A 55,550-nucleotide genomic window follows, 5' to 3' on the forward strand; every position below is an offset into this window, starting at 1 on the left:
CGGGCTGGTCGGCGCCGACGGGGCGACCCATGCCGGAGCCTTCGACCTGGCGTATCTGTGCTGCCTGCCGAACATGACCGTGATGGCGGCTTCCGACGAGGCCGAGCTGGTGCACATGGTGGCGACGGCGCACGCGCATGACACGGGCCCGATCGCGCTGCGCTATCCGCGCGGCGAGGGCGTCGGCGTCGAGCTTCCGGAGCGGGGCGCGGTTCTGGCGATCGGCAAGGGCCGGATGGTGCGCCAGGACGCGGAGGCGCGGGTGGCGATCCTGTCGCTGGGCACGCGGCTGTCGGAAGCCTTGAAGGCGGCGGATGCGCTGTCGGAGCAGGGCGTTGCGGTGACGGTGGCGGATGCGCGCTTTGCCAAGCCGCTGGACGAGGCGCTGATCCTGGAGCTGGCGCAGAGCCACGAGGTGCTGATCACGATCGAGGAGGGCTCGCGCGGCGGGTTCGGGGCGATGGTGCTGCATCTGCTGGCCGAGCGCGGCGCGCTGGATGCGGGCCGGGTCCGGGTGCGGACGCTGACGCTGCCGGACCTGTACCAGGACCACGACAGCCCGGAGAAGATGTACGCCGAGGCCGGTCTCGACGCCGCCACCATCGTCAAGACCGCCCTCGACACCCTGCCGGCCGCCTCCGGCCAGGTCGAACAGGCGAGCAACGTCGTGAGCGTCCGCCGCCGCCCGCGCTAGGTCGATCGGCCGAAACGGATACCGGCCGGCGACGCCGGTTCAGGCCCCTGCGCGGGTCCCCTCTCCCGGGCGGGAGAGGGACAGGGTGAGGGGCGAGAACCTTCCGGAAAAAGCTCGACTTGGGCTTGCGTCACGGCTGTGCTCAGTCCTGAACCTCCTCATCCCTCACCCCAGCCCTCTCCCGCTCGGGAGAGGGGGCGCGTCGCGCCCGCGACACGCCGATAGAGGCCATTGCAGTCCGGTGAGGGGGATGCGATCGCGCGCCCCTACCCCAACGCCTCCGCCACGGCTTTCCCGCAGGCCTGCGTGTCGGCATTGCCGCCGAGGTCGCGCGTGCGCAGCGTCCGCTCGGACAGCACCCGCTCGATCCCGCTGACGATCTCGGCCGCCGCCGCGTGCTCGCCGAGATGCTCCAGCATCATCGCCCCCGACCAGATCTGGCCGATCGGGTTGGCGATGCCCTGGCCGGCGATGTCGGGGGCCGAGCCGTGGACCGGCTCGAACACGGACGGGTGCAGCCGCTCCGGGTTGATGTTGCCCGACGGCGCGATGCCGATCGTGCCCGTGCAGGCGGGGCCCAGATCCGACAGGATGTCGCCGAACAGGTTCGAGGCGACGACCACGTCGAACCGGTCCGGGTTCAGGACGAAATGCGCGGTCAGGATGTCGATGTGGTACTGGTCCCACCGCACATCCGGATAGCCCTCGGCCACGGCCTTCACGCGCTCGTCCCAGTACGGCATGGTGATCGAGATGCCGTTCGATTTCGTGGCCGAGGTCAGGTGCTTCTTCGGCCGGGTCTGGGCGAGGTCGAAGGCGAATTTCAGGATCCGGTCGACCCCGTGGCGGGTCATGATCGTCTCCTGCAGGGCGAATTCCCGGTCGGTGCCGGCGAACATGCGGCCGCCGGCATTCGAGTACTCGCCCTCGGTGTTCTCCCGGACCACCCAGAAGTCGATATCGCCGGGCTTGCGGTCGGCGAGCGGGCACTTCACCCCGGGCATCAGCCGCACCGGGCGCAGGTTGGCGTATTGGTCGAATTCCCGCCGGAACAGGATCAGCGAGCCCCACAGGGAAATGTGGTCGGGCACGCGCTCCGGCATGCCGACGGCGCCGAAATAGATCGCGTCGTGCGTTTCGATCTGCGGCTTCCAGTCCTCCGGCATCATCCGGCCGTGCTGCTCGTAATAGTCGCAGCTCGCGAAATCGAACCAGTCGAGCTGGAGGCTGAAGCCGTGACGCTTGGCCGCCTGCTCCAGTACGCGCACGCCCTCGGGCACCACCTCCTTGCCGATGCCGTCGCCCGGGATCACCGCGATGCGGTAGCGGCGCTGGGGGCTGCTGTCTTGACCGGCCATGGATCCTCACGGGTGTCGCGTCGGGGGTCGCGTACCGGCCCCGGGTTGCACGGTGCCAGGGTGTTGCACGCGCTTCTGCGGTCAACACCCCAGCCTGACAATCACGCAGATTCCCCCGCCATGGCCCGGCGCTGCCGGTCCAGCTCCTCGCTGTAGCGCTTGAGTGTGTGGCTCTCGGTGAGCAAGCCCAGGACCTGGCGGCTGTCGGCGCTCTGGACCACCGCGAGCGCCTCGCTCTCGCTGCGGTCGAAGGTTGCGGCCGCGTCCTTGGCGTTCATCTCCGGCGTCAGGAACAGGTCGGTGTGGTGCAGGAGGTCGGCCAGCACCGGCGCCGCGCCGGCCTCGGCGTCCTGGGCGGCGGCATGCACCTCGGGGACGTTCACGAGCCCGGCATAGCGGCCCTGTCCATCCACGGCGATCACCCGGGAGGGCGAACCGAGCGGATGGGCGCGCAGGAAGGTCGGCAGCGGCGTGTCCAAAGCCACGGTGGAGACGTCCCGGCGCATCAGCCGGCCCACGGTCAGCGAGCGGATCCAGCCGACATCGTGGGGGCTGCGGATGCTCTCGCCCCGCAGGTGGAAGCGCCAGGTGGCGAAGGAATAGCCGAAGATCTTGCGCACGGTCAGCGAGGAGGCGATCACCGCCGCCAGCACGAGCCCGGTGATCGGCAGGCTGCCGGTGATCTCCAGCGCCAGGAACGTCATGGTCAGCGGGCCGCCGATGATCGCCACGGCGAGCGCGCTCATGCCGATCACCGCATAGGCCAGCGGGGTGAGGCCGAAGCCGGCCATCGCGGGCAGGAGATCCGGCGCCAGAGCGGCGAACAGCTTGCCGGCGATCGCCCCGAGGAACAGCGAGGCGAAGAACAGGCCGCCGCGAAACCCGGAGCCGATCGAGATCGCGGTGGCCGTCGCCTTGGCGGCGAACAACCCGGCGAGCGCCGCCACCCCGTGGCCCTGGCCCTCGGCGGAGAAGTGCATGTGCAGGGCGCCGTGCCCACCCGAGAGCACCTGGGGCGTCGCCAGCAGCGCCAGCGCGCCAACGCACAGGCCCCCGAAGGCGGGCCCCGCCGCCCGCGGCAGGCCGGACGCCTGGACCAGCTGCTCGACCAGCGTCACGCCGCGCATGATCAGGATGCCGAGCAGCGCGCAGACCAGCCCGAGGGCGAGGCTCGGCAGGATCTCCAAGCTGGTGATGTGCGAGGTCGTGACCGCCTGCATGTCGCCGAGCTCGACCAGCGGCTGGGTCGCGATCAGGGACCGGGAGATGAGATTGCCGCAGAGCGCCGCGACGACCACGGGCGCCAGGGTGGCGATCGAGTAGGTGCCGATGATCAGCTCGAAGGCGTAGAACGCCCCGGCGAGCGGCGCCCCGAACCCAGCCGCGATGGCGCCGGCCGCCCCGCACCCGACCAGGGTCCGCAGGTCGCCCCGACGCACCTCGAAGGCGATCCCGAGCCGGGAGGCGAGACCGGAGGCGAGCTGCGTGTAGCCGGCTTCCAACCCTACGGAGGCGCCCGATCCGTTCGAGATCACGTTCTGCAGGGCGAGGTACAGGCTGTCCCGCAGGGACATCCGGCCGCCATGGAGCGCGTTGGCCTCGATCGGATCGATGGCGGGGCGCCTGCGCGGGCCGCGAAGGTAATTCGCTACGACGATCAGCAGGCCGAGCAGCACGCCGCCGAGACACGGACCGATCAGCAGAAGGGGCGGCGCGACCGCATCGGCGGCGCTGAGCCGCGTCCCCGCCGGCAGGCGGTAAAGCGTCTCGCGCAGGGCCTGCGTCATCCAGGTCATGGCCGAGACCGCCAGCCCGCTGACGCAGCCCACCAGGGTCGCCAGCAGGACCAGCCCGCCCTCGCTGCGCCGGACGAGGCTGCGCAGTCGCCCGGGCGCCAGGACAATCCGGGATCGGGCCCAGCGCCCGCGGGGGCGATGGCCCGGCCGAGCCGGCCCATCCGCTGCACCCGTCCCGGAGACCTGGCCGAGATCCCGGCTCCCGGTCGTGACTGGCGCTGGCTCTCGCGCGCTCACGCTCGCCCCTACCCCCCGATCCGCCCTGGCCGACGCGCGGTTCCGTCGGTGCACTTAGGGGGCGAATCCGCCCTGCGTCCACCGGCACCGCATCAGCCTGCACAGATCGTCTTGAAAACTGCCGCGGCCCGCGATACACCGCCCGCCAGTGCCGCCGTAGCTCAGTTGGTTAGAGCACCAGATTGTGGATCTGGGGGTCCCCCGTTCGAGCCGGGGCGGTGGTACCATCCATTCAGAACGACTGCGCAAGGGGTTGGCGGATCGCCGACCCCTTTTGCATTTCCGGATCTCGCGCGCGCGCGGCGCGAGCGGTCTCCGCCCGCGGAACCGCGGGCCGAGGAGCGGCACCACTGTGCCGGGGTCGGCATGGCACCGGCCCTATGCCATCCTGCCGCGAGGCCGGCGCTCCTCGATGGGCGGCGGATGAACAAAAACGTGGAGGACGCGCCATGAAGCAATACCGCATCGCCGCCATCCCGGGAGACGGGATCGGCCAGGAGGTCATCGCCGCCGGCATCGCGGTGCTCGACGCCCTCGCCGAGCGCGCGGGCGGCTTCCGCTTCGCCTTCGACCGGTTCGACTGGGGCTCGGATTACTACAAGGCCCACGGCGTCATGATGCCCGCCGACGGGCTGGCGCAGATCAAGGACCACGACGCGATCTTCTTCGGCGCGGTCGGCGCCCCGGACGTGCCCGACCACATCACCCTGTGGGGCCTGCGGCTCGCGATCTGCCAGCCCTTCGACCAATACGCCAATGTCCGGCCGACTCGGATCCTGCCCGGCATCACCAGCCCCCTGCGCCACGTCACCGGGCCGGAGCTCGACTGGGTGATCGTGCGTGAGAATTCCGAGGGCGAATATGCCGGCGTCGGCGGCCGGGTCCATCAGGGCCACGACAACGAGGTCGCCACCGACGTGTCGATGATGACCCGCTCGGGCGTCACGCGCATCATCCGCTACGCGTTCGAGCTGGCGCGCTCGCGCCCGCGCAAGCGGCTCACCGTGGTGACCAAGTCGAACGCCCAGCGCCACGCCATGGTGATGTGGGACGAGATCGCCGCCGAGGTGGCGCGGGATTTCCCGGACGTGACCTGGGACAAGATGCTGGTCGACGCCATGACCATGCGCATGACCATGAAGCCCCAGAGCCTCGACACGATCGTGGCGACCAACCTGCACGCCGACATCCTGTCGGACCTCGCGGCGGCCCTGGCCGGGTCGCTCGGCATCGCGCCCACCGCCAACATCAACCCGGAGCGCCGGTTTCCCTCGATGTTCGAGCCGATCCACGGTTCGGCCTTCGACATCGCCGGCAAGGGCATCGCCAATCCGGTGGGCACCTTCTGGACCGCCTGCCAGATGCTGGAGCATCTGGGCGAGAAGCCCGCCGCCGACCGGCTGATGCGCGCGGTCGAGCGGGTCACCGCCGACCCCGGCCTCCACACCCCTGATCTCGGCGGCACGGCCACGACCCAAGCGGTCACGGATGCGGTGATCGCGGCGATCCGGGGCGACAACGGCTGACGGGCCGGCGACGCGCCGCCCGCGATCCGGAGTTTCCCCGGCGGCCTTCGGGCGCTAAGACCGACCTTCGATCGCGGCGGCGAGCCCGTCCCGCAAGAAGAACAAGCTCCCGGGACACGTCAGATGAGCATCCCCGAGCGGCGCGTCCGCACTCTCTTCGACGAGGCGGCGATCGCCAAGCGCAACACCGAGCTGGCCCAGGAGATCCTGTCGGCGAACCCGGAGAACCTCCTGGTCGTCGCCGTGCTCAAGGGCAGCTTCATGTTCGCGGCCGACCTGCTCCGGGCGCTGCACCGGGTCGGGCTGTCACCGCAGGTCGAGTTCGTGCACCTGTCGAGCTACCGCACCGGCACGGTCTCCACCGGCCAAGTCGAGATCCTGCGCGACGTGCAGAGCGAGGTCCGCGGGCGGGACGTGCTGCTGGTGGACGACATCCTGGAATCCGGCCGGACCGTGGTGTTCGCCAAGGACCTGCTCATGGCCCGGGGCGCCAAGCGGGTGCTCACCGCAGTGCTGCTGGAGAAGCCGGGCAAGCGCGCCGTGACGATCGACGCCGATTTCGTCGGCTTCACCTGCCCGGACGTGTTCGTGGTCGGCTACGGAATGGATGCGGCGCACGCCTTCCGCCAGCTGCCCTTCGTGGGCGTGGTCGATTTCGGCAACGGCGACCCGGACCTGTTCGACGAGCCGTGACGCGCCTGCGGGCAGCGCGGCATTTTCGCCGCGGCGCCCGGGGATGCGATTGTTTTCCCGTGCGATGCCTTGACAGCGCAACGGTTCCGTTCGTGATCTGTTATCCATAAGCAGGCCTGAAGTCTCATCGTGGCGGGACATCCTCGGAATCAGGCCCGGGATCAGGAACGTTTACGGGACCCCATGGCGCGCATCCTCCTCGTGGATGACGAAGAGACCGTCCGCGGCTTCCTCAAGCGGGGGCTGGAGATCGACGGCCACGCCGTCGTGACCGCCAACGACGGCAGCGACGGGCTCGACCGGCTCAACGAGGCCGATGGCGGGTTCGACCTGATGCTGACCGATATCCGCATGCCGCTCATGGACGGCATCGCGCTGGCGCTGGCCGCCAAGCGCGACTTCCCGGACCTGACCATCCTGCTGATGACCGGCTTCGCCGACCAGCGGGAGCGCGCCCGCGGGCTCGACGCGATCGTCACCGACGTGCTGACGAAGCCGTTCTCGCTCGCGGACTTGCGCGCCACCGTGCGGCGGGCGCTCGCCGCCTGACGCGGCCCCGAGAGTTGGGCGGGCCGATTACAGCTTCAGAGGCCTTTAAACATCCGCTTTAGGCGGCGCTTCACAAAAGCGTGGCAGTTTCGTCCGGCGAATTCCGATCAGCCGGGTACGACAACGCGATGGACCGTCGAGACAGGGACACCGCCGACGCGGATTGGGACGACGATTGGGACGCGCCGCGGCGGCCCCGCAGGAGCCTGTTCGGACGCGGAATCGGGCTCGTAAAGCTCGCGGTCTTCGCGCTGCCCGTGGCGATGCTCCTCTACGGCAGCTTCGCCGATTGCAGCGCGCGCCCCGCCGCCGCGAGTTGGCTCGGCCTTGCCGGCGCAGGCGCCTGCGCGCGCAGCGAGATGATCGGCAGCGTCCTCTCGATGCAGGACAACTTCGCCTTCCTGAAGCGGCTGATCGATTGAGGGCACCGGGCGCGTCGCCCGTCGCCTGCCGCTCCGCACCGACCCTTGCGAGCCGACCATGTCCACCCGCCCCCTCTCCTCATCCTCCCCCGGCAGCCTGCCGGACGCGCTTGAGGAGGCCCAGTTCCGCGCCCGCATGGCACGGCTCGGCACCGAGCCGCAGAGCCGGCGCCGCCGTCCCCGCGACCTCGGCCGGCGCGGCTTCCGCCTGGGCTGGAAGGGCTGGCTCGTCGTCGACAGCCTGATCGTGCTTCTGGTCGTGGCGGCGGTGGTCGCCTGGCCGCCGATCCAGGCCTGCCGGCACCAGGACAAGACGACCGGCTTCTACGCCGGCGACTCAGTGGACAAATGCATCCGCCGCGGCATCGCCGAGCGCATCAACCGGGCCGACCAGCGCCTCAAAGCCCTGGTCCGCAACGCGGGGCGCTAGCGTATTTCGCGCGACGGATCCCGGATCCTGGCCCGGCTCGGCTTGAGCGGCGGCACCGCGACTGGTAGCAAGCGTGTCGCGGGCCGGTGTAGCACAGCGGTAGTGCAGCGGTTTTGTAAACCGAAGGTCGGGAGTTCGATCCTCTCCACCGGCACCACCAAGCTTGCGCAGGCCTTTAGTTTTTCCCGTCCTTCGCCGACCAGGATCGGTCGCGCAGCCCCAGCTTCGGCAATCCGACGGGCTCCCCCTACACCCAGCGCGTGGACCGATCCGCGGCCTGCGCGGACCGGTCCACGCGCTCACCCGTCGTTCAGCCCCACGCGCGCTTCTGGCCTACGGCCAAGCTCAGATAAGTATTTCTGATTTGTATCTGAAATAACTGCCGAAAAATTACGGTCTAGCTGACGAATACCGACATTAAGATTTGATGAATGTGAAATTCAGAACCGATTAAATCCGTCGCGCCTACCAGCGCCGCCGGAAGGCGATGAATCGCGTCTCCGTCGGGCGGGTCGCGAGACCGGGCGGCGGGGCGCCGGCCCCTCGGGCCGCGTCGCCGATGGTCGGGGCGCAATCATGAGCCAGGGCAAGGACGGGCGGACGGTGACGCGCGCCGCCGGAGACGCAGCCGGGGACGGGCAGGCGCTGGCGGGCGGCGATGCGCCCGTGCCCGATGGCGCGGCCGCAGGGCCGGCGCACGGACGCCGGCCGATCAACGACGCGGCCCGGGCCCGGATCGGGCGCGGCCTGCGCCTGCACTACGCCGATGTTCTGGCCCTGCCGATCCCGGAGCGGCTCCGGACGCTGATCGACGACCTCGCCGCATGCTCCGACACGGAGGCTCCGCGATGATGATGATGACCCAAGCCGCTCCCGCCGGCAGCAATTCCGGGCCGCCACCGCCCCAGGGCGTCGATGCCGAGATGCGCGATCTCCTGCTCGGGGCGATCCCGGCGCTGCGCGCCTTCGCGTTCTCGCTGACCTACGACCTCGACCGCTCGGACGACCTCGTGCAGGACACGCTGGTGCGCGCCTGGGTCAATGCCGGCAGCTTCCGACGGGGGACCAACCTCACGGCCTGGCTGTTCACGATCCTGCGCAACCTGTTCTACTCGGAGCAGCGCAAGCGCAAGCGCGAGGTGGAGGATGCCGACGGCGTGCTCGCCGGCAAGCTGACCTCCCTGCCGGAGCAGGAAGTCCGGATGGAGATGGCGCAGTTCCAGTCCGCCCTGAACCGCCTGCCCCATGCGCAGCGGGAGGCTCTGGTTCTGGTGGGGGCCCAGAGCTTCACCTACGAGGAGGCGGCCGCGATCTGCGGCGTCGCGGTCGGCACGATCAAGAGCCGGGTCAGCCGCGCCCGCCTGCGGCTGATCGAGGTCCTGGGTCTCGAGGGGCCGGACGATATCGGCACCGATGCTTGCACCCGGGCGGCCCTCGACGGCGGCTGAGCAAGGTCACTTGATCAGCTTGACCGCCTCGCGGAAGCGCGGGTGCCGGGCGGTGCCGAGCCACTCGAACACCACCATCTCGGTGGTGACGATCTCGGCCCCGTGGGCCGCCATCCGGGCCAGGCCGGCGGCGCGGCTCTCGGGCCGGCGCGAGCCGACTGCATCCGCCACCACGGTGGCGCGCCGCCCGGCCTCCCGGAGCCCGAGCACCGTCTGCAGCACGCAGATATGCGCCTCGCAACCTGTCACCACGAGGTCCCGGTCCCCGACCCGGTCGAGGAAGCCTGGCGCCTGGACGGCGCCGAAGCTCATCTTCGCGAAGGCCGCCCCGGGTTCCGGGGCGAGCTCCGGCACGGTCGGCCCGAGCCCGCCGGCATTCTGCTCGGTGAACAGGACAGGCACGTCCAGCAGCTTCGCCGCCGCGATCAGCCGGTCCGTGTTGGCGATCACCCCGGCGCCATCCGCGATGGCCGGCATCAGCCGGACCTGAATGTCGATGACGAGGAGGAGGGACCGGGCGGGATCGATCAGGGGCATCGGGGTCAGTAGGTCGCGAAGAGGCGCGCGACCGCCTCGGGCTCCGCCGTGACGGTCAGGGCCAGGGCGAGCAGGATCCGGGCCTTCTGCGGGGTCAGGTTGTCGGCACTGAGGATGCCGCGGGTGCGCAGGCGCGTGGTCAGCGGCACGACCCCGCTGCCGGCCCGCGTCGACATCACCACCGGGATGCCCGCCGCCGCGGCCTCCTCCAAGGCGTCGGCCTCGGCCGGCGGCATCATGCCCGGGGCGAGCCCGGCCGCGACCAGGCCGCGCGCCCCCGCCTGCCGGAACGCCCGCACCGCGGTGCCGTCGGCGTCCGCGTAGCCGTAGCACACGTCGACCCGCGGCAGGGCGGACAGCGTCCGGATGTCGAACGGGGTGCCGGGCGCGTGGGCCCGCTCGGAGCGGCGGTAGTACCGGACGCTGTCGCCGTCGACTTGGCCGAGCACGCCGAAATCCGGGGTGCGGAAGGTCTGCAGCCGGGCCACCGAGGTCTTGGTGACCTCGCGGGCGGCCTGGATCTCGTCATTGAGTACCACCAGTACGCCCCGGCCGCGGGAGGCCGGCGCGGCGGCGGTGCGGATCGCCGCCACGAGATTGAGCTTCGCGTCGGTGGACAGGGCGCTCATCGGCCGCTGCGAGCCGACGAGAACCACCGGCAGATCCACCGTCAGCGTGAGGCTGAGCGCGTAGGCGGTCTCCTCCAGCGTGGCGGTGCCGTGCCCGATGACGATGCCGGCGAGGTCCGGATGCGCGGCGGCGGTCCGCTCGCACAGCAGGACGAGGTCGCGCCATTCGGCGAACCCGATCGCCGGGCTCGGGACCGCCCGGAACGGCACCGGGACCACGGTGGCGACCGCGGACAGTTCCGGGACCGCGTCCAGGATCGCGCTCGCTTCCAGGCGACGGTCGGTGGCGGTGTAGTCGAGGATGTCGAGCGCATCGCGCCCGAGGGACGAGATCGTCCCGCCGGTGCCGATGAACGCGACCTTGGGCAATCCCGCCCCGTGTCCTGCCGCCATGCCGTGTCTCCTGGCCGTCCGGCCATCCGCCGGTCCCGTCAGGCCCGTGATGCCGTCTCACTCGGCCATGGTCGACCCCGTGCGCGCGCAGGCGGGCGATGCGCCCGACGATGGGGCGTCGATCGGGATGTGGAACGGCTGCCGGTCCGAACGAGCCTCGGACCGGCAGTGGGCCGGGTGCTCAGACGCCGGCGGCGACACGCATGGGTGCGGCCATCTCGGGGGTGCGACCCACCGGGTCGGCATGGCCGTAGAGGCCGCGCTGCTTCGGGTTCGGGCTGAGCCGGTCGGTCAGGCCGATCACCGTCTCGGCCGCCCCGAGCAGGAGGGCGCCCCCCGGCGCGAGCTGGGCGGCGAGCCGGGCCAGCACGTCCGACTTGGTCGGCGCGTCGAAGTAGATCAGCACATTGCGGCAGTAGATCACGTCGAACTGGCCGAGGGACGTGAAGCTGTGCAGCAGGTTGAGTTGGCGGTAATCCACCATGGAGCGCAGGCTCTGGGCGATCTGCCACTGCTCGCCGATCTGGGTGAAGTACTTGATCAGCCACTGCACCGGCAGGCCGCGCTGGACCTCGAAGTGGCTGTAGAGGCCGAGCTTGGCCTTCTCGATCACCTCGGTGGACAGGTCGGTGGCCACGATCTCGACCTGCCACCCGGCGAGCTTGGACCCGGCCTCCTGCAGCAGCATGGCCAGAGAATAGGGCTCCTGGCCGGTGGACGCCGCCGCGCACCAGATCCGCAGCCGGCGCTTGCTGGCGTTGCGCGCCAGGGCCTCCGGCAGGATCGTGTCGCGGAACAGGTCGAACGGGATGCGGTCGCGGAAGAAGAAGGTCTCGTTCGTGGTCATCGCCTCGACCACGGCGCGCTCGATCGCCCCGTCCTGGCCGAGCTTGAGCGCGCCGATCAGGTCGCCCAGGGCGGCGAGATTGAAGCGGCGGCAGACCGGGGTCAGGCGGCTCTCGACGAGGTAGCGCTTCTCCGCGGTCAGCGCGAGGCCGGAGCGCTGCTTGAGGAAGGTGCGCAGGTATTCGAACTCGAGTTCGGTCATGACGGCTGCCCCGTGATCAGGGCGCGCAGCGCCGTCGCGAGTTCGGGAAGCGGCAGCACGGCCTCGGCGAGGCCGGCCCGGGCAACGCTGCCGGGCATGCCCCAGACGGTGCTGGTCGCCTCGTCCTGCGCGAGGACCGGGCCGCCCGCATCGGTGAGCGCGCGGGCGCCGTTGGTACCGTCCGAGCCCATGCCGGTGAGGATCACCGTCGCGGTGGCGGCGCCGAACACCACGGCCGCGTCCTTGAACAGCACGTCCACGGCGGGGCGGCAGAAATTCACCGGCGGCCCGTCGGTGAGGCGGATCGTGGGCCCGTTGGGCCCGGCCACCAGCCCCATATGGCGCCCGCCCGGCGCCACGTAGATCCGGCCCGCCTCCAGGCGCTCGTCGGCCTTGCCCTCGGCGGCGCGCAGCCCGGTGCGGGTGGAGAGGTGCTCCGCGAACACAGCGGTGAAGATCGGCGGCATGTGCTGCACGATCAGCACCGGCACGCGGCGCAGGGCGGCGGCGCCGATCCCCTCCAGCATCTCGCCCACCGCGCGGGGCCCGCCGGTCGAGGAACCGATCAGCAGGGCACGGGGCTGGGTCCGGTTGCGAACCTTCGGCCGGAGGGTGAACGGGGTGGGCGGCCGCGGTGCCGGCGCGGCGGGCGCCAGCGCGGGGGCCGCGTGGGCGGGGGCCGGTGCGGTCCCCGGGGCGCCGACCGGACGCCGGGCGCGAGCCCGGGCGGCGCCGAACACCCGCACCCGCTCGATCAGTTCGACCCGGAAGGTCTCCGAGGTGGTGACGCCGCGGTTGCTCTCGGGCTTGGCGAGGTAATCGACGGCCCCGAGCGCGAGGCATTTGAGGGAGATGTCGGCGTTCCGCGTGGTCAGCGTCGACATCATCACGACTTGGAGATTCGGGCTCATCGCGAGCATGCGCGGCAGCGCCGTCGTGCCGTCGAGCTCCGGCATCTCGATATCGAGCAGCACGACGTCCGGATCGTGCTTGGCCATCATCTCCAGGGCGATGCGGCCGTTGGAGGCGGTGCCGGCGACCTCGAACCCGGCCTCGGTGATCCAGCGGGCGACGAGGCCGCGCACGACGGCGGAATCATCGGCGATCAGCACCCGGATGGGAGCCGCGGCGGAGGTCGTGGATTGCGCAGGCGGACTGCGGAGTGGGACGACCGCGGGGCTCAGGGCCATGATGATTGCCTTGGGTACTGGGTCTTAGATGATGTCGGTGTCGAAGTCAGGCTGCGTCGGCGACGAGGCCGACCTGTTCGAGCTTGGCCGCGAGGATATCGCGGTCGAAGGGCTTCATGATGTATTCGTCGGCCCCGGCCCGGAGGGCCCGGGCGATCGCCCCGACATCATTCTCGGTGGTGCAGAACAGGACCTTCGGCGTCGTTCCCCCCTCGCTCCGCCTGAGGGTCTGGAGGAAGGTGTAGCCGTCCATGTTCGGCATGTTCCAATCGAGCAGGATCGCGTCCGGCATGTTGGCGGCGCAGACTTCGAGGGCGGCGCTGCCGTCCTCCGCCTCGCTCACATTCATGCCCAGGGCCTCGATGATCCGCCGCGCGACCTTCCGGATCACCGCGGAATCATCGACCACCAGGCAGGTCGTCTCGTGTGGCGCTTTCATCCCTCCTCTCCTCACGCCGCCTTCGCGCCGGCAGCGCTGAAGCCGAGCAGCGCGTCCACGTCGAGGATCACCAGGAGGCGACCGTCGAGGCGGTGGACGCAGGTGGCGAGGTTGCGCCAGCGCGGATCCAGGTTGATCGGAACCGCCTCGCGGCTGTCGGTGCCGAGCTTCAGCACCTCGCCGACGCCGTCGACCACGAGCGCGAAGGTCTCGCCGCCCTGCTCGAGGCCGATCGCCATCTTGGGATTGGCCTTGTCGTCCTGGGTCTCGGCGTCGGGCATGCCCAGGCGCCGGCGCAGGCACACGGCGGTGACCACGCGTCCGCGCAGGTTGAGCAGACCGACGATCTCGGACGGCGCCAGGGGCACCGGCGTCACGCCCGAGGGGACGAACACGTCATGGACCCGCTCGATCGCCAGGCCGAACAGGGTGTCGCCCACGAAGACGGTGACGTAGTCGTCGGTTGGGCCGGTCTCGGCGCCGTTGGCATTGGCAGCCTGCATCAGAACTCTCCGGATTCGATCGTCGTATGGCGGGCTGAGCCGGGATCAGGCGGCTTGGGAGACGGCGGTGGGGTTGATCTCGGCCAGGGCCGCGATCAGACCGCTGCGGTCGAACTTGGCCACGAGGTCGGTGATCGCCAGGGACCGGGCCCGCTCCACCGCGTCGGCGCCCACCGTCCCGGTGAGGCCGATCACCGGCAGGCCGGCGACCCGCGGCTCGCCGCTGCGCATGGCGGCGGCGAGATCGAAGCCGCTGCGGCCGGGCATTTCCAGGTCGGTGACCACAACCTCGATCCGCGGATCCGACTGGAGGATCGACAGGGCGGCATCGGTGCTCGAAGCCGTGACGACCTGGTAGCCCGCGGCCTTCAGCACCGGGCTCAGCATGTCGCGGAAGAAGGCCGAGTCGTCGACCAGCAGCAGGGTCGAGACCTGCTCCGCCCGCTTCGGGCCGCGGGCCCAGTCGTCGTAGGCGAGCGGCAGGAAGTGGGCGATGTTGATGATGTCGGTGGCGCGGCCGCGCAGCACTGCCGAGCCGATCAGGTCCGAACGGTCGGCCGCGATCTCGATGTCCAGGCGCTCCTCGACGATGTCGACGATCTCGTCGACCACAAGGCCCATCGCCCGCTCGCCGTCGGAGAACACCACCAGGGCCTGCGTGCCCTCCGAGCGGATCGTGATCGCCGGATCGGCCGGGACCAGCGGCATCAGCCGGCCGCGGTACTGGATCAGCGGGCGGCCGCCGAGCCACTCGACCTTGTCGCACTCGATCTCTTCGAGGCGCGTGACCAGGGAGAGCGGCACCGCTTTGAAGCTGCCCTGGCCGCCCTTGAACACCAGCAGGGTGGTCTTGGTATCGCCCATCTCGGATGCCTCCGCCTCGGCGTCGGAATCCGCGTGGCCGTTGCTGCCCTGGACCCCCTGGGCGACCTGCCGGGCCACGCCGTTGGGATCGATGATCAGCACCACGGCGCCGTCGCCGAGGATCGTGTTGCCGGCAAACATCGGGATGTGCCGGAGCTTCGCCGACATCGGCTTCACGACGATTTCCTCCGTGTGGAAGACCTCGTCGACCAGGATGCCGAAGCGCTCGCGCCCGACCTGGGCCACGACCACGAAGCCCGCCTGGGCCGTCTCGTCGCCCTGGCCGCCCGACTGCCCGAGCAGGCCGGTGAGCGAGACGATCGGCAGCAGCCGCTCGCGCAGGCGCAGCACCGGCGAGCCGTTGATGCGCTCGACCCGCTGGGCCCCGGCATCGACCCGAACCAGCTCGAGCACGGCCACCTGCGGCAGGGCGAAGCGATGCTCGCCGGCGCGCACGATCAGCGCGGCCACGATCGCCAGCGTCAGCGGGATCTTGATGGTGAAGGTGGTGCCGCGGCCCGCCGTGGTGGCGATGTCGATGATGCCGCCGATGGTCTCGATGTTGGTCTTGACCACGTCCATGCCGACGCCGCGGCCCGACACCGACGTGACCGCCGCCGCGGTCGAGAACCCGGCGTCGAAGATGAACTTGGCGACCTGCGCGTCGGTCATCCGCTCGACATCGGCCTGGGCCGCCAGCCCGCGCTCCACCGCCTTCTTGCGGATCGCCGCAAGGTCGAGACCCTTGCCGTCGTCGGCGATCTCGATCGTGATCGTGCCGCCCTCATGATAGGCGGCGAGACGGATCGTGCCGCGGGCCGGCTTGCCCGCGGCGATGCGCCCGGCGGTCGATTCGAGACCGTGATCGGCCGAGTTGCGGACCATGTGGGTCAGCGGGTCCTTGATGACCTCAAGGACCTGCCGGTCGAGCTCGGTCTCGGCGCCGACCATCACGAGGTCGATCTGCTTGCCGAGTTCGGCCGAGAGGTCGCGCACGACGCGCGGCAACTTCTGCCAGGCGCTGCCGATCGGCTGCATGCGCGTCTTCATGACGCCTTCCTGCAGCTCGGCCGTGACGTGGGACAGGCGTTGGAGCGGGACCTTGTAGCTCGAATCCTCGTGCCGACGGGCGATCTCGAGGAGCTGGTTGCGGGTCAGCACCAGCTCCGAGACCATGGTCATCAGGTGCTCGAGCGTATCCACGTTCACGCGGATCGTCTGGATCTTGCTCCCGGCCGCCGTGGTCTCCGTGGCCACCACGGCCTCGGTGTCGCCCGCGGGCTCGGCCCTGGCGGACTCGGCCTCGGCCGGCTCGGCCTTCGGGGCCGCTGGCTTGGGCTCCACGGCCTTGGGCGCCGCCGGCTTGGGGGCTTCGACCTTGGGGGCCTCGGCCTTCGGCGCCTCGCCGGGGGCCGAAACCGGCGCCGCGAAGTCTGCCTCGCCCGGGCCCGGAGCCGCCAGGAAGGCCGCCTCCAGCTCGTCCAGGGTCACCTCGCCGGGCTTCAATTCGCGCGAGACCGGGTCCGGCAGCACCGGCTCGGGCGCCGGGGCGGGCGCGGCCTGGGGCTCAGACTCGGCCGACGCCAAGCGATCCAGCTCGGAGATGAGATCGTCGTCGGAGCCCGCCGGCTCGGTGCCAGTGGCCTCGAGATCGGCCAGAATCGCCTTGAGCCGGTCCAGGGTCGAGAGAATCACCGTGACCGATTCGGAGGTGGCGGGCAGGCCGTCCCGGAAGCGGCCCATCAAGGTCTCGGCGGCATGCGCCAAGGCTTCGAGGCGCGGCAGGCCGAGAAACCCGCAGGTTCCTTTGATCGTATGGACGAGGCGAAAGATATTCCGAAGAATCGTCTGGTTATTCGGATCCTGTTCGAACCGAACCAGTTCAGCATCGACCGTGTCGAGGTGCTCCCCGCTCTCGGTCAGGAACTCACGAAGCAGGTCGTCCATAGGCGATACTCGTTACACGGAGAGGCTCTCGCGCAACGTACTTACTCAAGCCGGGTTAGGGAAGCGTTTCGATCCCCTCCCCACCCCATGCTTTTCCAGTTTTTTACGCCAGCGCGGTATCGGAAGCTTCGTCACCAGCCTCCGAGGGCGCCGCGATCACTGTCGGCGAGGCCGTGATCGTCACTTCATCACCTTCGATAGCGAATCGCACATCCATGGCGGCGGCCTGCGCCACGAGGCCGGCATAGAACGGCAGGATACCGTGGGCGTCGACGGTGCCGCTCTCCGGGCTGCCGGCCATCAGCTCCTCGACATGGGGCGGGATGCGGGCATGCGAGCCCTTGGCGGTGAGCACGAGGGTCGGCGCCTCGCCGTCGCCCGAGACGGTGACGTCGATCAGACCGCCCCGCGGGATCGCCGAGGTGGCGATCATCACGAGGTTCAGGAGCAGCTTCACCTTGTTCTTGGGGAACAGGGCCTGCGGCGCGCTCCAGGCGAGCTTGGTCTTCTCGTCGCTGAACATGCCCTTGGCCACGCTCTCGGCGTCGGCGAGGTCGATCGAGGCGCCGGCCGATCCGGCCGCACCGAAGGCGATCCGGGCGAATTTCAGCCGGGCCGAGGCCTGGCGGGCGCTCTTGCCGATCAGTTCGAGGGCGAAGGTGCGCATCGATTCGTCATCGTCGTCCTCCAGCACCTCCAGCCCGTTCACGATCGCGCCGACGGGGCTGATCACGTCGTGGCAGACGCGGGAGCAGAGCAGGGCGGCGAGGTCGAGGCCGTCGAGATTCAGGCGGGGTGCGTTCGGGGAGGACATGGTGCGCTCCGGGCGGGCGGATCTGGAGGTCGAACAATCTGCGGGCCGGCCCGTCGCTTCGGAGCCGCCGATCCTTGGCCGCCCGACATGGCGGTCGAGTCCCCGCGAAACATCCCGCGCGGCCCGCCGGTCGGGCCGGGGGCAATGGACCGGTCCGCACGGATAGACGCCACGTTCGGCTTTGAAAAGCGTTACCGGCCGGCACCGGTGCCGGCCGCGCCGGGATCGGGTACGGTGCCGGCCAACGCGGATCGGCCACGATGCGGACCGCGAGCGGTCCCGGGGTCGCGCCCGTTCGGGCCCAGCTCGAGCCAGGGAGGAATCGGCGTGACACGCGAGACCGCCGGCCGAACCACGGCCCATCCCGGCGCGGCCGCCGGCGGCCCCCCGGCATCCCCACGCAGCCAACCACGCTGAGGCGGCACCCCATGCAGCCCGAACCCACATTGTCCGAGAGCCTGCGGCCCAGTCTGCAACCCGCCGACCCCGATGCGGCCGGCGCGCGCCTCGCCGAGATCGAGCCGGCCTTCCCGGCCGGTTTCCTCACCCCGGCCTGCCGCACCCTGCTGCTCGGGCTGGCCGACCATTCGCCGTTCCTCTGGCAGGCCGTCACCCGCGCGCCGGAGCGCCTCGTCGCGCTAATGGGGCAGCCGCCGGAGGCCGCCAGCCAGGCGATCATCGCGCGGCAGCGCGCCATCGGGAGCGCCTGCGTTGAGAATCCCGACCTCGCGGAGGTCGCCCGCCGGCTCCGCCGCAACCGCGAGGAGCATGCCCTCCTGGTGGCGCTGGCCGATCTCGGCGGCTGCTGGGATCTCGACGCGGTCGTCCGGGCCCTGTCCGCCTTCGCCGACGCGTCGGTGAGCGCGGCCACCGACGCGCTGCTCCGGCAGGGGATGGCGGCCGGACGGTTCCGACCGCAGAACCCGGAGGCGCCGCAGGTCGGGTCCGGGCTGGTCATCCTGGCGCTCGGCAAGCATGGCGGGGCCGAGCTGAACTATTCCAGCGACATCGACCTCATCGTCTTCTACGAGGCCGAGCGCGCCGCGGCCGCCACCGGCGGGGATCCCAAGGCGTTCTTCGTCAAGCTGGCGCAGGGCCTCGTGAAGCTCCTGTCCGAGCGCACCGCCGACGGCTACGTCCACCGCATCGACTACCGGCTGCGCCCGGATCCGGGCTCCACCGCGGTGGCGCTCTCCACCGGCTTCGCCTTCGACTACTACCAGACGCTGGGCCAGAACTGGGAGCGCGCCGCCTTCATCAAGGCCCGGCCGATCGCCGGCGACATCCCGGCCGGCGCCGCGTTCCTGGCCGATCTCGCGCCGTTCATCTGGCGCCGGCACTTCGACTTCGCCGCCATCGCCGAGATCCACGCGATGAAGCGGCAGATCCACATGGTCCGCGGCCACGACACGATCACGGTGGCCGGCCACGACATCAAGATCGGCCGCGGCGGCATCCGGGAGATCGAATTCTTCGTCCAGACCCAGCAGCTCGTGTTCGGCGGCCGCAAGCCCGCCTTGCGGGGGCGCCGGACCGTGGAGATGCTCGGGCGTCTCGTCGAGGAGGGCTGGATCGATGCCCAGGCGCGCGACGAGCTCACCGAGGCCTACGGGTTCCTGCGCACCCTCGAGCACCGGATCCAGATGATCCGCGACGAGCAGACCCAGCGGCTGCCGACTGGGGGTGCGGCGCTCGACGCGCTGGCGCGGTTCGCGGGATTCGACACGCGGGGGGATTTCGAGACGGCGCTGCTGCACCATGCCGGCCGCGTCCAGGCGCACTACGCCCTGCTGTTCGAGACTGCGCCAGGGGACGGCGCCCCGGAGGACAGCCTCGTCTTCGGCGAGAGCGAGCCCGACCCCGCCACCCTGGAGGCCCTGGCGGCGTTCGGGTTCCGCGATCCCCGGCTCGCCTGGGAGACCGTGCAGGGCTGGCATGTCGGCCGCCGTCCGGCGCTCCAGACCGGCCGGGCGCGGGAGATCCTGACCGAGCTGCTGCCGAGCCTCCTGCGGGCGCTCGGCGGGACCGCCGATCCGGACGCCGCCTTGCTCACCCTCGACCGGGCCTTCGCCCGGATGCCCGCGGTGGCGGAGCTCCTGGCCATCCTGCGCTCGCACGAGCGCCTGCGCCTCCTGTTCGCGGACATCCTGGGGACCTCGCCCCACCTCGCCGACACGGTCAGCCTCAGCCCCCACGTCCTCGACACGTTGCTCGACTCCGATTTCGTGGCGCCGGCGCCTTGCCCCGATCAGGTGCGCGACCAGTACCGGGCGCTGGTCGGGCAGCCGGCGAGCCACGAGGAGTTTCTGGACCGTTGCCGGGACGCCACCCGGCAGATGGGCTTCGTCACCGGCGCGCGGCTCCTGTCCGGCCTGATCACGCCGCGTCAGGCCGGGGAAGCCTATTCGGCCCTCGCGGCGGCCACGGTCGCGTTGAACCTCGAAGCGGAGGAGCGCCGGTTCGCCCAGGACCACGGCGCCGTGCCCAAGGGCCGGTGCTGCGTCCTGGCGCTCGGGCGGCTCGGATCCCGGCAGCTCAGCGCGGTCTCCGACCTCGATCTGGTCTTCCTGTACGATTTCGATCCGGACGACCGGATGACCGACGGCCCGCGCCCGCTCGACGCGGTCGTGGCCTATAACCGCCTGGCGCAGCGCCTCTACGCGGCGCTCACCACGGCGACGCGCCGCGGACGGCTCTACGCGGTCGACCTGCGCCTGCGGCCCTACGGCAGCCACAGCCCGCCCGCCGTGCAGCTCAACGGCTTCGTCACGTATCAGCGCGAGGCGGCCGAGCCCTGGGAGCACATGGCCCTCACCCGGGCCCGTGTGGTGGCGGGCGATCCCACGCTCGGGGCGGCCGTGATGGCGGCGATCGCCGAGACCGTGGGTCAGCCGCGCGATCCCGCGCAGGTCTGCGCCTCGGCCGGGGAGATGCGCAGGCTCGTCGCCGAAGAGCGCGGCCATGCCGGTCCCTACGACCTCAAGCTCGCCCCGGGCGGGCTGTTCGACCTCGACTTCCTGGCCCAGTCCATCGTGCTGAGCGCCCCGCAGATCCAGACCGACGGCATCGGCCTCTCCGGCGAGGCGGTGCTCCGGCGGGCCGGAGAGCGTGGTATCCTGGCCGCCGCCATCGCCGAGCCCCTGGCCGAGACCTACGCGTTCCTCGACGCGGTCTACCAGTGGCAACGGCTGGTGATGGCCGATCCCGGCTCCACCCCCTCGGACAGTGCGGCTCGGCAGATCGCCAAGGCGGTGGGCCTGCCGGATGCCCGCAGCCTCGCGGCCGAACTGCATCGCCACCGCCGCCGGACCTGCGCGCTGCTCGCCCGGATCAAGCGGACGGTGATCGCGGCATCGACGCGGTAGCGGGTGTCGGACCCGGATCCATATCGGTAGACCGTCCGCGATCGAGACCCCGCAACGGAACCAGTCCCCGGCCCGACATGTCGACAAGCTCGACCCGCTCGGGCATGCAGGCGGCTATGGGAGGCGACATGATAAGCGCGGCGATGTTTTCGGGGCCTGAGCGCGAGCGGATCGCCGCGGCGCTCGCCGAGATCGCCTGCGCCGCCGGAGAGGTGCTGCGCCGCTATCATCGTGGTCCCTGCCCTCACGCTCTCAAGGCGGACGGCTCGCCGTCGAGCGCCGCCGATGTCGAGGCCGAGGCGCTGATCGTCGCCGCGCTCGCCGCGCGCTTTCCCGGCATTGCCGTCATCGCCGAGGAGAGCGCCGCAGCCGACGAACTGGCGGCACGGCCGTCGCAGCACTTCTTCCTGGTCGATCCCCTGGACGGCACCCGCGACTTCCTGGCCGGGACGCCGGATTACTCGGTCAACATCGCCCTGGTGGCGGGCGACCGGCCGGTGGCGGCCGCGCTCGTGGCCCCGGGCCTCGGCCGGGCCTGGTGGGCGGGCGATGCCACCGTCGAGGCTTCCGTGATCGAGGGGCACCCGGGCGCGGGCCGGCCGGTGCGGGCCCGCCCGGCGCCGTCCGGCGGCCTCGTGGCCCTGGGGAGCCGGCGGCATGGCGACCCCGAAACCGCCCTCTGCCTTGCCGCCCTGCCCGTGTCGGAAACCCGCCGATCCGGCTCCGCGCTCAAGTTCGGGTTGATCGCCGCCGGCGAGGCGGATGTCTACATCCGCTGCGGACCGACCATGGAATGGGACACGGCGGCCGGCGACCATATCCTGGCGGCGGCCGGGGGCTGCGTCGTGATCCCGGGCGGCGGCCCGATCCTGTATGGGCGCTACCGCGCCGGCTACCGCAACGGGCCGTTCGCGGCCCTGGGCGATCCGGAGCTGGCCGCTGGCCTTGCCCTGCCCGCCCCCGGCGGAACCGGCGGCGCGCCGGAGCAGCCTCTCACCGCGGCGCATCGCTGAACGGCACATCCAGCTGGTCCTGCAAGCCGGGCCAGGCCGCCTCCGCCTGCCGGACCAGCTCGGGGTCCGCCAGGAACCGGGCGCGCCGCCCGGCATCCCGGAACAGGTAGAGGCGCTCGTCGATCACTGCGAAGACCAGGGGGTCGGCATCGACCAGGCGGCCGTCCAGGATCCCGGCGGCGTCGAAGCCGCCGAGCCGCGGGGCATAGACCTCCGGGCTGCCCTGAAAGGCGGCGCGGTCGGCACCGCTGGCGAAGCGCCAGACCCGGCCGCCCCAGGACAGCTCGAACCGCGCGGCGCCGGCCCGCGGACCCTCTTTCAGGAAGTAGCTGACCGGGTCGAAGCCCTTCAGCGCCAGCAGCTCGATCGTGGTCACGCCCGGCTCGGCCGCCGGTACGCCGGCCGCCATCAAGATGGCGGCGAGCGCCAAGGCGGGGGTGATGACAGCGCGCAGGCGCGATCGCGGCGCGAGATGGCGCCGGGTCCTGTCACGCCGCGCCTGCGTCGAGGCTGGGGCGGCGTCAGGGCGCGTTAACCACATCTTGCGGTTTCCCTCAGAAGCTGGTCCGACATAGCGGTCCGCACCGTCCCGGATGGCGGGTCCGTCCTCAGGCCGATCCCGGTCGCAGGCGCGGCCGAGGCCGGCCCTTTGGTGCGGCGGCAGGGATCCACCGCGGAACCGTTAGAGCATCGTCCCGAAAGCAGGACATTGGCTTTCGGAAAAAGACGATGCGGAGTCAAAGACCGACGGTATCGGCCCGGATCCGATGCCGTCGAACCGGGTGAGGAGGCAACGATGACGGCACGAGACGAGCGCGGCACCCACCGCCGCCACCTGCTCCGCGCGGGCCTCGGCCTGGCGCTCGGCACGCCGCTGGCGGGCCTCGCCGGGGTCGGCGCTGCGCTGGCACGCGGCGAGGACACGGACACGCCCGAGACATTCCGCCCCGGCGAGATCGTCGAATCGGGCCACCGCTTCTTCGGCTCGGTCTCGCGCGGCCTGGCGCTCACCGTCGAGGAGGCGGGGCGGCGCTGGGGCGAGCCGAACGGCTACATCCTCGGGCAGGAGGGCGGAGGCGCGGTGGTGGCCGGCGTCCGCTACGGCGAGGGCACGCTCTACACCCGCAATGCCGGCCAGCGGCGCGTCTATTGGCAGGGTCCGTCGCTCGGCTTCGACGTCGGCGGTGACGGCGCGCGCACCATGATGCTGGTCTACAACCTGCCGAATGTGCGCGAGCTGTTCCGGCGCTTCGGCGGGGTCGACGGCTCGGCCTACCTGGTCGGCGGCTTCGGCATGACCGCGGTGGTGAGCGACCGCATCATCGTGGTGCCGATCCGCAGCGGCGTCGGCGCACGTCTCGGCATCAATGTCGGCTATCTCAAGTTCACCCGGGAGGCGACCTGGAACCCGTTCTGATTGATGAGCGTAGCTTGATTTCGCCCTGGCGACCGACCTGGGTTAGACTGACACTGGGCCGGGCTTTCCGGCCGCATGCGCGGGCTGCTCCCTCGTGATCGAAACGGTGATGATCTTCGCGCTGGGCTTCCTGGCGGCGAGCCTGTGCGGCCTCCTGCTGCTCCCGGCGCTCAACGCGCGCGCGGCGCGTCTGGCGCGGCGGCGTGCGGAGGCGCGGCTGCCGCTGTCGCCGGCCGAGATCGCCGCGGAGCGGGATTTCCTGCGCGCGCAATTCGCCGTGCAGCAGCGCCGTCTGGAGCGTCGGGTCGAGACCGTGCAGGCCAAGCGCCACGCCGACCTCGCCGCGATCGGCGCCGGTGCCATGCGGGCGGCGGCCTTGGCCCGCGACGTCGCCGCGCGGGATGCCGAGATCGCGCAGGCCCTGGCCAAGACCCGGGAGCTCGAAGCCGAACTGGGCAGCGCCCGCGAGGACGGCACCGCAAGCTTCGCCACGTTGCGCGCCCTCGAGGAGGCGCATGCGGACCTGCTCGACAGCCTTCTAGCGATTCGGCAGGGCCGCGGCGCCGACCGGCCCCAAGCCGAGGATTCCGCCGCTCTGGCGGCCGAGCGCGACGATCTGCGCGCTAGCCTGAAGGCCGCCGAGGAGGCCCTGGCCCAGAACCTGGCGGACCGGCAGGGGGGCGTCGAGCGGGAGAACGCCGACCTGCGTCGGCGGATCACTGAGGTGGCCGACGCCCTGACCGGCCAGGACCGGATGCCCCGGGCGGCTTTCCCGGCTCCGCAACCCGAGCGCGTCTGACCGGGCTGCCAGGACGGATCCTCACCGAGAAACGTTCGTCGGTTGCCTTGTTTCGACCATGCAAAGGCATCATCGCAACCGGGACTTATCCCGACATTCCTGACTCCGAGAGATGGTACGTATCCCCATGCGCCTGAAGCCAATCCTTCTCGCCGTCGCGGCGGCCGCCGCCCTGACGCTCCCGGCTGCGGCGCAGCAGTCGAAGCGCGGCAACGAGACCTTGAAGAAGTACTGCACCGGCGACTACCTGACCTATTGCGGCAACCTCGCCCCCGACGATCCGGCCACCGACGCCTGCTTCCAGAAGAATTGGAAGAAGCTCAGCGAGAATTGCCGTCGGGCGATCGACGCCTACGAGGCGCAGCAGCAGCAGGACGCCCCCGGCAAGGGCAAGCAGGGCGCGCAGGGCACCCGGGAGCAGCGCGGCTGAGGCGCGCAGCCGCGCGACCGGACCGGCTACCGGTCTGGCGCGAACGGGCCTGGTGAAGCGAGGCCGGGAGGCGTGTGGCGGCTGCGCGCTCGCGCACGCGCCCGGCAACCGCTAAGGTGAAGCTTCCCGCCGGCCTCGAGCGCCGGCGCCGAGCCTGCCGGACCCTCGCGCGATGTTGTCGTCTCCCGCCTTGAAGCTCCTGGCCGCGTCCGGCCTCGTCGCCGTCGCGGTCTCCGCCTGCGGACGCCGCGGCTCCCTCGAGCCGCCGCAGACCTCGGCCCCGGCCGCGCAGACATCGACCGACGCGGTCAACGGCCGCCGGACGCTGCCGGTCTCGGTCGGGCTGGGCGGCGGCGCCGCCGAGCCGACGCCAGCCGGCGTGCAGGCCGGCGACGAAGTCGCCATCGCGGCGATTCCGCCGGGCGGCACAGGCGCACCGGTCGAGACCAGCCGCGGCGCCAAGCGCGGCTATCGGATCCCCAAGGAGCCTTTCATTCTCGATCCGCTGCTGTAGACGGCGGGGGCCGGAGCATCGCTCCGCGCCTGCGCCGTTCCGCGCCCCTCCGCGATGGGCGCCCGACAGCGGGCGGCCGGGATGTTTCACGGGAAACACCCGCGCTCCGGCGCGCAGGAGAGACACGGCCGAGATGCACCATTTCCACTATCGCGACGGCCGCCTGCAGGCCGAGGACGTCGACCTGACGAGCCTCGCCGCGGAGGTCGGCACGCCGTTCTACTGCTACAGCACCGCCACCCTGGAGCGGCACTACCGGGTGTTCGCCGAGGCCTTCGCGGGCGACGACGCGCTGGTCTGCTTCGCCATGAAGGCGAACTCGAATCAGGCCGTGCTGCGGACGCTCGCGGCCCAGGGCGCCGGCATGGACATCGTCTCGGGCGGCGAACTGCACCGGGCGCTCGCGGCCGGGGTCGATCCCGCCAGGATCGTCTTCTCAGGCGTCGGCAAGACCCGGGACGAGATGGTCGCCGCGCTCCGGGCCGGCATCTTCTGCTTCAACGTCGAGAGCGAGCCGGAACTGGCCCAGCTCTCCGAGACGGCGACCGGTCTCGGCCTGAAGGCGCCGGTCTCGGTGCGGGTCAACCCGGACGTGGATGCCGGCACCCACGCCAAAATCTCCACGGGCAAGTACGAGAACAAGTTCGGCATCCCGATCACCCGGGCTCCGGAGGTCTACGCTGCGGCCGCCGCCCTGCCGGGGATCGCGGTCCACGGCGTCGACATGCATATCGGCAGCCAGATCACCGACCTCGCGCCCTTCGCCAGCGCCGCCCGACTCCTCGCCGACCTCGCCCGGCAGCTCCTGGCCGCGGGCCATCCCCTGCAGCACATCGATTTCGGCGGCGGCCTCGGCATCCCGTACCGGGACGACAACGCCCCGCCGCCCGACCCCGCCGCCCTGGCAGCGACCCTGCGGCCGCATTTCGCGCCGCTCGGCCTGCGCCCGGTCTTCGAGATCGGCCGGATGATCTGCGGCAATGCCGGAATCCTGATGACCCGGGTGCTGTACGTGAAACATTCGGAGGGCCGCACCTTCGTGATCGTCGACGCCGCGATGAACGACCTGATCCGCCCGACCCTGTACGAGGCCTATCACGGCCTGCGCCCGGTGGCCGAGCCGGGGCCGGACACGCCCCGGATGGTCGCCGACGTGGTCGGCCCGGTCTGCGAGAGCGGCGACTATCTGGCCCTCAACCGCGAGATGCCGGCGGTGAAGGCCGGCGACCTGATCGCCGTGATGAGCGCGGGCGCCTACGGGGCGGTCCAGGCCTGCACCTACAACACCCGCCCCCTGGTGCCGGAGGTGCTGGTGCGGGGCGACCGGGCGGCTGTGGTGCGCCCGCGGGTGGGTGTCGAGGATCTCATCGCCCTCGACCGGGTGCCGGACTGGCTGGCGTGACCGACGCGGCGATGGACGCCCCGGCGAGCGACGTGGCGCCGCTGCCCCTGTCGATCTTCATCATCGCCCGGAACGAGGCCGATCGAATCGGCGCGACGATCCGGGCGGTACGCGACCTGACCAACGACCTCGTGGTGGTCGATTCGGGCTCCACGGACGGCACCCAGGCGCTCGCGGCCTCCCTCGGTGCCCGGGTGATCCACAATCCCTGGCCGGGCTACGGTCCGCAGAAGCGCTTCGCCGAGGAGCAGTGCCGGCACGTCTGGCTCCTGAACCTCGACGCCGACGAGGTCGTCCCAACCGCGCTCGCCGCCGAGATCCGCGCCCTGTTCGCCGCCGGCGAGCCGAGCCGGCCGGCCTGGCGGATCGGCATCGCCGAGGTGTTTCCCGGCGAGGGCCAGCCTCATCCCTGGGCCTACACGCTCACGCCGGTGCGGCTCTATCGCAAGGACCGGGGCCGCTACGCCCCCTCCCCGGTCCACGACCGGGTCGCTCTGGAGCCCGGGGTGAAGCCCGGCCGCCTCCGGGGGGTAATCCACCATTTCTCGGTGCGCTCCCTGGGCGACCAGCTCGACAAGCTCAACCGTTATTCCGACCAGCAGGCCGACGACCTTGAGGCTCGGGGCGTGGTGATTCCGACCTGGCGGGTCTTCGTCGAGCTGCCGGGTAACTTCCTCAAGGCCTATCTCGGCCGGCGCCACCTCCTGCGCGGCACCTACGGCTTCCTGACGGCCATGAACTACGCCATGTCGCGGCATCTGCGCATCGCCAAGCACTACGAACGCCGCCGCCGCACAACGACCGGCCCGGATCGGGTTGACCCGCCCGATCCGACCTTCTAGAGCCAGAGCGCCGGAGACGTGGCCGAGCGGCTGAAGGCACTCGTTTGCTAAATGAGCATACCCCGAAAGGGGTATCGAGGGTTCGAATCCCTCCGTCTCCGCCATTCAAGGCGACCAACTCACTCGTATCATTAGCCTTTTTTGACCCGACTTCTTGACGGCCCCAACTTCGGCCCCAACAGAAGCCGTGGATCTGGGTGGACTACGTGGATGTGGCACGGCGTCACTGCGATCGTCGACCGCCTCTAATCGGCGTCCCGCAGCTGCTCCAGTGCATGCGGAAACGAATCGCTGAACCGCCGTGCATGCTGTGCTCTTAAAGCCAAACGATATGGAAGGGCGCCTGCGGCGGCAGGCAGTCGGTGATCTTGTGATCGTTGTGACCGCCTCCTGCAGCGACGCCCCGAACTGGAAACGCGAGTGCAATGGCGGCTGTGAGGAGAGCCGAGAGTGGGGCGAGCTACTCGTTTGAGGGGGCTTGGTCCTGCTACTTGCGCGGTCGCGATGATGCACCCTTAAAAAGAGACCGATTTTTTTGTTCGGAATCAGGCGTGGGAGCTCGCAACGGGCGACACATCCGCAATACACAAAAGACCCATTTTCCTCAGTCAGAGCGCAAGGACACGGCTGCTCAAGCTCTATGAAACTCAACTGAAGTGTCGCTTGCGATCCATCTTAGGGTTTCGGGAGATCCGCTTCGGAGCTGGCGATCCGAAAAAGCGATTGCCCACGATCCAGTGCGCTTCATCATGCGGCCGAATCGCGCGCTAGAGATGGCAGCATTGCTGATGCATACTGAGTAGGTGCGTCACTGGTGGGTCAATCACGCGCAGACAATGCGTCAAGAGGTGAACGGCGGCTATCTGTGGTCGCCTGTCGCCGAGGCTAACGGCGCGAAGAGCCGCTTCTACGACAACATGCGCCGAGCGGCACCGGGAGACGTGGTTCTCTCTTATGCCGAAGGGCGGGTGGGCAAGGTTGGCATCGTAGCCGACTTCGCCATCAGCGCGCCGAAACCGGAGGAGTTCGGCAAGATAGGTTCATATTGGAGCGCTACGGGTTGGCTGCTTCCGGTTCAATGGCTCGACGCTATCATGGCCGTCAGGCCGAAGGATCTGCTGAGCCGGCTCGCCCCGCTGCTGCCGGCTACGCATTCACCTATCCAGCCGGTTACCGGGAACGGCAACCAAAAGGCCTACCTCTCCGAGATCGATCGCGCCGTGGTCAACCTCATTCTCGAGGCCGCGCAGCTTCCGGCAATCGATATACTCACAACTCCGACGGTCACAGCGGCGGACTTCGCTTCGACCCTCGACGATCTTGTTGAGCGCAACATCCAGCAGGATAGGTCGCTTGATGACACGATCCGCGAGCAGCCCGTTCGCGCCCGCCGCGGGCAAGGGATTTTTCGGAAACGAGTCCTCGACGTCGAGCCGGTTTGCAGGATCACCGGGATAACCACGCACAGTCTTCTAATTGCGAGCCACATCAAGCCGTGGCGCGCTTGCCAGACCGCGGCCGAGCGTCTCGACGGCGCTAATGGGTTGATGATGGCTCCACATGCAGACTTCCTGTTTGACCGAAGCCTTTTAGGTTTTGAGAGCGACGGACGACTGTTGTTTTCCTCCCAGCTGACCGACGCCGTCGCTGACAAGCTTGGGATGCGCGGCGCGAGGCATTCGCCTCTGCGTCCATTCAACGGAGCCAGCCAGGACTACCTTAACCATCACCGCACCAACGTATTCATCGCATAATCGGGCTTACCCGTCGGCTTGGCTGCGACTGCCATCGTAGGCGCGGCAGCTGTCACTCCAGCTTCTTCTACATGCGACCAGCGCCGCACCGTTCCGATGGTGCCACGCTAACAGGCGACGCTATCGCTCAGGCGTTATCCGCACCCTCTGCCTCGCGCTGTGTCGCCCCCGGACTCCCTTCTACACAGATCACGTTGACGACATAGCTCAGGGGCTATATATCATGTGGGAAATCGTCTTCGGCGATGAGTTCGATGAGGAGTTCGAGGAGCTGCCTCAGCCGGTGCAGGACGAGCTGCTGGCGTCGGCGCAGCTGCTCGGCGCGTTTGGCCCCAATTGGGGCGCCCGCATGCCGACACGCTAAACGACTCGGCATTCGCGAACATGAAGGAGTTGCGCTTCGAGGCGGACGACGGCGTTTGGCGCGTGGCCTTCGCGTTCGATACCGAGCGGAAGGCAGTTCTGCTGGTCGCTGGCGATAAGTCGGGCGGGAGTGGGAAGCGGTTCTACAAGTCGCTGATCAAGAAGGCCGACAAGCGCTACCGTGCTCACCTCAAGCGACTCACCGCAGCCAAGAAGGAGAAGAAGTGATGGGACGCAGGCTTGATGAAGTGGTCGCCGCGCTCCCGGCGGAGCGTCGAGCGCAGGTCGATGCCCGTTTCGAGGAGTTGAGGGCTGAGGTCGAGGGACTTGGGGAGCTGCGCCGTGCTGCGGGCAAAGCGCAGGCCGAGATCGCGTCGACGCTTAAGATCAAACAGCCCTCGGTCTCGAAGATTGAGAAGCAGGCCGACATGTACCTGTCGACCCTGCGGAGCTACGTCGAAGCAATCGGTGGTCAGCTCGACCTAATCGTACGGCTCCCTTCCCGAGCGCCGCTCCGCATCCAACGACTCGGCGACGTCGCAGCGCCTCAAGCCGCTTCAGTGCGTCGGGCCAGGGACGTGGCAATCGGAGAGACACACCGTGGGAAGGCTGCGCGGGCTAGCTGAACCGCGAGCTGTTTCGGCGCCGGACTAACGAGTGACAGCGCGACTCCGTCGCGCCGGGGGTGAACGTGTCCAAGTCTCTCGTCAAACCCAAATCAGACCTGCCGGCCGTCAAGCTGCCGGACGTCGCTCCGCTATCTTCGCTGCTGCTCATGCAGCTCACGACTGCTCTTGGCGTGCCCCGAAACGTGGTCGCGGAGGACGACCAGATCGAACACGCATGGTCGCAGCTCCCGCGCTTGATCAAGAAGATCCCGCCTCAACTTCGCGACGAGCGCATTGTGAAGATGTGCATCGCGGTAGCGAGCGGACTGTTCGATGCCGCCATCAACTACGTGTGGAACGCCGCCGTCGTCGAGCTCCGCGACAAGGTGCGGCGGTTCGGGATCAACGTCGTCCCGCAGGTGCTCGATGACAAGTCGTTGGATGAGGACACACTCCTAGACCTCAAGGATGCCGAGCTGCTCGACCTCTGCCGCAAGCTCAACTTGATCGGGGACGACGACTTCTTCTTCCTCGACCAATGTCGTGCGACGAGGAACAGCTTCTCGGTGGCGCACCCGGCCGCTGGCGCCGTGGACGAAGACGAGTTCGTGGGCTTCCTCAGCCGCGGTCAGAAGCACGCGCTCTCGAGCGTCCACAATCCGAAAGGCGTAGACACGAAGGCGTTGCTGGCGTCGCTGAAGGCCACGAAATTCAAGAAGGAGCAGCGGCTCGAATGGCAGCGCCGCATCGAGGAGACTTTCGAGGCGCAGCGAGAGCTGATCTTCGTGATGCTCCACGGGATCTACTGCGACCCCGCGTCTGCCGAGGAGGCGCGCCTGAACGCCATCGCACTGTGTGAAGCGTTCAGCGATGATCTCAGCGCGAAGAACCGCTCCGCGCTCGTCGACCGCCATCAGGACTATAAGGCTAAGGGCGACGATGCGCGACAGAAGGCATCGCGGCAGTTCTTCGAGAGCCTGGGTCAGCTCGCGCTGCTGAGCGAAGCCGAAGTCCACAGTATTTTCACCTCCGCGAGCCGCAAGCTCCTGACGGTGCACAACAGCTGGGACAACTTCCAGAACGAGCCGCCCTTCGCCGAACGGCTTCTGAGGCTGTCGCGCAAAAACCGAGTGCCCGAGACCGCTTAGGCGACGTTTGTCGAGGCAGTCGTCACCGCAGCGACCGGCAATCCTTATGGGGTTTCACGCGCGGCGTTGCCCGCGTACAACGACATGGTGAAGTCGTTCTCGCCCAACGAGGTCAAGCTGATGCTCGGATTGGCGAAGGGGACGACGGTGATCGGCAACCGTGTCGCGTCGAACAGCGGCTGCGAAAAGCGGTTCCGCTCCCTCGTCGCCCTCGTCGACGCGAAGACCGTCCCGACCGCCGCAAAGGCGCTCCACGCGAAGTGGCTGCCCAAGCCGTGACCCGCGCCGCTAGCCCTGTTTCGCACCCAGACTACTGGATGTAGGCGGCCGGCACTTCGCTGGCCCGTGACGGGGACGAGCGAGGTTGAGTAAGGACAACCCCCCGGGGAAGACCCGGCCTCGAGAGCGTCGGCCCTCCTGATTGAGGCGCGAGCCGCCGCCAGAGCGAAGGACGCGCTCGGCATGGTCGAGGCGCTCCACGCCAGCGGCTTCCTCGCCGGTCTGAAGCGGATGCTCCAGCGGAAGTGGTCGAAGCTGCCGGCTGCCGACGTCGACGACAGCGTCGCAGACGCGGTCGAGAGCGCATACACCACCGTCTCTAGCGGACGCAGGGTCGGCGACCTCGGCGCCTGGCTCTGGAAGGCAGCCGACAACATCGCGAACGACCGGTGGGAACGCAACCATGCGGTCTTGCGCGAACTCGACGACGCGGCCGGCGCGACAGCTGCGCCCGAGACCACCGCGGACGAACGCCAGCGGTTGGATGCGCGGGCTGAGCACCGTAGGGCCGAAGCCATCCGATCCGGGTCACTCGTCCAGGTCTCGGGCAGGAACAGCAGCAGACCGATCGCCACGGGGACCTCACCGCGCGCCAGCGTGAGCGACACCAGCGTCTGGCAGTTGCGGTCCTGCCCAGCGTCGTGGCGTATTGCGGCGCCACCCCGGCCGAGTGGTTGCCCTTCTTCGGCAAGGCGCTGTCATCGACGACCAGGATCGCATCCATGCCGCCGACAAGGCGGTCGGCCTCGCCGAGCAGCGCCCGCTGCAGCGGAGCCTCATCCTGGATCCCGGCCGCGATGAAGTGGTGCAGCCGATCGTACGGCACCCCATCGGCCCGGGCCGCCATCGGCTGGACGCTCTTACGGTCACCCGGGCCAATCAGCCCGCTCACGTACAGCGGGCACATCGCCCGGCGCGCCGGATGCGACAGGCCGGCCAGGAACGGCTGCAGCCACCGATCAGATCTTCACGCCATCCGCCAGCACCCGACATCGCGCGCACCCACGCCCATGGCCGTGGAATGCGAATCCGCAAAAGCCGCCCGCGTTCCCTTGTTCTGCCAAAGTAGTGTTAGGTCCGCCAGCAAGCCGCTCAGGCTCCGCCACGGCTCGGCGGTGTCGCACGCCCCGCCCGGGGCGTGCAGGGCGAGCAGGACGACGAGCTTGAGGCACCGGCCGGGCAGCGTCGCGGCGGGCTGCGCGATCAACAGCGCCCCCACCGCGCGGACGGCGCGGGATACGCTCGCCTCGTGACGCAGGGCGTCCACCAAGCCGCACCCGCCCGCCGCCTCCCAGGCTCGCTGCGGCGGCGCAGGCGCCGCCGCAGCCGCCGTGCCCGCGGTCCCGGGGGTAGTGCCGGTCGATCGTGTCCGCCTCCGCAGCGAACAGGGGCGTAGCGCCGGCCGGCGCAGGCAGGCGGACGCGAGGCCAGCCCAGGCGCGCGACGAGGCCCGCCTCGAGCCGGTCGGCCCGGGCGAGCGCCCGCTTGTGGGCGGCCATCAGCGCCTCGAACTGCGCGAACAGCCGCGGGATCGGATCGTCGGGCGGGGCCGGGGCGGAGGGCGCCGTCCCCACGCCCGCGACGGCCGGGATCGGCGCCAGGGCGAGCAGCGCCACCAGCCGCCGACGCGTCGGGCTGCGCGAGCTCGGGGCCTCGGCGGGCCCGGAATGCGAAGGGACTCCCCTGGTGTGATCGCCACTCACGCCGCGATCGCGGCATCGGTTGCGGGCTGCGCGAACGCTTCGAGGTACTGCGCGGCCCGCGAGGCGAGCGAGGCGGCGGTGGTCAGCGCGCGGGGATCGTCACGCACGAGCGGCAGCCAGCCGGCCATGTAGGCGGCGTGATTCGGGTGCGGCTCGGGGGCGAGGCCAAGCCCGGCGAGGACGAAGGCGGAGCCGAGTTCGGCCACCAGCTCCTCTGCGGCGTAGACGCGGGTGGCGAAGCGGGTGGTGAGTTGCCGATCGAGGCGGTGGGGCGTCCTAGTCCAGTGCACGAGTTCGTGGGCGAGCGTGCCGCAGTAACCCGCGGCCGAGCGGAAGGCCGCGCGCTCCGTCAGGCGGATTTCGTCGCGGGCGGGGAGGTAGCAGGCCGAGGCACCCGTGCGAATCACCGCGCTGGTGGCGGCGACGAATCGATTGAAGGCCGGGATGGGGCCGATCGGTATGGCGGGGAGCGCGGGCGGCTCGGGGGTGCCGTCGACCTGGGCGGCGTTGAACACGGTGGAGGCGCGCGCGACGAAGCGGGGCGCGGCCGCCTTGTCTTTGCTCGTCTCTCCCGCGGCCTCGAGGGACAGGTCGCGGTAGAACAGCACCGCCGTGCCCTGCTCGCCGCGTCGGACCTGCGCGCCCTGCTCTGACCACTGCCGGTAGGTCGCCCAGCGCGCGTCGGCGTAGCCACTTTCCTGGCCGGCGCACCACAGAGCCAGCGTATTGATTCCACGGTAGACTCGCCCGGTGAAGGCGTTGCGGGGTAGGCCGCCCGCGCCGTGGTACCAGGGGCAGACCCACGTGGTGGGGTCAGCGCTCGAGCTGGCGCAGAATGGCGGCAGTTACGCGTGCGTGGGGATCGGCCATGGGTCCTCGTTGGCGGTGCGCCGATGCGGGGCACGGCGGCGGACGAGGGAGGTTCACGAACGGGTCAGGGTTGTTGCTCTCGGGCCGCTCATACCTGGGGTGATAGACGAAGGCGGGTGATCGCACCGGCATGTCCGCTCACTGATGCTACAAGGCAGAACCTTGAACGACTAAGTTTGGCCGAAAGCCGCTGGTCTCGTTTGGACTGGCGAAGAGGTTGAAGCGGACGCACCGCATCCACAACGGGTTCGGCGGAGATGCCCGTCGACGTCCTTTTCGAAAACGGTTTATCGGCGCGCAGATCCTGTGCGGCGCGGGGCAAGCTGTCCCGGTGTTCAAGGCCCGTCCCACGCGTGTTGCTTGTGTAGCCTCAGCAGCCGCGGAACAAAGCTATGCCGAACGCGGTGAACTTCAGGGGCAAATGGCAATGACTGGCGGGATTGGTGATCCGGAAGCGGATCGACGCCATATTCAGGAAACCGTCGCCAGCCTCCCCGAGAAAATCCCCGATGTCGAACGCCACCTCGTAGAGACCAGCGGCGAGCCGCGTTCGCACGATTGGATGCGCGAGTGTGCCATCGGCCCCGATCTCGCCCTCCGCGATCACCGCACCGCGCGCGCCCACGGTCAGAACGCGCACGCACAGGCCTTCGGCCGGCCGGCCGGTTGCGGCATCGACGGCGTGGATGGACAGGCCCGTCATGGATCGGTGTCCTCCCAGAGCATCGGCCAGGGATGGGCCGCTTCGTAGGAGGCCGCCACCGCGACGAGGGTCTCATCACCGCCCCAGGGCGCCACGAGCTGGAATCCGATCGGCAGCCCTGCGCCGGAGGGGCGGCACGGGATGGAGATCCCGGGGCAGCCCGCGGCGTTGACGAAGCCCGTGAAGGTCGCCGAACCGCGGGGACCTACAGGCACGCCGGCAATGCGGTCCGGATGGGTCTCTTGCGCCGACCAGGGCAGCGCCGCGGCCGTGGGGGTCATCAGGATGTCGTGGCCCGCGAACAGCGCGGCGAGGTCCTGGCGCAGCGCCAGCGCCATCCGCTGCACGTCGAACAGGTCGACCGCCGACAGGCTCGCCCCGGCCTCCGCCAGGGCGCGGATGTCGAGACCCAGCGCGTCGCGCCGGCCCGGGTGCGCGCGCATCAGCCAGGCAATGCCGGCTTGGCCGAGGATCGGCCAGGCATCCGTGATGGCCGTCGCCGCGTCGAAACGGCCGGTCTCGACCCGGTGCCCCAGGCCGGCCAAGCGCCCGGCCGCCTCGGCGACGCTGTCGGCGATCTTAGGATCGACCGGAGCGGTCCCGAAGGCCGGGACGTAAAGAATCCGCAGCGGGCGCTCCGGCACCGCAGCGGTCCCGAACGGGCCGAAGCCGTTCGGCGCGACGGAATCCGGATCGGCCGCCCCGAGGATCCGCATCGCCGCCGCGAGGTCGTCGACCGTGCGGGCCATCGGTCCGACCACTTCGAGGTCGAGCATGATCGGCGGCAGGCCACCCCGGCGCGGCACCCGGCCGGTAGTGGGTTTCAAGCCGACGAGGCCGGTATGGGACGCGGGCCGGCGGATCGAGCCGCCCGCGTCCGTCCCGAGCGCCAGCGGCCCGATCCCGGCAGCCACCGCCGCGACGGCGCCGCCACTGGAGCCCCCCGGCGTCAGCGCCGGATCCCACGGGTTGCGGGTGACGCCGAAGACCGGGTTGCCGGTGTAGCCCTGGACGGTCAGTTCCGGGACGTTGGTCTTGGCGAGGATCACCGCCCCGGCTGCGCGCAGACGGCGCACCGGAGTCTCGTCCTGGTCGACCCTGTGCTCCCCAGAGAGCCGGCTGCCCCAGCGCGTCGCGAAGCCGTCGACGTTCAGGCTGTCCTTGATGGTCACCGGCACGCCGTCGAGAGGGCCCAGCGGTGTGCCCGCTCGCCAGCGCGCCTCGCTCGCCATGGCGGCGCGTTCCGCCCCATCGGAATCGATGGCGACGAGGGCGTTGAGGGTTGGGTTCACGGCCTCGGCGCGCTCCAGGCAGGACCGCGCGGCTGCGACGGGGCTCGCCGTGCCGGCCGCGTAACGGCGGCACAGGGCGGCCGCCGAGAGGGTCCAGAGCGGGCCGGTCTCGCCCATCCAATCGGTCCGGGTCATGTCTCTCCCGCGCGATGCGCGATCCATTGGGCGAGCGGGCCAGTCAGGCCGGTGGCGGGTTTCGCGGGCGGGCGGGCGAAGCGCCCGGCCGTGGGCGGGCGTGTCCCGAGCCGCACCAGCGCCTGCGCCTGGCCCAGGGCCGCCGCCAGCGGATCGATCAGCGGAACCGGCACCGCCTCGCGCAGGACGGAGCCCAGGCCGGCAAGCGGCGCCCCCGCCAGGATCACTGTATCGGCGCCGTCCGTGACCGCGCGCTCGGCCAGAGCGAGGATCTCCGGCCGCAACACGTCCTGAACCGCGGTCACGTCCGCGAACGGCCGGCGCACCGCGTAGAGCCCGACGCAGCGCGCCGTCAGCCCCGCCAGCGCCAAGGCATCCTCGTACCAGGGCAGCAGCGCGGGCGAGAACGTCACGACCGCGAACCGCGCCCCGAGCTGGCAGGCGGTTAGCATCGCGGCCTCGGCCATGCCGACCACCGGCAGGTCGAACAGCTCGCGCGCCGCGATCAGCCCGGGATCGCCGTAGGCCGCGATCACCGCCGCGTCGTGGCCGGCGTGATGCGCCGCCAGCGTCTCCAGCACGGCCGCGCCGGCGAGCTGCGCCTCGGCCCGGCTCGCGATGTAGGGCAGGCCCGTCGTGGCGGTGAGCGCGGTGATCTGCACGTCGGGGGCGAGGGCCGCCTCGGCCGCCCGCGCCATGCGTTCGGTCATCGCCGCGGAGGTGTTCGGGTTGAGGAGCAGGATCCGCATGGCAGGTCAGCCCGCCATCCGGCGGGACAGGCCGGCGGCCCGCTCCATCACCACCGCCAGCACTACCGTCACCAGGATCAGCAGGCTGGAGGCCGCCGCCACCGTGACGTCGAGGCGGCCCTCCAGATCCTGCCACATGCGGATCGGCAGCATGTCGGTGGCGGCATCGCGCAGGAAGAGCGAGACCGGGACGTTGTCGAAGCTCGCCATGAAGGCGATGAAGCCGCCGGCGAGGATGCCGGGCCGGATCAGCGGAAGGGTCACCCGGCGGAAAGTGTAGAGGCGTGACGCGCCCAGAGAGGTCGAGCTCTCGAGCAGCACCGGGTCCATCTGCGACAGGGCCGCCACGGTGGTGCGGACCACGAAAGGCACGCACACCACGGTGTGGCCGAGGACGAGGGTCAACGGCGAGACCGGGATGCCGGCGAGGCTGAACAGCATCAGGGCGGCGAGCCCGAAGGCCAGGGCCGGCAGGACGAGCGGCGACAGGAACAGGCTGTCGAGGAGCCGCGCTGAGAGCCGCGGCGACCGGGCGAGGGCGAGCGCGGCGGCGGTGCCCAGCAGCACCGACAGCAGGGTCGTCCACCCCGCCACCACGAGGCTGTTCCAGGCGGCGGCCCGAAGCTGCTCGGCCTCCGCCAGTGCTGCGTACCAGCGCAAGGCGTAGCCGGGCGGCGGGAAGCGCAGGGAGAAGCCGCTGGTGAACGAGACCACGACGACGATCACGGTCGGCGCCGCGAGCAGGACGAGGCAGAGCCCGGCGAGCAGCAGCACGGCGGCGTGGAAGCTGAACCAGTCGAAATCGCGCCGCATGCTCGTTCTCATCAGCGCTCCTCAGGCTTGCGCGTAGCCGCGCGACAGGCGGCCCACCAGGTTGAAGACGGTCACGCAGGCCAGCACCGCCACGAGAAAGACGATCGCGATCGCCGCAGCGAACGGCCAATTGTTGAGCGACGACGCCTGCTGGTAGAGGTACATCGGCATGAACAGCATCTGCCCGCCGCCGATCAGCGATTGGGTAATGAAGGCGGTGATCGCCGCTGCGAAGGTGAGGAGGCAGCCCGCCACGATGCCGGGCAGGCAGAGCGGCAGCGTCACCCGGACGAAGGTGCGCCACGCCCCTGCCCCGAGAGCCGCCGAGGCATCGGCGAGGTTCGGGTCGATCCGCGACAGGGCGGTCACCAGCGGCAGTACCATCAGGGGCATCTGCACCTGCGCCAGCGCCAGGACGAGGCCGCCCTCAGTGTAGAGCAGCTTCAAAGGCGTGTCGGTGAGGCCGAGGGCCAGGAGTCCGGCATTGACGATGCCCTGACGCCCCAAGATCACGATCCACGCGAAGGTCCGCACCACCACGCTCGTGAGCAGCGGCAGCAGCACGATGAGGGTCAGCAGGCCGCGCAGCCGGCCGGGCGCCCAGGTCAGGAGCAGCGCCAGCGGCAGGCCGAGCAGCAGGGTGAGCGCCGTGACTTCGACGCCGAGCCACAGGGTCGAGCCGAGCACCCGCAGGGAGAACGGATCGAGCAGGAACCGGGCGTATTGGTCGAGGCCGAAGCGGGTCATGCCCGGATCTGCGTAAAAGCTCACCAGCACCAGGAGTGCCAGCGGCGCCAGGAAAAAGACCAGGAAGAACACCCCGAGCGGCAGCGCGAGGCGGATGTCGTAGGCGGCCATCCAGGGATGGCCCGGGCGGCCCGGCGCCGCCACCGGGTCGGGCGCCATCGGCGCGAAGCCCGCGGTCACACCCGGATCTCTCTATTGAAGCGCTCGATCCAGGCCGCCCGGCTGCGGTTGATCGCGGCCCAGTCCTGGAAGACCGACTTGCGCTTCAGTTCGTCCGCGTCCTTGGCCAGCACCTTCGCGACCGCGCCCTCGATCGCCACCTTCCGGTTGGTTGGGACGATCAGATAGGGGCTCTGCATCAGCTTGACCTGCACCTCTGGCGAGAGAGCTGCCTCGATCAGCGTGAAGGCGAGATCCTTTACGGGCGTGTTCTTGACGATGTGGATCGTGGTCTTGAAGGCGATGATACCCTCCTTCGGCGCGGCGAATTCCACCGGCACGCCGCGGGCTTTCAGGATCTGGATCGCGTTGAAATTACCTGGCCCGATATCGACCTGCTGCTGCTGATAGAGGGCAGCGAGCGCGCCGGGATTGGCCGCGACGGCGGCGAGGTTGGGCTTGAGCGCTTCCAGCGCCTTGAAGCCGGGCTCGATATCGGTCTCTGAGCCCCCGTGCATCCGGGCGATCTCCACGAGGAAGCCGGTGCCCAGCGTCGAGTTCAGGTTGGTGATGCCGACCCGTCCCTTGTATTCGGGTTTCCAGAGGTCGGCCCAGGAGGTCGGCGGCGTCTTCACCGTCTCGGGATTGTAGGTCAGCCCGACGATCTGGAAGAACGGGGCCGGGCCCATCGGCTCCTGCGCATCCGCGATCAGGTTGGCATAGTGGGCGGACTGGGCCACCGGATAGGGCTCGACGAGGTCCTGAGCGATCGCAGTGAGCGCGGGACCGGGATCATGCAGCATCACGTCGATCGGCGGGTTGGTGCGGGCCGCCTGGACCTTGGCGATCTGATCGACCGAAAGCATCGGATCGAGGATGATGTCGCCGCCCGTGTTCTTGCGGAAGGCCGGGACCAGTACCGCCCGGTGGGCCTCTTCCCAGCTGCCCGTGAAGGTCGCGAAGACGAGCTTGCGGGCCTGCGCGTGAGACAGGCCGGGGAAGGCCTGCGTCGCGCCGAGCGTCAGGGCGCCGGCGAGGAGGCTGCGGCGGTGCAGGGTCATGGTCGGAATCTCCTGGCGGCTCGGCTTCAGTGGCGGGGGTCGGGGAAGACGCTGACCCGCTCCGGCACGATCGGGCGCAGGCGCACGCGCGTCCCGGGCGGTCGCGGGCCGGCGCCCGCCGCGCGGGCCTCGGCGGTCTTCAGGCGCGCGCCGCCCTCCAGGCGGATCTCGTGGACCAGCGTGGCGCCGAGCGGCAGGCCGATCTCGACGACGCCGTCGAGCCCCTCCCCACCCGTTTCGAAGGCGACGTGCTCGGGCCGCAGGCAGGCGGCCACCCGCGTTCCGTCCGGCATCGCGGTGACGGTGGGGAGCAGGCCGCCGCCTGGGAGCGCCACCGCGCGGCCGCCATCCGGCCCGGTTGCGAGTTGCCCGTGCAGGACGTTGGCCGTGCCCACGAAAGTGTTGACGAACAACGTCTCGGGGCGGTCGTAGACGTCGGTCGGCGGCGCGAACTGCTCCAGGCGGCCGGCATTCAGCACGGCGACCCGGTCGGCCATCGATAGGGCCTCCTCTTGGTCATGCGTGACGATCAGCGTGGTGGTGCCGGCGCTGCGCTGGATGCGCTTGATCTCGATCTGCATGTCGAGGCGCAGGTTCTTGTCGAGGGCCGCGAAGGGCTCGTCGAGGAGCAGGATCGAGGGCCGCACCGCGAGCGCCCGGGCGAGCGCCACGCGCTGCTGCTGACCGCCCGACATCGCCCGCGGAAAGCGATCTGCCAGATGCTCCAGGCGCACGAGCGCCAGCATCTCGGCCACCCGCGCCTTTTGATCGGCCCGCCCGACGCCCCGCGCGGCGAGCCCGTAGGCGACGTTCTCGGCCACGCTCATGTGGGGGAACAGGGCGTAGTTCTGGAACACGATGCCGACGGTGCGGCGGTTCGGCGGCAGGTGATCGACCGCCTGCCCCCCAATGATGACGCGTCCCTCCGTCGGCTTCAGGAAACCGGCCACCGCCCGCAACAGGGTGGTCTTGCCGCAACCGGAAGGCCCGAGCAGCGCGACGAGTTCGCCGCCCTTAATGTCGAGGGTTACGGTATCGACGGCGAGCGCCGTGCCGTAGCGCTGCGTGATCCCGTCGAGGATCAGGGAGGTCCTGGCTCCGGTCGCGGCGCTCACGGCCGGGCCTCCGCGAACACGCGACCCCGCGCGGCGAGATCCGCATGCCTGCAGCCGGCGAGGTCCAGGCCCTTCCAGAGGGTGACGGCGACCGAGTCGAGGACCGGCACGCCGAGTTCGGCCTCCAAAGCCGGGGCAAGCGCCGCGCCCGCGAGGTTGGTGCAGACGATCGCCACCGCATCGACGCCTTCGGCCGCCACCCCGCGGACCATCTGGGCGATCGCCTCCGGGCCGACCGTGGCGAAGGCGAAGTTCTCCGACAGTCCACAATGGCGCTCGGCGGCGCAGTCGAAGCCGGCTGCCCCCCAATTCGCCTGGATCTGCCGCTGGACGTCGCCCGTGTAGGGCGTCACGAGACCGATCCGGTCATAGCCCCGGGCACGGAACAGGTCGCGGAAGGCGAGCGCGGCGGTGGAGGCGAGGCAACCGGTCCGGTCCTGGATCGCGTCGCGCAGGCGCTCGTCGGCGTCGAAGCCGAGCCACGCGCCGGAGGTGCCGTTCCACAGGATCGCCGCCACCCGAGCATCGGCGAGCAGTTCGGCCGCCATCAGGATCGGCTCGGGGTCGAACTGCTCCAGGGCCGCCTGCGACAGGCCGATCTGCGTGACCCGGAAGCGGGAGAAATGCGCGCTGACCTGCGCGCAGCCGGCGAGCAGATGCGCGGTGGCGGGTTCCAGCACGCTGTTCGACGAGGGCGTGAGCATGCCCAGACGCGTCGTCCCGTTCGGTCTCGCCATCGCATCCGTCTCCGATGCAGCGAACATCTTCCAGGTGCGACGGGCCAACAAGGTGTTTTCTGCATGGTGCATGCAATTTGCGCAGATGCCTGCTAGGGCACCGCAACGACGCTAAAAACGGGTCACGGACCCGGAAGTCGGATGCGTTAGGCTGGTGCCGTGGAGTTGGGAAACCGATGGAAGTGGTCGCACGCCTCCGAGGCCGCCCTCGCAAGGCCCTGAATATCCCGGCCGCGCCGCTCCCGCGAACCGGCCTGCACGAGCAGGCGGCCGGCCGGCTCAAGGACATGATCGTCCGCGGCGTGCTGCCGGCGGGCGCCCCCCTGGTTGAGAAGGATCTCTCGATCGCGCTGGGGGTTTCCCGCACGCCGTTGCGGGAAGCCCTTAAGCTCCTGGCAGCAGAGGGTCTGGTCGAGCTGCATCAGAACCGGAGCGCGCGCGTTCCGGACTGGGAGCCGGAAGACGTCCTCGAACTGTTCGAGGCGTTGGCGGGCATCGAGCGGCTGACCGCGGAACTCGCCGCGACTCGGATCTCCGACGCCCTCTTGGGCGAACTGCGCGAGAAGCAGGCGCGGCTCGATTGCATGCACCGGGACAAGGTGCTCGACGCTTATTTCGCCCTCAACCAAGAAATCCACCGGACGATCGTGACGGCTGCCCACAACCGGCCATTGGCCGAGGCTCACGCGCCTCTCCAGGCCCGGGCCCAATGGGCACGCCTGCGGGCGCTCTCGACTGGCAGCCGGTGGGAGGAATCAGCTCGGGAACACCGCGATCTGTTCGGGGCTCTCGATGCGCGCGATGCCACGGAAGCCGGCGCCATCGCCTATCGGCACGTACTGCGCACCGGTGTCGTCATCGCCGATACCCTGAGGGCGCAGCGCGCGAAGGCCCCATCCGTAAGAACGTGACGGGTAGCGCATGCGGTCTGGATCGGATCGCGCCAAGCAGACACGACTTCTGAGGTCGGCACGGATTGGATGACGTCGCGCAGGTGAGCTGACCGGGTGGCTTTGAACCCGGCTGACAGAGAGGATCAGTTTAGGACCAGAGAAGTTGAGGATGGCGCGTGCGGCGTATGTCGGCACAGTAAAGGTAGCGTGTTGACGTCTCATATTAGCTCGCAGCACGTTCAATCATTGTGCGAGTCTTGCTCGATCGTGCCTTAACGCTTGGAGGCGGCCCAAATTCGCTTTCTCCTGATCCAAGTGCCGTTGTTCGGCCCCATTCCTGCAAGCCCCCGCGAGGTGGATCGCTCGGTAGGTCCGGGCTGGTGTCAACGCACAACGATCGCGCCGAGATAGATCGGGAACTCTTCAATGAAGCGACGGACGCTGTTGCAGGGTGCGGGCGCCGTGGTCGCCAGCGCGGTCGCGGCTCCAGCCCTGGTCCGGGCGGCTGCCGCCTCGACCCTGCGCTTCATCCCGCAGCAGGACCTCGTAACCCTCGATCCGGTCACGACCTTCGCGTACATCACCCGCAACCATGGCTACATGGTCTTCGACACGCTCTACGGCATGGACGCCTCTTTCCGCGCCACGCCCCAGATGGTCGAGGGCCACCGTGTCGAGGCGGATGGGCGCCGCTGGGATCTGACCCTGCGCGACGGCCTCCTCTTCCACGACGGAACCCGTGTGCTCGCCCGCGATTGCGTGGCCTCGCTGCGGCGCTGGGCCAAGCGCGACCCCTTCGGTGGCTCGCTCCTGGAGGCGACGGACGAGCTGTCGGCACCCGATGATCGGACCATTCGGTTCCGCCTCAAGCGTCCGTTCCCGCTCCTGCCGATCGCGCTGGGCAAGGCCTCGGTGCCGGTCTGCGCGATGATGCCGGAGCGCCTCGCCGTGACGGACCCGTTCCAGCAGGTGCCGGAACTCATCGGCTCCGGGCCGTTCTGCTTCAAGGCGGACGAGCGGGTGCCCGGTGATCGGACCGTCTACACCCGCTTCGAGGGCTACGTGCCCCGCAAGGACGGCCCGCTCACCTGGACCTCGGGTCCCAAGGTCGCCCACTACGACCGGGTCGAGTGGCGCGTCATCGGCGATACCTCCACGGCGACGTCCGCGCTGATCGCCGGCGAGGCCGACTGGCAGGAATACGCCTCGCACGACCAGCTGGGTCTGCTGAAAGCGGCCAAGGGCGTGAGCACCCGCGTACTCGATTCGACCGGCTTCGTGACGATGCTGCGGGTCAACCACTTGCAGCCGCCCTTCAACAACCCGGCCATCCGGCGGGCGCTCTGGGGAGCGATTGACCAGACCTCCTGCATGCAGGGTGTCGTGGGCGCCGACGATCCCAGCCTGTTCCACGTGCCCCTCGGCTTCTTCTGTCCCGACACGCCGATGGCCTCGATGGACGGGCTCGCGCCGCTCACGACGCCACGCGATCCGGCACAGGTGCGTGCCGACCTCAAGACTGCCGGCTACGCCGGTGAGACCGTGCTGCTGATGGTGCCGTCGAACTCGGCGCCGCTCCTGGCGCTCGGTCAAGTCGCGGCCGACCTGCTGCAACGCGTCGGCATGAATGTCGAGGTCTACGCCGTCGAGTTCAACGCGATGCTCCAGCGGCGCAACCGCAAGGGGCCGGTATCCGAGGGCGGCTGGAGCGCCTTCGTCACGAACTGGTCCGGCACGGATTGGCTCAACCCCGCCGGCTACATCGCCCTACGGGGAACCGGCGAGACCGGCTATGCCGGCTGGGCCACGACGCCGCGGATCGAGGCCCTGCGCGACGCGTGGTTCACGGCCCCGGACGAGGCGGCGCGCGCTGCCCTCTGCCGGGACATCCAGCTCCAGGCCATGGAGGACGTGCCCTACTACCCCCTTGGCCAGTACCTGCAGCCGACTGCCTATCGCTCCGGCCTCACCGGGATCCTCGACGGGTTTCCAACCTTTTGGAACGTGCGGCCCGCCTGAAACTCGCGGCGCCGAGGCCTCACAGCCCTGGGAAGGTCGGCGGTGCGATGGCGTCGGGGCCGCGTCCCGCCCAGTCGAGCTGCCGGATCTGTGCGAGTGCGCGACCTTGCGCTTCCTCAAGGGCCGCGGCCGCGGCCGCGTAGTCGACCGTCAGGACGCGACCGTCGCGCACGATCTCGCGGCCATCGACGAAGACCTGCCGTACAGCGCGGTCGGCGGCCGAATAGATCAGCGACTGTATGGGGTCGCGGCACGGCCGCATGGCGGGATGCGTGCAGTCCACGAGCACGAAATCGGCCTTGCAGCCCGCCGTGAGCCGGCCAATGTCAGAGCGCCCCAGCGCCAGGGCCCCACCGATTGTGGCGGCGTGAAACACGTCCGCCGCGCGGGTGTCGCGGGGGTTCTCGGCGACGACCCGGGCGAGGTACGAGACGAGGCGCATCTCGTCGAGCATGTTGTGTGGATAGACATCGGTGCCGATGCCCATGTTGACGCCGGCCTGGACGTAGCGGCCGAAATGATTGAGCGCGATGCCGCGGCGGGCGAAGACCGTTGGGCAATGGGCGACCGTGGCGCCACGCTCGGCCAGGCGCCGCATGTCCGAGCCCGGGCTGTGCCAGTGGGTCCAGGGATGGTCGTCCACGAAGATCCCGTGGCCCACGATTGTGCGCTCGCTGAGCACCCCGAGATCGTCGAGCCACTCGATCGGCGTCATCCCAGTGCGGCGGGTAATCTCGTGGAATTCCGACAGGGACTGCGCCGCATGGGTGTGGAAGCGCAGGTCGCGCCGCACCGCCTCGGCATGGGCGTCCCGCATCAGTTCCGCCGTGCATGTGTCCACCTGCGCCGGGCAGAGCATACCGAAGAGCCGTCCGCTCGGATGCACCTGCGCGGCCTCGATCTCGGCCAGCGCCTGATCCAGGCCGCGCCGGCCGGCGGCCTCGTCCCATGCGTACTCCACGCTGTGGCCGTTCCGGGTTAGCCAGCGGCCGGACCGGAACATGGGGGCGATGCAGACCCGCAGGCCCGAGCTTCCGAGGAGGTCGAGCCAGCCCTCGCTCGGCAGGGCGAGGTCGCACACCGTGGTGACGCCCGAGAGCGCCAGCTCCGCCAGAGCGACCCCGTAGGCCGCCCGCGTGCCCTCCGCATCCGGCCGGAGGATCGGAAGGTACTCGTAGAGCGAAGTGTTGTAGAGGCGCGGGCTGCCGACCTCGTCCCACATGCCCTTGTTCATGGGTTCCGAGAACAGGTGCGTGTGGATGTCCACGAGCCCCGGCATGATCATGCAGCCGGATGCGTCGATGGTCCGGACGGGCGGGGGCCCCGCGTAGTCCGGACCGACATGGACGAGGGCACCATCCTCGAAGGCCACGTCCGCGCCGCTGCGGTAGACATGGCTGCCGCTCTCGGGATCCCAGGCAACGACCCACCGGGCCCCCGTCACCAGGGTGACGCCGGCCGCCATATCCGCAGCGCTGTCGTGCATCGAGAACCTCCTCACCGGGTCAGGTACGCGCGCAAGATCGGTGCCCGATCCGGCGAGCGTCGCAGGTGGCGCGCAGCCCGAATCTCGCTAGGTCGGGATCGGTCCGTCGAGGGCAAGGTGGCTCTTGGCGGGGTGAACAGGAGGCCGCATGCCCAATCCCGGCGTCATCAACCCAGCGCGCATCCTGGTGATCAACCCGAATTCCTCCTGAACGGTGACGGCCGCCGTCGATGCGGCGCTGGCGCCGCTGCGCCTGCCAGGCGGTCCCGCCATCACCGTGACGGCCCTGCCTGAAGGGCCCGAGAGCATCTCCGCGCAGCAGGATGCGGATCGCGTGGTGATGCCACTGGCGCGGCGCATCGCGGCGGATCCGGCAGACGCCTTCGTCATCGCCTGCTTCAGCGACCCGGGCCTGCAGACCGCACGCGAGGTCGCCGACGGCCGGTGATGGGGATCGCCGAATGGGGGATCTCTCGCGCGCTCACCCTTCGCGAGCGCTTCGGAATTGTCGCGTTGTCGGAGGGCGGCGTGCACCGCGAGCGCCAGATGGGTCTCGGGGGCGCTATACCGGCAGCCGGCCGGTGGAGGCGCGGGCGGACGAGACGGTAGGCGAGGTCATTCGCGCCCGCCTGATCGCGGCGGCCCGGATCCTGATCGAGCGCGACGGCGCCGACGCCATCGTGCTCGGCTGCGCCGAGGAGGAGCACCGGCTCCAGGCACGCAAGCCGCTGTTCAGCCGGGGACAACCGCACCGGACCCACATGGAGTGGCGCGACGAGGAATGCGCCTTCCTGGGCACCCGTCGCCTTATAGCCCCGGCCTGCAAGAGCGGTCAGGCGACGCACATCCTTCACGTGTCCACCGCCGAGGAACTCGACTACCTCCGGGGCTATCGCGACATCGCGACCGTCGAGGTCCTGGTCAACCACCTGACCAAGGTGGCGCCCGACTGCTACGACAGGCTCGGGGTGATGAATACCCCCATCCGCAGCGAGCGCCATCGGGCTGCTGCCTGGGCCGCCGGGCGCCTGTCGCTGGCGCGCCTTGTCGATCTCATGGCGGCCTGTCCGGCTCGGGTTTACGGCCTCCCGGGCAAGGGTCGCATCGCTGCCGGGTACGACGCGGATTTCACCCTCGTGGACCTGAAGGCGCTCCGCACGATCAAGGAATCTTGGATCGTCTCGCCGTGCGGCTGGACGCCATTCGCAGGCACTGCCGTAACGGGCTGGCCAATGGCCACGATCGTGCGCGGCCAGCCCGTCATGCGCGATGACACGATCCTCGGCAGTCCGAGGGGCGGTCTCGCGCGTTTCGCGGCCTGACGGCCTGGCCTCAGACCTCGCAGGTCTCCGCAACCAGCCAACTGGCGAGGATCGCGACGGCATCGAGAAGATCGTCGATGGCCATGGCTTCATTGGGATTGTGGCTGCCGTTGGCGTTGCGCACGAACAGCATCGCCATCGGCACGCCGGCCTTGGCGAAGGCGGCAGCATCGTGGGAGGCCGGGCTGCCAAGGAGCTGGGTCGCGATGCCGAGGGCCTCCGCCGCCGCAGCAAGCCCATCGCGGATCCCGACCGAGACCATACCGACACCCGCTTCGGCGCGCACGCCGAGCGTCACCGTCACGCCGCGGCTTTCCACGACCGTCGCCACCGCGTTCAGGAACGCGGCCTCGATCTCCGACAGAACTTCGGCCGCGTAGGCCCACATGTCGAGGCTAAACCGGAACTCGCCCGGGACCGTCGTCAGGCCATGCGCCGCGGCATCGGTATGGAACCGTCCGAAGGTCACGGCTATCGGGCAGCCGGCCGCCTCTCGCGCCTGCCAGATCCGGTCGAGGGCCAGGGCGATCTCGGCGCCGGCCATGGCCGCATCGCGTCGGAAACGGCGCGGCGTGCCGACATGGTCGTAACGCCCGGCGATGCGGACGTCAGGATAGCGTACGTTGCCCGGGATGCCGGTACAGAGGCCGACCGGGATCCCGGCTTCCTCGAGACTCGGCGCCTGCTCGATATGCACCTCTAGGAAGGCGTGGATCGCGCCTGCGTCGATGGCGGCCCTTCCGCCCACCAAAGCCTCCGGATCGCCGCCCTCACGGGCGATATGCTCGCCAAGACGCAGGCCGCTATCGATCCGGACTGCGTCGAGCGCTCCGTCCGGCAGGGTACCGAGCGCCGCCCGGCTGCCGAGATACGAGACCTGGAACCAGACGCTCTCCTCGGCGCGCACGCCCATGACGGTCAGATCCCGCGACGGCCTCAGGCCGAGGCTGCGGATCGCCGCGATGGCCGCGAGCCCGGCCACCACCCCGGCCGCGCCGTCGTAGTTGCCGCCATGGGCAACAGTGTCGAGGTGGGAGCCGATCAGGATCGGCGGCAGGCTTCGATCGCGCCCCGGCAGGGTCATGTAGGTGTTGGCGGCGGCGTCCCGATGGACGGTGAGACCGAGATCGGCGGCGCAACGCATCATCACGGCGTGCGCGGCGGTCTCCTCGGGACTGTACGAGGCTCGCGTGATTCCGGGATCGGTTCGGCCGCATCCGGCGAGCTGCGCGAACAGGTCCTCGACCCGGGCTTGCTGCGCGCGAGCCGCTGAGCGGATCGCTGAAACCTTTGCCATCCGCTGTCCGTCCGCTGCCAAACACCCCATTGCCGGCGACGCCGCGGAGCCGCCCCGATGCCGCGGGCGCGACCCGCGCCTCTCGCACGATCCCGCGCGCGCCCAGCGGCCCGAGGGTGCGCACTCACGAGAGTGGGACGCGGGCTGAACGTCCGGCTCTCCGGGGGACTGCGCGCCTCAGACGCGCGAGCTCGGGCGGTAGAACGGCTCGTGCCGCGCAGGGTCGATGTAGTCGGCGTAGAAGCGCCTCGCATGCGGCAGGAGGGCCTTCGAGAGCTGCCGCCGCTCGACCTCGTCGTCCGACAGCGCCCGCGACAGGTCGTCGTGCAGCGCCTTCAGGGCAGCATCGCGGTCGACCCGGGTGAAGCGCCCGTCGGCGTAGAGCACCTCGCCCTCGCACAGCACCGTGGTGACGCCGCCGGTCTTCGCCCGCTGGATCACCGCGTCGAGGAGCGGCGTCTCCGGGTCGAGATACGGGTAGGCGATCTGGTCCCAGTCAATCAGGACGAGGTCGGCGCCCTTGCCGACTTCGATCGTGCCCAGGCTGTCGCCGTAGGGGGTGGTGCGGGCGCCGCCGACGGTCGCCATCCGCAGCACCTGCGCCATGCTCGGCACGTCGGCCTCGTCCATGCCGGGCACCCGGTGGGCGCGCAGCACGAGGCGCATCTCCTGGAGCATGTCGCGGTCGTCGTTGATGCCGGCCTCGTCGAGGCCGATCGCCGTGTTGATGCCCTTCGCCTCGAACCGGTTGAGCGCCGCCACGCCGGAGCGCAGCCGGAAGTTCGACGAGCAATTGTGACAGATGCAGGTGCCGGTCGCCGCCACCCGCTCGATGTCGGACTCGTTGAGCCAGACGCCGTGGCCGAGCGTCAGGCGCGGACCGAGCATGCCGAACCGGTCGAGGTACTCGAGGGCGGTGCCGCCGCCGCGCTTCTCCGCGTAGGCCTTCTGGTAGGCGGTCTCGACGAGATGCATGTGCATCGGCACGTCGTAGGATTCGGACAGTCCGGCGAGCCCTTCGAGGGCCGCGTCGGAGCACCAGTGCAGGTTGGCGGGCGCCAGCTGGATCTTGGCCCGCGAGGCCCCCTCCTGGCCGCTATGCAGGCTGCGGAAGAGCGAGAAATTGTCCTCCAGGGACATCTGGAAGCGCTCGAACCAGCGCTTCATCGGGTCCTGCAGCGGCGCCGGCAGGCTCGCCACGAAATCCATGTCGGCCTGGTAGACGAGACGGTTCTGGTCGCGGACCGCGAAGCAGTACGAGACCCGCATGCCGATGTCGCGATAGGCGCGCAGCACCTCGTTGGAGCGCGCCTCGACCTCCTCCAGGGAGCCGGGCATCCAGCCGTGGATGTGCTGGACCGTGGTGATCCCCGAGCCGACCATCTCGAAGGCGGAGTACAGGGTGTCGAGATACAGGTTGAGGTTGCGCGCCACCATCCGGGTTACGAACCACAGCTCCAGCGGCATGTCAGGGGATCCGAGCTGGACTGGCGTCAGGCCGACATGGTGGTGGCCGTTGACGAAGCCCGGCAGCAGGATCTCGCGGCCGGATCCGATCACGGGGGCGTCGGGGTAGCGGGCATGCAGGTCCGCGTAGGTGCCGACCGCCGCGATGATCCCGTCCGTCTGCAGGACCGCGCCGTCGGCGATCTCTTCCCAGCGATCATGGTCGAGGGTGCGGGTGATCATCCGCCGGCTGCGGATCAGCGATGTGGCCATGGTCGTGTCCGTGTTGGGGAGGGGTTCAGACGAGCGCTTCCTGCTCGGCGAAGGCCCGGTCGACCTCGTCGCGCAGGAGCTCGGTGAGGTGGCGCCGCAGCGCCTCGGCCTCGGGCGAGAACGGGTCGCGCGGGCGGGCGAGGTCGTTGCGGACGATCGTCTTGATCCGGCCGGGGCGGGCGGTGAACACCACCACCCGGTCGGCGAGCGCCACGGCCTCGTCGATGTGATGGGTCACGAACAGCACCGAGGCGCCGCTGTCGCGCCAGACGTCGAGCAGGAAGTCCTGCATCTTCTGGCGGGTCTGGACGTCCAGCGCCGCGAAGGGCTCGTCCATCAGCAAGACCTTGGGGCGCATAGCCAGCGCACGGGCGACCGCCACCCGCTGGCGCATGCCGCCCGACAGCTCGTCGGGTCGCTTGTCGAAGGCCTCGGCGAGGCCGACGCGCTGGAGCGCGGCCCGGGCGATGCTCCGGCGTTCCGCTTCCGGCACACCCTTCAGCGACAGGCCGAAGCTGACGTTCTGCCAGACGCTGAGCCAAGGGAAGAGCGACGTCTCTTGGAAGATCAGGCTGCGCTCCGGCGACGGGCCGGTGACGGCCTCGCCGAAGGCCAGGAGCTCGCCCCCGGAGGCGGGTTCGAGCCCGGCGATCAGGTAGAGCAGCGTGCTCTTCCCGCAGCCCGAGGGCCCGAGGAACACCACGAACTCGCCGGGCCGCACGGTGAGGTCGATGTCGCGCAGGGCCTCGTGGGCGCGGGCGGTGCCAGCCGCCCAGACCTTGGCAACGCCGCGGCAGGAGACGGCGTCGAGGGGAGCGGACTCAGAGGCCAAGGGAGGACCCCGCGTCACGCGGCAGCCAATACAGCATCCGCCGCTGGACCAGCCGGAACAGCAGGTCGAAGGCGAAGCCGAGCAGGCCGATCAGGGTGATGGTGAAGAAGACCAGCGACGGGTTGAAGGTGTTGCGCGCCAGCATGATCACCTGGCCGAGCCCGTAGCCGACACCGGTCGCCTCGGCGACGAGCACCACCATCCAGGCGCCGAACAGGTTGAGGCGCAAAACCGCGAGCAGCCCCGGCAGGATCGCCGGCACGATCACCCGCGCGTAGATCTGGCGCTTCGTCGCCCCCATGGTCCGGGCGACGTTGATGTAGTTCCGGTTGACCCCGTCGATCTGGTGGATGGTCGAGAGGACCATGGTGAAGAACAGCGCGATGAACACCATGAAGATCGCAGGGGCGTTGCCGATCCCGAACATGAAGATCGCCACCGGCAGCCACGCGATCGGCGAGACCGGGGCGAGCAGCGTGATGGTCGGCAGGGTCAGCCGCTCGAACAGCACGACGTAGCGGATCGCCACACCGACGAGGATCGACAGGGTCGCGGCCAGGGCGAGGCCCGCCAGAACCCGGCCGGTGGAGGCGAGCACGGTGATCAGCACCGCCATGGCGGGGCTTGGGCCGGTATTCATTCCGGTGCCGATCTGCCAGCGTTGCGCGGTGTTGAAGAAGCGCGCCTGCTCGGCGAGGTTGCCGAGGAAGATGTGCGGCGGCGGCAGGAGCTTGGCGTCGGCGATGCCGAGCCCCCACAGCAGCTCCCAGAGGCCGGCGAAGCAGCCGACCGAGACCAGCATCCAGCCGGTCCGGCGCAGCAGGGGGACGAGCCCGTCGGGCAGCGCGAGGCGCTGCGCGAACGGGAGGCGCGGCTGGCCATGCGGGACGGCGGCGGCGCGGGCGAGATCGATGGCCATCCGCTTAGGCCGACTTCAGCTTGAGCTTGCTGTAGAGATCCGGGTTCTCGGCGATGACTTGCTCCAAGAGCGTCCAGTCGATTGCGCCGCGGCCGGGCTTCTTCTTGATGTAGCCCATCTCGGCCACTGAATCGGTCCGGTCGAGGATGAACTGCGTCTGGTTGCGGGCGTCCACCACCGAGGGCTGCCGGCCCATGGCGAGCTGGGCGTTGCTCATCGAGGTCTTGTAGTAGGAGCCGACGAGCTTGTTCAGGGCGGCCTGGGGGTCGCCCTCGGCCAGGGCCTGAGCCTTCATCATGCCTTTGATCAGGGCTTTGACTGCGGCCGGGTTCTTGGCGATCAGCTCGTTGCGTACGGCGAGCACGCAGTCGGTATAGCCCTTGCCGTAGATGTCGGTGCCGTCGGAGAGCTTCACGGCGCCCTTCACGTCGGTCAGCAACGCCGTGCCGTAGGGCTCGATCGTGGAGATGATGTCGAGGGCGCCGGCGCGGAACGCCTCTACGGCCTCCGGGGTGGAACCCATGTAGCGGACCGTGATGTCCTTGAAGGCCACGCCGTTCTTCTTCAGCCAGTCGTAGGGCAGCACTTCGAGCGTATCGAGCTGAAAGGTGCCAAGCGTCTTGCCCTTGAGCTTCTCCGGACTGTCGAGGCCCGGCTGGGCTACGAGCACGCAGCCCTCGATGCCGCCGCCCGCCACGATCGTCACCGGGGCACCGGCGTCGTAGAGCGCCATGAAGCTGGTGTAGGGCATCACGCCGGCATCGACCTGACCCATTCCGAGGAAGGTGACCTGATCCGAAAAGGTCGGCGTGTTCACGAAGTCGATGGTGAGACCGTCGTCCTTGGCGAGTTGCATCGCCTCGGCCAGGAAGAAATTCAGATTGCAGAAGCCGGTCCCGTGCGTCGCCCGGATACCGGAGGCCGCCGCGGCCCGGCCGACGAGGCCCGGCCCCGCCGCGAGGGTCAGCGCCGCGGCGGTGCCGCCGAGGAAGCGCCGGCGGCTGGTCTTGAACCGCGAAAAGTCGGGGACGCGATAATCGCCGTGACGGTCGCACATATCGGCTCTCCTCAGGAGGCGGATGTCGGAGTCTTTCAGGCGGTGCGTCGGCTCCCGGCCGAACGCGCGACGATGTCGAGGTCGTGACAGGGGCAAAGCGGTCGCGGAGATCCGGTCACCCGGCACCTCACAGTATCGACGGCACGCCAACCTGTAGTCGCCGCCTTGCGCGACGCTGCGCTGGCGGGATCCACACAAGAAGCGTGCCATTCGCGCGCCAAACGTCTGATACGATGCGCCAGGGCAGGCCGAGATACCCCTGCACGCCGGTCGCGGGGGCAGGATGCACCCGCCCTCATGATGTTGAAGAGGTCGAGCCCCGTTTCCGACGGCGGAGAGGCCCGTATTCGATACGATAATTTTGACGTTCCCAGACGAAGATCGCCATTCGCGCGCGCAAGTGCCGCTAATATGCGCAAGGTCCCTGCCGCCCTGCAGCCTCTTTGACCTTCCCGTTGACCCGACGTCGGCCGACAATCCGGCGCTGAATCCATGGGAGCTTCGCAATCAATGACGCATCTCACGCGGCGCAGCTTCGTCGGCACCGCGGCGCTGCTCGCGGCGCCGGCTCTCATCCGACCGGCCTTCGGCGCCGACACCGTCAAGCTCGGCTGCCTGTTCTCGTCGTCCGGCACGATGGCCAATATCGAGGGGCGGCTGAACCATGTGGTCCGCATGGCCGCCGACGAGATCAACAGCCGCGGCGGCGTCAACGGCCGTCAGATCGAGGTGCTGACCTCCGATCCGGCCTCGGACTGGCCGCTCTACGCGCAGGTCGGACGGCAGATGCTGCAGCAGGAGAAGGTCGCGGCCCTGTTCGGCTGCTGGACCTCCGTGTCCCGGAAATCAGTGCTGCCCGTCGTCGAGCAGAATGACGGGTTGTTGTTCTACCCGCTCCACTTCGAGGGCGACGAGAATTCCAAGAACGTCGTCTACGTGAACTCGCCGCCCGCGAGTTCCGTGCTGCCGGCAGTGGACTACCTGATGGGCCAGGACGGCGTCGGCGCGAAGCGGTTCTTCATGATCGGCTCGGACTACGTCTGGCCGCGCACGATCAACAAGCAGCTGAAGGGGTACTGGAAGAGCAAGGGGATCCCGGAAAGCGCGTGGCGCGAGGAATACGTGCCCTTCGGCTTCTCGAACTTCCAGACCCTCGTGAACCAGGTGCGCAGCTTCGCCAGCCAGCCTGGCGGCCAGCCGATCGTGGTACTGACCGTCGTCGGCTCCTCGATCCCCGACTTCCTGCGCGAATTTGCCAACCAGGGCATCAGCGCCACCGACGTGCCGATCCTCGGTCTCGACATGGTGGAGGCGGATCTCGAGGGTCTCGATACCGGCAAGCTCGTCGGCCACCTGAACTGCTGGGCCTATCTCCAGGCCGCCAAGGGCGAGCGGAACAAGAAGTTCCTCGCTGACTGGGCCGCCTACGTGAAAGCCAAGAATGTCCCGTTCAGTGCCGACACGGTGATCGATCCCATGGTGTCGGCCTACGACAGCGTCCACCTCTGGGCGCTCGCCGCCGCCAAGGCGGGCTCCTTCGCGGTTCCAGAGGTGCGCAAAGCCTTCGCAGGTCTCAGCTTCGACGACCCGTCGGGCTACACGCTGACCATGACGGGGGAGAACAACTACGTCTCCCGCGGAATCTTCATCGGCTCGGTCAACGAGAAGCGCGGCTTCGACGTGCTCTGGCAATCCGCCGACGCGCCGAAGCCGGTCCCGTTCAGCCCCTATGGTTGATCCGATTCGGCGTGCTCTCCTGGCGCTCTGGTGTCTGGCGCTCCTGGCAATCCCAGCCTCTGCAGCGCCGCTCGACCGGGTTCTGTTCGCCAGCTCCTTGTGCGGGGATGGTGTCGCGCAGGTCGGCGCCGCCGAGGGGCTCGTCCGCGCCGGAGGCGATCTGCAGGCGGACGACCTCGCCTTCGCCGGTCGGCTCCTCGGCGCCCTCGCCGAGCGCCGCCTCACCTGTCCGCCGGACGGTGCCCTGCTGCTCGAGGGCCCGAATGCGGCGGACGACCAGGACGCCGTGACCGGCGCGCGCCGGCCGGCCGCCGCGGCACACGCGCCAATCCTCGGCCTGCGCCAGCGTGCCGCCGTCGAGACCGCACGCAGCGTGGTGGCTCTGCTCGCCGCAGAGACGCCCACGGCTCGCGCCGCCGGCCTCGCGGTCCTGGAACGGCGCATCGCCACTGTCCCGGCGGCGGTGCTCGACCGGGCGCGGGACGCGGAGACCGATGCTGCGCTGAGGGGGACGATCGCCGGCCTCGCCCAGGCGGCCGCCCTGTCCTCGCCCGATCCGGCCCGGCGCCGGGCTGCGATCGCCGCCGTGGCCGCAAGCCCGTCCGGGGCCGCCGCGGCGCGGCTCGCCGCACTGAAGGGCGACCCCGCCTACGGTTCCGACCCGGCCTTCCGGGCCGCCCTCGATGCGGGTCTCACCAAAGTCGGGCGTGCGGTCGCGATCGGCGACGGCCTCG

The 55,550-nt window shown here is 69.8% G+C and carries 55 protein-coding genes, 3 tRNA genes and 1 pseudogene (1 of these 59 running past the window's edge); 31 read left to right on the forward strand and 28 right to left on the reverse strand.

Features of this window, described 5'->3' with window-relative positions; translation table 11 throughout:
* On the forward strand, window positions 1-694 hold a 694-nt coding region (locus AKJ13_RS23315), incomplete at its 5' end, for a transketolase C-terminal domain-containing protein (RefSeq protein WP_280137123.1).
* A gap of 266 nt (window positions 695-960) precedes the next feature.
* Here AKJ13_RS23315 and AKJ13_RS23320 read toward each other — a convergent pair.
* Both AKJ13_RS23320 and AKJ13_RS23325 read right to left on the reverse strand, forming a co-directional pair.
* Window positions 961-2,052: a tartrate dehydrogenase gene (locus tag AKJ13_RS23320; RefSeq protein ID WP_050735518.1), complete on the reverse strand. Its 1,092-nt coding sequence runs from the start codon at window positions 2,050-2,052 to the stop codon at window positions 961-963.
* 101 nt (window positions 2,053-2,153) lie between these two features.
* On the reverse strand, window positions 2,154-4,085 hold the full coding sequence (locus tag AKJ13_RS23325) for a chloride channel protein (protein WP_200905690.1): 1,932 nt from the start codon (window positions 4,083-4,085) through the stop codon (window positions 2,154-2,156).
* Window positions 4,086-4,235: 150 nt separating this feature from the next.
* On the opposite strand from AKJ13_RS23325, the gene AKJ13_RS23330 reads away from it, so the two are divergent.
* The 9 genes from AKJ13_RS23330 (at window position 4,236) to AKJ13_RS23370 (ending at window position 9,153) form a co-directional block, all read left to right on the forward strand.
* Window positions 4,236-4,312, forward strand: a tRNA-His gene (locus AKJ13_RS23330).
* Between the two features lie 222 nt (window positions 4,313-4,534).
* Entirely contained in the window at window positions 4,535-5,611 is a 1,077-nt protein-coding gene (locus AKJ13_RS23335; protein WP_050735519.1) for a tartrate dehydrogenase, read from the forward strand.
* Window positions 5,612-5,734: 123 nt separating this feature from the next.
* Complete coding sequence (gene hpt / locus AKJ13_RS23340; protein WP_050735520.1) at window positions 5,735-6,304, forward strand: hypoxanthine phosphoribosyltransferase; 570 nt, start codon at window positions 5,735-5,737, stop codon at window positions 6,302-6,304.
* 183 nt (window positions 6,305-6,487) lie between these two features.
* Window positions 6,488-6,853, forward strand: coding sequence for a response regulator (locus AKJ13_RS23345; protein WP_007567202.1), 366 nt, complete (start codon window positions 6,488-6,490; stop codon window positions 6,851-6,853).
* Window positions 6,854-6,981: 128 nt separating this feature from the next.
* Window positions 6,982-7,275, forward strand: coding sequence for a hypothetical protein (locus tag AKJ13_RS23350; RefSeq protein ID WP_050735521.1), 294 nt, complete (start codon window positions 6,982-6,984; stop codon window positions 7,273-7,275).
* A 58-nt stretch (window positions 7,276-7,333) separates the two neighbouring features.
* The gene (locus tag AKJ13_RS23355; protein ID WP_050735522.1) at window positions 7,334-7,705 is read left to right on the forward strand and encodes a hypothetical protein; all 372 of its coding nucleotides are present in this window, start codon (window positions 7,334-7,336) and stop codon (window positions 7,703-7,705) included.
* Window positions 7,706-7,787: 82 nt separating this feature from the next.
* Window positions 7,788-7,862, forward strand: a tRNA-Thr gene (locus AKJ13_RS23360).
* Between the two features lie 419 nt (window positions 7,863-8,281).
* Window positions 8,282-8,557 (forward strand): NepR family anti-sigma factor, encoded by a 276-nt coding sequence (locus tag AKJ13_RS23365; RefSeq protein WP_050735523.1) that lies wholly within the window; start codon window positions 8,282-8,284, stop codon window positions 8,555-8,557.
* Entirely contained in the window at window positions 8,554-9,153 is a 600-nt protein-coding gene (locus tag AKJ13_RS23370; protein WP_050735524.1) for a sigma-70 family RNA polymerase sigma factor, read from the forward strand. Before AKJ13_RS23365 ends, AKJ13_RS23370 begins: the two co-directional genes overlap by 4 nt.
* 6 nt (window positions 9,154-9,159) lie before the next feature.
* Here the strand turns inward: AKJ13_RS23370 and AKJ13_RS23375 are convergent, their stop codons facing one another.
* From AKJ13_RS23375 to AKJ13_RS23410, 8 genes are all read right to left on the reverse strand, one after another.
* The gene (locus tag AKJ13_RS23375) at window positions 9,160-9,690 is read right to left on the reverse strand and encodes an isochorismatase family protein (protein WP_050735525.1); all 531 of its coding nucleotides are present in this window, start codon (window positions 9,688-9,690) and stop codon (window positions 9,160-9,162) included.
* Between the two features lie 5 nt (window positions 9,691-9,695).
* Window positions 9,696-10,712, reverse strand: a complete 1,017-nt coding sequence (locus tag AKJ13_RS23380; RefSeq protein WP_050735526.1) for an asparaginase — start codon at window positions 10,710-10,712, stop codon at window positions 9,696-9,698.
* A 181-nt stretch (window positions 10,713-10,893) separates the two neighbouring features.
* Window positions 10,894-11,760: a protein-glutamate O-methyltransferase CheR gene (locus tag AKJ13_RS23385; RefSeq protein ID WP_050735527.1), complete on the reverse strand. Its 867-nt coding sequence runs from the start codon at window positions 11,758-11,760 to the stop codon at window positions 10,894-10,896.
* Entirely contained in the window at window positions 11,757-12,950 is a 1,194-nt protein-coding gene (gene cheB, locus AKJ13_RS23390) for a chemotaxis-specific protein-glutamate methyltransferase CheB (RefSeq protein ID WP_050735528.1), read from the reverse strand. The genes AKJ13_RS23385 and cheB overlap by 4 nt, the downstream gene beginning before the upstream one ends.
* Window positions 12,951-12,996: 46 nt before the next feature.
* Window positions 12,997-13,389: a response regulator gene (locus tag AKJ13_RS23395; RefSeq protein WP_050735529.1), complete on the reverse strand. Its 393-nt coding sequence runs from the start codon at window positions 13,387-13,389 to the stop codon at window positions 12,997-12,999.
* Window positions 13,390-13,400: 11 nt separating this feature from the next.
* Entirely contained in the window at window positions 13,401-13,892 is a 492-nt protein-coding gene (locus AKJ13_RS23400) for a chemotaxis protein CheW (RefSeq protein WP_007567238.1), read from the reverse strand.
* 45 nt (window positions 13,893-13,937) lie between these two features.
* Complete coding sequence (locus AKJ13_RS23405; protein ID WP_050735530.1) at window positions 13,938-16,703, reverse strand: hybrid sensor histidine kinase/response regulator; 2,766 nt, start codon at window positions 16,701-16,703, stop codon at window positions 13,938-13,940.
* Window positions 16,704-16,806: 103 nt separating this feature from the next.
* Window positions 16,807-17,517, reverse strand: coding sequence for a histidine phosphotransferase family protein (locus AKJ13_RS23410; protein WP_050735531.1), 711 nt, complete (start codon window positions 17,515-17,517; stop codon window positions 16,807-16,809).
* A 428-nt stretch (window positions 17,518-17,945) separates the two neighbouring features.
* On the opposite strand from AKJ13_RS23410, the gene AKJ13_RS23415 reads away from it, so the two are divergent.
* Together AKJ13_RS23415 and AKJ13_RS23420 are read left to right on the forward strand one after the other, a co-directional pair.
* Window positions 17,946-20,882 carry a bifunctional [glutamine synthetase] adenylyltransferase/[glutamine synthetase]-adenylyl-L-tyrosine phosphorylase gene (locus AKJ13_RS23415; RefSeq protein ID WP_050735532.1) on the forward strand — a complete coding sequence of 979 codons (2,937 nt, stop codon included), beginning with the start codon at window positions 17,946-17,948 and terminating at the stop codon, window positions 20,880-20,882.
* Between the two features lie 143 nt (window positions 20,883-21,025).
* Window positions 21,026-21,895, forward strand: a complete 870-nt coding sequence (locus AKJ13_RS23420; protein ID WP_244471699.1) for a 3'(2'),5'-bisphosphate nucleotidase CysQ — start codon at window positions 21,026-21,028, stop codon at window positions 21,893-21,895.
* On the opposite strand, the gene AKJ13_RS23425 is transcribed toward AKJ13_RS23420, so the two are convergent.
* A complete protein-coding gene (locus AKJ13_RS23425) occupies window positions 21,876-22,436 on the reverse strand; it encodes a YHS domain-containing (seleno)protein (RefSeq protein ID WP_050735533.1) in 561 nt (186 codons plus the stop codon). The two genes, AKJ13_RS23420 and AKJ13_RS23425, sit on opposite strands and share 20 nt — an antisense overlap.
* A gap of 255 nt (window positions 22,437-22,691) precedes the next feature.
* Between AKJ13_RS23425 and AKJ13_RS23430 the strand changes: the two genes are divergently transcribed.
* From AKJ13_RS23430 to AKJ13_RS32330, 13 genes are all read left to right on the forward strand, one after another.
* Window positions 22,692-23,312: a DUF1134 domain-containing protein gene (locus AKJ13_RS23430; protein ID WP_007567251.1), complete on the forward strand. Its 621-nt coding sequence runs from the start codon at window positions 22,692-22,694 to the stop codon at window positions 23,310-23,312.
* A 109-nt stretch (window positions 23,313-23,421) separates the two neighbouring features.
* Window positions 23,422-24,111 (forward strand): hypothetical protein, encoded by a 690-nt coding sequence (locus AKJ13_RS23435; RefSeq protein ID WP_082317089.1) that lies wholly within the window; start codon window positions 23,422-23,424, stop codon window positions 24,109-24,111.
* A 127-nt stretch (window positions 24,112-24,238) separates the two neighbouring features.
* Window positions 24,239-24,541, forward strand: coding sequence for a hypothetical protein (locus tag AKJ13_RS23440; RefSeq protein ID WP_007567254.1), 303 nt, complete (start codon window positions 24,239-24,241; stop codon window positions 24,539-24,541).
* Between the two features lie 172 nt (window positions 24,542-24,713).
* Window positions 24,714-25,055, forward strand: a complete 342-nt coding sequence (locus AKJ13_RS23445) for a lipoprotein (RefSeq protein ID WP_144426359.1) — start codon at window positions 24,714-24,716, stop codon at window positions 25,053-25,055.
* A 133-nt stretch (window positions 25,056-25,188) separates the two neighbouring features.
* Window positions 25,189-26,457 (forward strand): diaminopimelate decarboxylase, encoded by a 1,269-nt coding sequence (gene lysA / locus AKJ13_RS23450; protein WP_050735536.1) that lies wholly within the window; start codon window positions 25,189-25,191, stop codon window positions 26,455-26,457.
* Between the two features lie 32 nt (window positions 26,458-26,489).
* Window positions 26,490-27,299, forward strand: a complete 810-nt coding sequence (locus AKJ13_RS23455; protein WP_050735569.1) for a glycosyltransferase family 2 protein — start codon at window positions 26,490-26,492, stop codon at window positions 27,297-27,299.
* Between the two features lie 12 nt (window positions 27,300-27,311).
* A tRNA-Ser gene (locus AKJ13_RS23460) sits at window positions 27,312-27,403 on the forward strand.
* Window positions 27,404-28,135: 732 nt separating this feature from the next.
* Window positions 28,136-29,053 (forward strand): HNH endonuclease signature motif containing protein, encoded by a 918-nt coding sequence (locus AKJ13_RS23465; RefSeq protein WP_244471700.1) that lies wholly within the window; start codon window positions 28,136-28,138, stop codon window positions 29,051-29,053.
* Window positions 29,054-29,276: 223 nt separating this feature from the next.
* Window positions 29,277-29,417, forward strand: coding sequence for a hypothetical protein (locus AKJ13_RS33310; RefSeq protein WP_348270967.1), 141 nt, complete (start codon window positions 29,277-29,279; stop codon window positions 29,415-29,417).
* Between the two features lie 20 nt (window positions 29,418-29,437).
* The gene (locus AKJ13_RS33315; RefSeq protein ID WP_348270968.1) at window positions 29,438-29,644 is read left to right on the forward strand and encodes a type II toxin-antitoxin system RelE/ParE family toxin; all 207 of its coding nucleotides are present in this window, start codon (window positions 29,438-29,440) and stop codon (window positions 29,642-29,644) included.
* On the forward strand, window positions 29,644-30,042 hold the full coding sequence (locus AKJ13_RS23475) for an XRE family transcriptional regulator (RefSeq protein ID WP_082317090.1): 399 nt from the start codon (window positions 29,644-29,646) through the stop codon (window positions 30,040-30,042). Before AKJ13_RS33315 ends, AKJ13_RS23475 begins: the two co-directional genes overlap by 1 nt.
* Before the next feature lie 65 nt (window positions 30,043-30,107).
* Window positions 30,108-31,172 carry a hypothetical protein gene (locus AKJ13_RS23480; protein ID WP_144426360.1) on the forward strand — a complete coding sequence of 355 codons (1,065 nt, stop codon included), beginning with the start codon at window positions 30,108-30,110 and terminating at the stop codon, window positions 31,170-31,172.
* Window positions 31,173-31,238: 66 nt separating this feature from the next.
* Window positions 31,239-31,451 (forward strand): hypothetical protein, encoded by a 213-nt coding sequence (locus tag AKJ13_RS32330; RefSeq protein WP_050735538.1) that lies wholly within the window; start codon window positions 31,239-31,241, stop codon window positions 31,449-31,451.
* 515 nt (window positions 31,452-31,966) lie between these two features.
* Here AKJ13_RS32330 and AKJ13_RS30730 read toward each other — a convergent pair.
* The 11 genes and pseudogenes from AKJ13_RS30730 to AKJ13_RS23535 all read right to left on the reverse strand — a co-directional run.
* Window positions 31,967-32,444, reverse strand: a pseudogene (locus tag AKJ13_RS30730) (transposase); the annotation flags it as partial.
* Window positions 32,419-32,718, reverse strand: a complete 300-nt coding sequence (locus AKJ13_RS23490) for a hypothetical protein (RefSeq protein WP_144426361.1) — start codon at window positions 32,716-32,718, stop codon at window positions 32,419-32,421. The pseudogene AKJ13_RS30730 and the gene AKJ13_RS23490, both read right to left, overlap by 26 nt.
* Before the next feature lie 432 nt (window positions 32,719-33,150).
* Entirely contained in the window at window positions 33,151-33,999 is an 849-nt protein-coding gene (locus AKJ13_RS23495; protein ID WP_348270969.1) for a zincin-like metallopeptidase domain-containing protein, read from the reverse strand.
* A gap of 395 nt (window positions 34,000-34,394) precedes the next feature.
* A complete protein-coding gene (locus AKJ13_RS23500) occupies window positions 34,395-34,727 on the reverse strand; it encodes a hydroxyisourate hydrolase (protein WP_050735540.1) in 333 nt (110 codons plus the stop codon).
* Window positions 34,724-36,154: an amidase family protein gene (locus AKJ13_RS23505; RefSeq protein WP_050735541.1), complete on the reverse strand. Its 1,431-nt coding sequence runs from the start codon at window positions 36,152-36,154 to the stop codon at window positions 34,724-34,726. Before AKJ13_RS23505 ends, AKJ13_RS23500 begins: the two co-directional genes overlap by 4 nt.
* Window positions 36,151-36,903, reverse strand: coding sequence for an aspartate/glutamate racemase family protein (locus tag AKJ13_RS23510; protein ID WP_050735542.1), 753 nt, complete (start codon window positions 36,901-36,903; stop codon window positions 36,151-36,153). Before AKJ13_RS23510 ends, AKJ13_RS23505 begins: the two co-directional genes overlap by 4 nt.
* 6 nt (window positions 36,904-36,909) lie before the next feature.
* Window positions 36,910-37,728 carry an ABC transporter permease gene (locus AKJ13_RS23515; protein WP_050735543.1) on the reverse strand — a complete coding sequence of 273 codons (819 nt, stop codon included), beginning with the start codon at window positions 37,726-37,728 and terminating at the stop codon, window positions 36,910-36,912.
* Window positions 37,729-37,737: 9 nt separating this feature from the next.
* Window positions 37,738-38,622, reverse strand: coding sequence for an ABC transporter permease (locus AKJ13_RS23520; protein WP_050735572.1), 885 nt, complete (start codon window positions 38,620-38,622; stop codon window positions 37,738-37,740).
* A 17-nt stretch (window positions 38,623-38,639) separates the two neighbouring features.
* Window positions 38,640-39,683, reverse strand: a complete 1,044-nt coding sequence (locus tag AKJ13_RS23525; RefSeq protein WP_050735544.1) for an ABC transporter substrate-binding protein — start codon at window positions 39,681-39,683, stop codon at window positions 38,640-38,642.
* A 26-nt stretch (window positions 39,684-39,709) separates the two neighbouring features.
* Entirely contained in the window at window positions 39,710-40,798 is a 1,089-nt protein-coding gene (locus tag AKJ13_RS23530; RefSeq protein ID WP_050735545.1) for an ABC transporter ATP-binding protein, read from the reverse strand.
* On the reverse strand, window positions 40,795-41,562 hold the full coding sequence (locus AKJ13_RS23535; protein WP_082317092.1) for an aspartate/glutamate racemase family protein: 768 nt from the start codon (window positions 41,560-41,562) through the stop codon (window positions 40,795-40,797). The genes AKJ13_RS23530 and AKJ13_RS23535 overlap by 4 nt, the downstream gene beginning before the upstream one ends.
* Before the next feature lie 149 nt (window positions 41,563-41,711).
* Here AKJ13_RS23535 and AKJ13_RS23540 point away from each other — a divergent pair, with 149 nt between their 5' ends.
* A complete protein-coding gene (locus AKJ13_RS23540) occupies window positions 41,712-42,446 on the forward strand; it encodes a GntR family transcriptional regulator (protein ID WP_050735546.1) in 735 nt (244 codons plus the stop codon).
* 408 nt (window positions 42,447-42,854) lie between these two features.
* Window positions 42,855-44,447, forward strand: coding sequence for an ABC transporter substrate-binding protein (locus tag AKJ13_RS23545; protein ID WP_050735547.1), 1,593 nt, complete (start codon window positions 42,855-42,857; stop codon window positions 44,445-44,447).
* A 19-nt stretch (window positions 44,448-44,466) separates the two neighbouring features.
* Here the strand turns inward: AKJ13_RS23545 and AKJ13_RS23550 are convergent, their stop codons facing one another.
* Window positions 44,467-45,933, reverse strand: coding sequence for an amidohydrolase family protein (locus AKJ13_RS23550; RefSeq protein ID WP_050735548.1), 1,467 nt, complete (start codon window positions 45,931-45,933; stop codon window positions 44,467-44,469).
* Between the two features lie 214 nt (window positions 45,934-46,147).
* Between AKJ13_RS23550 and AKJ13_RS32825 the strand changes: the two genes are divergently transcribed.
* Both AKJ13_RS32825 and AKJ13_RS31585 read left to right on the forward strand, forming a co-directional pair.
* Window positions 46,148-46,381: an aspartate/glutamate racemase family protein gene (locus AKJ13_RS32825; protein WP_244471701.1), complete on the forward strand. Its 234-nt coding sequence runs from the start codon at window positions 46,148-46,150 to the stop codon at window positions 46,379-46,381.
* Between the two features lie 133 nt (window positions 46,382-46,514).
* Window positions 46,515-47,255 (forward strand): amidohydrolase family protein, encoded by a 741-nt coding sequence (locus tag AKJ13_RS31585; RefSeq protein ID WP_244471702.1) that lies wholly within the window; start codon window positions 46,515-46,517, stop codon window positions 47,253-47,255.
* 10 nt (window positions 47,256-47,265) lie between these two features.
* Here AKJ13_RS31585 and AKJ13_RS23560 read toward each other — a convergent pair whose 3' ends face one another.
* The 5 genes from AKJ13_RS23560 to AKJ13_RS23580 form a co-directional block, all read right to left on the reverse strand.
* Window positions 47,266-48,552 carry a hydantoinase/carbamoylase family amidase gene (locus tag AKJ13_RS23560; RefSeq protein ID WP_050735549.1) on the reverse strand — a complete coding sequence of 429 codons (1,287 nt, stop codon included), beginning with the start codon at window positions 48,550-48,552 and terminating at the stop codon, window positions 47,266-47,268.
* A 177-nt stretch (window positions 48,553-48,729) separates the two neighbouring features.
* Entirely contained in the window at window positions 48,730-50,271 is a 1,542-nt protein-coding gene (locus AKJ13_RS23565; protein ID WP_050735550.1) for an amidohydrolase family protein, read from the reverse strand.
* A gap of 25 nt (window positions 50,272-50,296) precedes the next feature.
* Window positions 50,297-51,103, reverse strand: a complete 807-nt coding sequence (locus AKJ13_RS23570) for an ABC transporter ATP-binding protein (RefSeq protein WP_050735551.1) — start codon at window positions 51,101-51,103, stop codon at window positions 50,297-50,299.
* On the reverse strand, window positions 51,093-52,022 hold the full coding sequence (locus tag AKJ13_RS23575) for an ABC transporter permease (RefSeq protein WP_050735552.1): 930 nt from the start codon (window positions 52,020-52,022) through the stop codon (window positions 51,093-51,095). Before AKJ13_RS23575 ends, AKJ13_RS23570 begins: the two co-directional genes overlap by 11 nt.
* Window positions 52,023-52,026: 4 nt before the next feature.
* On the reverse strand, window positions 52,027-53,079 hold the full coding sequence (locus tag AKJ13_RS23580; protein WP_050735553.1) for an ABC transporter substrate-binding protein: 1,053 nt from the start codon (window positions 53,077-53,079) through the stop codon (window positions 52,027-52,029).
* A gap of 510 nt (window positions 53,080-53,589) precedes the next feature.
* On the opposite strand from AKJ13_RS23580, the gene AKJ13_RS23585 reads away from it, so the two are divergent.
* Entirely contained in the window at window positions 53,590-54,816 is a 1,227-nt protein-coding gene (locus tag AKJ13_RS23585; RefSeq protein ID WP_050735554.1) for a transporter substrate-binding protein, read from the forward strand.
* Window positions 54,809-55,550 carry the 5' end (the start) of an urea ABC transporter permease subunit UrtB gene (gene urtB, locus AKJ13_RS23590; RefSeq protein ID WP_050735555.1) on the forward strand. The gene runs 881 nt beyond the window's last position, so 742 of the gene's 1,623 nt are visible here — the first part of the coding sequence; it begins with the start codon at window positions 54,809-54,811; its stop codon lies beyond the right edge, outside the window. The genes AKJ13_RS23585 and urtB overlap by 8 nt, the downstream gene beginning before the upstream one ends.

Source organism: Methylobacterium sp. ARG-1 (assembly GCF_001262595.1).
Taxonomy (GTDB): Bacteria; Pseudomonadota; Alphaproteobacteria; order Rhizobiales; family Beijerinckiaceae; genus Methylobacterium; species Methylobacterium brachiatum.

Coding starts and splice junctions, on each gene's coding strand:
- AKJ13_RS23320 (WP_050735518.1), bottom strand. CDS start 2,052: ATGGCCGGTCAAGACAGCAGCCCCCAGCGCCGCTACCGCATCGCGGTG.
- AKJ13_RS23335 (WP_050735519.1), top strand. CDS start 4,535: ATGAAGCAATACCGCATCGCCGCCATCCCGGGAGACGGGATCGGCCAG.
- hpt (WP_050735520.1), top strand. CDS start 5,735: ATGAGCATCCCCGAGCGGCGCGTCCGCACTCTCTTCGACGAGGCGGCG.
- AKJ13_RS23345 (WP_007567202.1), top strand. CDS start 6,488: ATGGCGCGCATCCTCCTCGTGGATGACGAAGAGACCGTCCGCGGCTTC.
- AKJ13_RS23350 (WP_050735521.1), top strand. CDS start 6,982: ATGGACCGTCGAGACAGGGACACCGCCGACGCGGATTGGGACGACGAT.
- AKJ13_RS23355 (WP_050735522.1), top strand. CDS start 7,334: ATGTCCACCCGCCCCCTCTCCTCATCCTCCCCCGGCAGCCTGCCGGAC.
- AKJ13_RS23365 (WP_050735523.1), top strand. CDS start 8,282: ATGAGCCAGGGCAAGGACGGGCGGACGGTGACGCGCGCCGCCGGAGAC.
- AKJ13_RS23370 (WP_050735524.1), top strand. CDS start 8,554: ATGATGATGATGACCCAAGCCGCTCCCGCCGGCAGCAATTCCGGGCCG.
- AKJ13_RS23375 (WP_050735525.1), bottom strand. CDS start 9,690: ATGCCCCTGATCGATCCCGCCCGGTCCCTCCTCCTCGTCATCGACATT.
- AKJ13_RS23380 (WP_050735526.1), bottom strand. CDS start 10,712: ATGGCGGCAGGACACGGGGCGGGATTGCCCAAGGTCGCGTTCATCGGC.
- AKJ13_RS23385 (WP_050735527.1), bottom strand. CDS start 11,760: ATGACCGAACTCGAGTTCGAATACCTGCGCACCTTCCTCAAGCAGCGC.
- cheB (WP_050735528.1), bottom strand. CDS start 12,950: ATGGCCCTGAGCCCCGCGGTCGTCCCACTCCGCAGTCCGCCTGCGCAA.
- AKJ13_RS23395 (WP_050735529.1), bottom strand. CDS start 13,389: ATGAAAGCGCCACACGAGACGACCTGCCTGGTGGTCGATGATTCCGCG.
- AKJ13_RS23400 (WP_007567238.1), bottom strand. CDS start 13,892: ATGCAGGCTGCCAATGCCAACGGCGCCGAGACCGGCCCAACCGACGAC.
- AKJ13_RS23405 (WP_050735530.1), bottom strand. CDS start 16,703: ATGGACGACCTGCTTCGTGAGTTCCTGACCGAGAGCGGGGAGCACCTC.
- AKJ13_RS23410 (WP_050735531.1), bottom strand. CDS start 17,517: ATGTCCTCCCCGAACGCACCCCGCCTGAATCTCGACGGCCTCGACCTC.
- AKJ13_RS23415 (WP_050735532.1), top strand. CDS start 17,946: ATGCAGCCCGAACCCACATTGTCCGAGAGCCTGCGGCCCAGTCTGCAA.
- AKJ13_RS23420 (WP_244471699.1), top strand. CDS start 21,026: ATGTTTTCGGGGCCTGAGCGCGAGCGGATCGCCGCGGCGCTCGCCGAG.
- AKJ13_RS23425 (WP_050735533.1), bottom strand. CDS start 22,436: ATGTGGTTAACGCGCCCTGACGCCGCCCCAGCCTCGACGCAGGCGCGG.
- AKJ13_RS23430 (WP_007567251.1), top strand. CDS start 22,692: ATGACGGCACGAGACGAGCGCGGCACCCACCGCCGCCACCTGCTCCGC.
- AKJ13_RS23435 (WP_082317089.1), top strand. CDS start 23,422: ATGATCTTCGCGCTGGGCTTCCTGGCGGCGAGCCTGTGCGGCCTCCTG.
- AKJ13_RS23440 (WP_007567254.1), top strand. CDS start 24,239: ATGCGCCTGAAGCCAATCCTTCTCGCCGTCGCGGCGGCCGCCGCCCTG.
- AKJ13_RS23445 (WP_144426359.1), top strand. CDS start 24,714: ATGTTGTCGTCTCCCGCCTTGAAGCTCCTGGCCGCGTCCGGCCTCGTC.
- lysA (WP_050735536.1), top strand. CDS start 25,189: ATGCACCATTTCCACTATCGCGACGGCCGCCTGCAGGCCGAGGACGTC.
- AKJ13_RS23465 (WP_244471700.1), top strand. CDS start 28,136: ATGCGTCAAGAGGTGAACGGCGGCTATCTGTGGTCGCCTGTCGCCGAG.
- AKJ13_RS33310 (WP_348270967.1), top strand. CDS start 29,277: ATGTGGGAAATCGTCTTCGGCGATGAGTTCGATGAGGAGTTCGAGGAG.
- AKJ13_RS33315 (WP_348270968.1), top strand. CDS start 29,438: ATGAAGGAGTTGCGCTTCGAGGCGGACGACGGCGTTTGGCGCGTGGCC.
- AKJ13_RS23475 (WP_082317090.1), top strand. CDS start 29,644: ATGGGACGCAGGCTTGATGAAGTGGTCGCCGCGCTCCCGGCGGAGCGT.
- AKJ13_RS23500 (WP_050735540.1), bottom strand. CDS start 34,727: ATGACGGGCCTGTCCATCCACGCCGTCGATGCCGCAACCGGCCGGCCG.
- AKJ13_RS23505 (WP_050735541.1), bottom strand. CDS start 36,154: ATGACCCGGACCGATTGGATGGGCGAGACCGGCCCGCTCTGGACCCTC.
- AKJ13_RS23510 (WP_050735542.1), bottom strand. CDS start 36,903: ATGCGGATCCTGCTCCTCAACCCGAACACCTCCGCGGCGATGACCGAA.
- AKJ13_RS23515 (WP_050735543.1), bottom strand. CDS start 37,728: ATGAGAACGAGCATGCGGCGCGATTTCGACTGGTTCAGCTTCCACGCC.
- AKJ13_RS23520 (WP_050735572.1), bottom strand. CDS start 38,622: ATGGCGCCCGACCCGGTGGCGGCGCCGGGCCGCCCGGGCCATCCCTGG.
- AKJ13_RS23525 (WP_050735544.1), bottom strand. CDS start 39,683: ATGACCCTGCACCGCCGCAGCCTCCTCGCCGGCGCCCTGACGCTCGGC.
- AKJ13_RS23535 (WP_082317092.1), bottom strand. CDS start 41,562: ATGTTCGCTGCATCGGAGACGGATGCGATGGCGAGACCGAACGGGACG.
- AKJ13_RS23540 (WP_050735546.1), top strand. CDS start 41,712: ATGGAAGTGGTCGCACGCCTCCGAGGCCGCCCTCGCAAGGCCCTGAAT.
- AKJ13_RS23545 (WP_050735547.1), top strand. CDS start 42,855: ATGAAGCGACGGACGCTGTTGCAGGGTGCGGGCGCCGTGGTCGCCAGC.
- AKJ13_RS23550 (WP_050735548.1), bottom strand. CDS start 45,933: ATGCACGACAGCGCTGCGGATATGGCGGCCGGCGTCACCCTGGTGACG.
- AKJ13_RS23560 (WP_050735549.1), bottom strand. CDS start 48,552: ATGGCAAAGGTTTCAGCGATCCGCTCAGCGGCTCGCGCGCAGCAAGCC.
- AKJ13_RS23565 (WP_050735550.1), bottom strand. CDS start 50,271: ATGGCCACATCGCTGATCCGCAGCCGGCGGATGATCACCCGCACCCTC.
- AKJ13_RS23575 (WP_050735552.1), bottom strand. CDS start 52,022: ATGGCCATCGATCTCGCCCGCGCCGCCGCCGTCCCGCATGGCCAGCCG.
- AKJ13_RS23580 (WP_050735553.1), bottom strand. CDS start 53,079: ATGTGCGACCGTCACGGCGATTATCGCGTCCCCGACTTTTCGCGGTTC.
- AKJ13_RS23585 (WP_050735554.1), top strand. CDS start 53,590: ATGACGCATCTCACGCGGCGCAGCTTCGTCGGCACCGCGGCGCTGCTC.